This window comes from Streptomyces sp. NPDC006458 (assembly GCF_040612135.1).
Lineage (GTDB): Bacteria > Actinomycetota > Actinomycetes > Streptomycetales > Streptomycetaceae > Streptomyces.
In genome coordinates this window covers 278,820-335,914 of record NZ_JBEXPR010000004.1, presented here as the reverse complement: position 1 = coordinate 335,914, position 57,095 = coordinate 278,820, and the positions used below count along the sequence as shown (strand labels likewise).

The 57,095-nt window shown below is 72.1% G+C and carries 49 protein-coding genes, 2 pseudogenes and 1 riboswitch (2 of these 52 cut by a window edge); of the genes and pseudogenes, 24 read left to right on the top strand and 27 right to left on the bottom strand.

Going from position 1 to position 57,095, the window contains the following annotated elements:
* Both murJ and ABZZ79_RS08075 read right to left on the bottom strand, forming a co-directional pair.
* Positions 1 to 1,281: the 5' portion of a murein biosynthesis integral membrane protein MurJ gene (gene murJ, locus ABZZ79_RS08080; RefSeq protein WP_356687655.1), read on the bottom strand. The gene continues 402 nt to the left of window position 1, outside the view; 1,281 of the gene's 1,683 nt are visible here — the first part of the coding sequence; the start codon lies at positions 1,279 to 1,281; its stop codon lies off the left edge, out of view.
* A gap of 5 nt (positions 1,282 to 1,286) precedes the next feature.
* A complete protein-coding gene (locus ABZZ79_RS08075) occupies positions 1,287 to 2,483 on the bottom strand; it encodes a peptidoglycan bridge formation glycyltransferase FemA/FemB family protein (protein WP_356687653.1) in 1,197 nt (398 codons plus the stop codon).
* 217 nt (positions 2,484 to 2,700) lie between these two features.
* Between ABZZ79_RS08075 and ABZZ79_RS08070 the strand changes: the two genes are divergently transcribed.
* The 6 genes from ABZZ79_RS08070 to ABZZ79_RS08045 all read left to right on the top strand — a co-directional run bounded on the left by ABZZ79_RS08070 (position 2,701) and on the right by ABZZ79_RS08045 (position 11,558).
* Positions 2,701 to 3,903: an Ig-like domain-containing protein gene (locus tag ABZZ79_RS08070; RefSeq protein ID WP_356687651.1), complete on the top strand. Its 1,203-nt coding sequence runs from the start codon at positions 2,701 to 2,703 to the stop codon at positions 3,901 to 3,903.
* Between the two features lie 436 nt (positions 3,904 to 4,339).
* A complete protein-coding gene (locus tag ABZZ79_RS08065) occupies positions 4,340 to 5,320 on the top strand; it encodes a hypothetical protein (protein ID WP_356687649.1) in 981 nt (326 codons plus the stop codon).
* A gap of 283 nt (positions 5,321 to 5,603) precedes the next feature.
* The gene (locus tag ABZZ79_RS08060) at positions 5,604 to 7,643 is read left to right on the top strand and encodes a helix-turn-helix domain-containing protein (protein WP_356687647.1); all 2,040 of its coding nucleotides are present in this window, start codon (positions 5,604 to 5,606) and stop codon (positions 7,641 to 7,643) included.
* 158 nt (positions 7,644 to 7,801) lie between these two features.
* A complete protein-coding gene (locus tag ABZZ79_RS08055; protein ID WP_356687645.1) occupies positions 7,802 to 9,172 on the top strand; it encodes a diaminopimelate decarboxylase in 1,371 nt (456 codons plus the stop codon).
* Between the two features lie 121 nt (positions 9,173 to 9,293).
* Complete coding sequence (locus tag ABZZ79_RS08050) at positions 9,294 to 10,118, top strand: dienelactone hydrolase family protein (protein ID WP_356687643.1); 825 nt, start codon at positions 9,294 to 9,296, stop codon at positions 10,116 to 10,118.
* Positions 10,119 to 10,484: 366 nt separating this feature from the next.
* On the top strand, positions 10,485 to 11,558 hold the full coding sequence (locus tag ABZZ79_RS08045) for a hypothetical protein (protein ID WP_356687641.1): 1,074 nt from the start codon (positions 10,485 to 10,487) through the stop codon (positions 11,556 to 11,558).
* An 822-nt stretch (positions 11,559 to 12,380) separates the two neighbouring features.
* Here the strand turns inward: ABZZ79_RS08045 and ABZZ79_RS08040 are convergent.
* Positions 12,381 to 13,106 (bottom strand): dienelactone hydrolase family protein, encoded by a 726-nt coding sequence (locus ABZZ79_RS08040; protein ID WP_356687639.1) that lies wholly within the window; start codon positions 13,104 to 13,106, stop codon positions 12,381 to 12,383.
* Between the two features lie 298 nt (positions 13,107 to 13,404).
* Here ABZZ79_RS08040 and ABZZ79_RS08035 point away from each other — a divergent pair, with 298 nt between their 5' ends.
* Together ABZZ79_RS08035 and ABZZ79_RS08030 are read left to right on the top strand one after the other, a co-directional pair.
* Positions 13,405 to 14,598, top strand: coding sequence for an IS1380 family transposase (locus ABZZ79_RS08035; protein ID WP_356687716.1), 1,194 nt, complete (start codon positions 13,405 to 13,407; stop codon positions 14,596 to 14,598).
* Between the two features lie 416 nt (positions 14,599 to 15,014).
* Positions 15,015 to 15,521, top strand: a complete 507-nt coding sequence (locus tag ABZZ79_RS08030) for a site-specific integrase (protein WP_356687637.1) — start codon at positions 15,015 to 15,017, stop codon at positions 15,519 to 15,521.
* On the opposite strand, the gene ABZZ79_RS08025 is transcribed toward ABZZ79_RS08030, so the two are convergent.
* A complete protein-coding gene (locus ABZZ79_RS08025) occupies positions 15,403 to 16,125 on the bottom strand; it encodes a hypothetical protein (RefSeq protein ID WP_356687635.1) in 723 nt (240 codons plus the stop codon). The genes ABZZ79_RS08030 and ABZZ79_RS08025 overlap by 119 nt on opposite strands.
* Before the next feature lie 253 nt (positions 16,126 to 16,378).
* Here ABZZ79_RS08025 and ABZZ79_RS08020 point away from each other — a divergent pair, with 253 nt between their 5' ends.
* The 3 genes from ABZZ79_RS08020 to ABZZ79_RS08010 all read left to right on the top strand — a co-directional run bounded on the left by ABZZ79_RS08020 (position 16,379) and on the right by ABZZ79_RS08010 (position 18,313).
* Positions 16,379 to 16,576, top strand: coding sequence for a hypothetical protein (locus ABZZ79_RS08020; RefSeq protein WP_356687633.1), 198 nt, complete (start codon positions 16,379 to 16,381; stop codon positions 16,574 to 16,576).
* Between the two features lie 885 nt (positions 16,577 to 17,461).
* Positions 17,462 to 17,881 carry a DUF3592 domain-containing protein gene (locus tag ABZZ79_RS08015; RefSeq protein WP_356687631.1) on the top strand — a complete coding sequence of 140 codons (420 nt, stop codon included), beginning with the start codon at positions 17,462 to 17,464 and terminating at the stop codon, positions 17,879 to 17,881.
* Between the two features lie 285 nt (positions 17,882 to 18,166).
* A complete protein-coding gene (locus tag ABZZ79_RS08010) occupies positions 18,167 to 18,313 on the top strand; it encodes a helix-turn-helix domain-containing protein (protein WP_356687629.1) in 147 nt (48 codons plus the stop codon).
* 43 nt (positions 18,314 to 18,356) lie between these two features.
* Here ABZZ79_RS08010 and ABZZ79_RS08005 read toward each other — a convergent pair whose 3' ends face one another.
* Together ABZZ79_RS08005 and ABZZ79_RS08000 are read right to left on the bottom strand one after the other, a co-directional pair.
* Positions 18,357 to 18,890, bottom strand: coding sequence for a TetR/AcrR family transcriptional regulator (locus ABZZ79_RS08005; RefSeq protein WP_356687714.1), 534 nt, complete (start codon positions 18,888 to 18,890; stop codon positions 18,357 to 18,359).
* Between the two features lie 22 nt (positions 18,891 to 18,912).
* Positions 18,913 to 19,749, bottom strand: coding sequence for an alpha/beta hydrolase (locus tag ABZZ79_RS08000; RefSeq protein WP_356687627.1), 837 nt, complete (start codon positions 19,747 to 19,749; stop codon positions 18,913 to 18,915).
* 55 nt (positions 19,750 to 19,804) lie between these two features.
* Here ABZZ79_RS08000 and ABZZ79_RS07995 point away from each other — a divergent pair.
* From ABZZ79_RS07995 to ABZZ79_RS07985, 3 genes and pseudogenes are all read left to right on the top strand, one after another.
* Positions 19,805 to 20,044 (top strand): annotated as a pseudogene (locus ABZZ79_RS07995) (LLM class flavin-dependent oxidoreductase); the annotation flags it as partial.
* Between the two features lie 10 nt (positions 20,045 to 20,054).
* On the top strand, positions 20,055 to 20,354 hold the full coding sequence (locus ABZZ79_RS07990) for an RICIN domain-containing protein (RefSeq protein WP_356687625.1): 300 nt from the start codon (positions 20,055 to 20,057) through the stop codon (positions 20,352 to 20,354).
* 105 nt (positions 20,355 to 20,459) lie between these two features.
* Entirely contained in the window at positions 20,460 to 22,520 is a 2,061-nt protein-coding gene (locus ABZZ79_RS07985; RefSeq protein WP_356687623.1) for a SpoIIE family protein phosphatase, read from the top strand.
* Between the two features lie 86 nt (positions 22,521 to 22,606).
* Here ABZZ79_RS07985 and ABZZ79_RS07980 read toward each other — a convergent pair whose 3' ends face one another.
* Positions 22,607 to 23,422 carry a hypothetical protein gene (locus ABZZ79_RS07980; protein WP_356687620.1) on the bottom strand — a complete coding sequence of 272 codons (816 nt, stop codon included), beginning with the start codon at positions 23,420 to 23,422 and terminating at the stop codon, positions 22,607 to 22,609.
* 5 nt (positions 23,423 to 23,427) lie between these two features.
* Positions 23,428 to 23,844 (bottom strand): hypothetical protein, encoded by a 417-nt coding sequence (locus tag ABZZ79_RS07975; RefSeq protein WP_356687618.1) that lies wholly within the window; start codon positions 23,842 to 23,844, stop codon positions 23,428 to 23,430.
* Positions 23,845 to 23,881: 37 nt separating this feature from the next.
* Here ABZZ79_RS07975 and ABZZ79_RS07970 point away from each other — a divergent pair, with 37 nt between their 5' ends.
* Positions 23,882 to 28,315, top strand: a complete 4,434-nt coding sequence (locus ABZZ79_RS07970; RefSeq protein ID WP_356687616.1) for a CHAT domain-containing protein — start codon at positions 23,882 to 23,884, stop codon at positions 28,313 to 28,315.
* A gap of 219 nt (positions 28,316 to 28,534) precedes the next feature.
* On the opposite strand, the gene ABZZ79_RS07965 is transcribed toward ABZZ79_RS07970, so the two are convergent.
* Entirely contained in the window at positions 28,535 to 29,092 is a 558-nt protein-coding gene (locus ABZZ79_RS07965) for a TetR/AcrR family transcriptional regulator (RefSeq protein WP_356687712.1), read from the bottom strand.
* Between the two features lie 5 nt (positions 29,093 to 29,097).
* Complete coding sequence (locus tag ABZZ79_RS07960; protein ID WP_356687614.1) at positions 29,098 to 29,460, bottom strand: DUF1304 domain-containing protein; 363 nt, start codon at positions 29,458 to 29,460, stop codon at positions 29,098 to 29,100.
* Between the two features lie 130 nt (positions 29,461 to 29,590).
* Here ABZZ79_RS07960 and ABZZ79_RS07955 point away from each other — a divergent pair, with 130 nt between their 5' ends.
* Entirely contained in the window at positions 29,591 to 30,388 is a 798-nt protein-coding gene (locus ABZZ79_RS07955) for a DUF899 domain-containing protein (protein WP_356687612.1), read from the top strand.
* 226 nt (positions 30,389 to 30,614) lie between these two features.
* Here ABZZ79_RS07955 and meaB read toward each other — a convergent pair whose 3' ends face one another.
* The 6 genes from meaB to ABZZ79_RS07925 form a co-directional block, all read right to left on the bottom strand.
* Entirely contained in the window at positions 30,615 to 31,592 is a 978-nt protein-coding gene (meaB, locus tag ABZZ79_RS07950) for a methylmalonyl Co-A mutase-associated GTPase MeaB (RefSeq protein WP_356687610.1), read from the bottom strand.
* Between the two features lie 4 nt (positions 31,593 to 31,596).
* Complete coding sequence (gene scpA, locus ABZZ79_RS07945; RefSeq protein WP_356687608.1) at positions 31,597 to 33,771, bottom strand: methylmalonyl-CoA mutase; 2,175 nt, start codon at positions 33,769 to 33,771, stop codon at positions 31,597 to 31,599.
* Positions 33,771 to 35,588 carry a methylmalonyl-CoA mutase subunit beta gene (locus ABZZ79_RS07940; RefSeq protein ID WP_356687607.1) on the bottom strand — a complete coding sequence of 606 codons (1,818 nt, stop codon included), beginning with the start codon at positions 35,586 to 35,588 and terminating at the stop codon, positions 33,771 to 33,773. Before ABZZ79_RS07940 ends, scpA begins: the two co-directional genes overlap by 1 nt.
* Before the next feature lie 215 nt (positions 35,589 to 35,803).
* Positions 35,804 to 38,122, bottom strand: a complete 2,319-nt coding sequence (metE, locus tag ABZZ79_RS07935) for a 5-methyltetrahydropteroyltriglutamate--homocysteine S-methyltransferase (protein WP_356687605.1) — start codon at positions 38,120 to 38,122, stop codon at positions 35,804 to 35,806.
* Positions 38,123 to 38,287: 165 nt separating this feature from the next.
* A riboswitch (cobalamin riboswitch) is annotated at positions 38,288 to 38,510 on the bottom strand.
* A gap of 97 nt (positions 38,511 to 38,607) precedes the next feature.
* Positions 38,608 to 39,360 carry a hypothetical protein gene (locus ABZZ79_RS07930; protein WP_356687604.1) on the bottom strand — a complete coding sequence of 251 codons (753 nt, stop codon included), beginning with the start codon at positions 39,358 to 39,360 and terminating at the stop codon, positions 38,608 to 38,610.
* Between the two features lie 179 nt (positions 39,361 to 39,539).
* A complete protein-coding gene (locus ABZZ79_RS07925) occupies positions 39,540 to 40,412 on the bottom strand; it encodes a helix-turn-helix transcriptional regulator (RefSeq protein WP_356687602.1) in 873 nt (290 codons plus the stop codon).
* Positions 40,413 to 40,591: 179 nt separating this feature from the next.
* On the opposite strand from ABZZ79_RS07925, the gene ABZZ79_RS07920 reads away from it, so the two are divergent.
* On the top strand, positions 40,592 to 41,368 hold the full coding sequence (locus ABZZ79_RS07920) for an SDR family oxidoreductase (RefSeq protein WP_356687600.1): 777 nt from the start codon (positions 40,592 to 40,594) through the stop codon (positions 41,366 to 41,368).
* Between the two features lie 270 nt (positions 41,369 to 41,638).
* Here ABZZ79_RS07920 and ABZZ79_RS07915 read toward each other — a convergent pair whose 3' ends face one another.
* Positions 41,639 to 42,457 carry an FCD domain-containing protein gene (locus ABZZ79_RS07915; RefSeq protein ID WP_356687598.1) on the bottom strand — a complete coding sequence of 273 codons (819 nt, stop codon included), beginning with the start codon at positions 42,455 to 42,457 and terminating at the stop codon, positions 41,639 to 41,641.
* Between the two features lie 464 nt (positions 42,458 to 42,921).
* Between ABZZ79_RS07915 and ABZZ79_RS07910 the strand changes: the two genes are divergently transcribed.
* The 4 genes and pseudogenes from ABZZ79_RS07910 to ABZZ79_RS07895 form a co-directional block, all read left to right on the top strand.
* On the top strand, positions 42,922 to 43,503 hold the full coding sequence (locus ABZZ79_RS07910) for an NUDIX hydrolase (protein ID WP_356687596.1): 582 nt from the start codon (positions 42,922 to 42,924) through the stop codon (positions 43,501 to 43,503).
* 1 nt (position 43,504) lies between these two features.
* Positions 43,505 to 43,867 carry a DUF3471 domain-containing protein gene (locus tag ABZZ79_RS07905; protein ID WP_356687710.1) on the top strand — a complete coding sequence of 121 codons (363 nt, stop codon included), beginning with the start codon at positions 43,505 to 43,507 and terminating at the stop codon, positions 43,865 to 43,867.
* Positions 43,868 to 44,399: 532 nt separating this feature from the next.
* The gene (locus ABZZ79_RS07900) at positions 44,400 to 45,368 is read left to right on the top strand and encodes a TetR/AcrR family transcriptional regulator (protein WP_356687594.1); all 969 of its coding nucleotides are present in this window, start codon (positions 44,400 to 44,402) and stop codon (positions 45,366 to 45,368) included.
* Positions 45,369 to 45,383: 15 nt separating this feature from the next.
* Positions 45,384 to 45,612: pseudogene (locus ABZZ79_RS07895) on the top strand (RICIN domain-containing protein); the annotation flags it as partial.
* A 57-nt stretch (positions 45,613 to 45,669) separates the two neighbouring features.
* Here the strand turns inward: ABZZ79_RS07895 and ABZZ79_RS07890 are convergent.
* From ABZZ79_RS07890 to ABZZ79_RS07880, 3 genes are read right to left on the bottom strand one after another with little or no spacing between them, the layout of a single operon-like run.
* Positions 45,670 to 46,419 (bottom strand): anti-sigma factor, encoded by a 750-nt coding sequence (locus ABZZ79_RS07890; protein ID WP_356687592.1) that lies wholly within the window; start codon positions 46,417 to 46,419, stop codon positions 45,670 to 45,672.
* Positions 46,416 to 47,012 (bottom strand): ECF RNA polymerase sigma factor SigK, encoded by a 597-nt coding sequence (gene sigK, locus ABZZ79_RS07885; protein WP_356687589.1) that lies wholly within the window; start codon positions 47,010 to 47,012, stop codon positions 46,416 to 46,418. The genes ABZZ79_RS07890 and sigK overlap by 4 nt, the downstream gene beginning before the upstream one ends.
* Before the next feature lie 5 nt (positions 47,013 to 47,017).
* Entirely contained in the window at positions 47,018 to 47,548 is a 531-nt protein-coding gene (locus ABZZ79_RS07880) for an ATP-binding protein (RefSeq protein WP_356687587.1), read from the bottom strand.
* Positions 47,549 to 47,776: 228 nt separating this feature from the next.
* On the opposite strand from ABZZ79_RS07880, the gene ABZZ79_RS07875 reads away from it, so the two are divergent.
* Entirely contained in the window at positions 47,777 to 48,151 is a 375-nt protein-coding gene (locus tag ABZZ79_RS07875; protein WP_356687585.1) for a hypothetical protein, read from the top strand.
* A 149-nt stretch (positions 48,152 to 48,300) separates the two neighbouring features.
* On the opposite strand, the gene ABZZ79_RS07870 is transcribed toward ABZZ79_RS07875, so the two are convergent.
* Entirely contained in the window at positions 48,301 to 48,939 is a 639-nt protein-coding gene (locus ABZZ79_RS07870; protein ID WP_356687583.1) for a hypothetical protein, read from the bottom strand.
* Positions 48,940 to 49,315: 376 nt separating this feature from the next.
* Here ABZZ79_RS07870 and ABZZ79_RS07865 point away from each other — a divergent pair, with 376 nt between their 5' ends.
* A complete protein-coding gene (locus ABZZ79_RS07865; RefSeq protein ID WP_356687581.1) occupies positions 49,316 to 49,615 on the top strand; it encodes a hypothetical protein in 300 nt (99 codons plus the stop codon).
* A gap of 13 nt (positions 49,616 to 49,628) precedes the next feature.
* On the opposite strand, the gene ABZZ79_RS07860 is transcribed toward ABZZ79_RS07865, so the two are convergent.
* The 5 genes from ABZZ79_RS07860 to ABZZ79_RS07840 all read right to left on the bottom strand — a co-directional run bounded on the left by ABZZ79_RS07860 (position 49,629) and on the right by ABZZ79_RS07840 (position 55,669).
* A complete protein-coding gene (locus ABZZ79_RS07860; protein ID WP_356687579.1) occupies positions 49,629 to 51,434 on the bottom strand; it encodes a protein kinase in 1,806 nt (601 codons plus the stop codon).
* Between the two features lie 127 nt (positions 51,435 to 51,561).
* Entirely contained in the window at positions 51,562 to 52,683 is a 1,122-nt protein-coding gene (locus ABZZ79_RS07855) for an ABC transporter substrate-binding protein (RefSeq protein ID WP_356687577.1), read from the bottom strand.
* Between the two features lie 233 nt (positions 52,684 to 52,916).
* Positions 52,917 to 53,156: a hypothetical protein gene (locus tag ABZZ79_RS07850; RefSeq protein WP_356687575.1), complete on the bottom strand. Its 240-nt coding sequence runs from the start codon at positions 53,154 to 53,156 to the stop codon at positions 52,917 to 52,919.
* Between the two features lie 195 nt (positions 53,157 to 53,351).
* Positions 53,352 to 53,774: a DUF6003 family protein gene (locus ABZZ79_RS07845; RefSeq protein ID WP_356687573.1), complete on the bottom strand. Its 423-nt coding sequence runs from the start codon at positions 53,772 to 53,774 to the stop codon at positions 53,352 to 53,354.
* Between the two features lie 227 nt (positions 53,775 to 54,001).
* Positions 54,002 to 55,669 (bottom strand): SpoIIE family protein phosphatase, encoded by a 1,668-nt coding sequence (locus ABZZ79_RS07840; RefSeq protein ID WP_356687708.1) that lies wholly within the window; start codon positions 55,667 to 55,669, stop codon positions 54,002 to 54,004.
* Positions 55,670 to 56,211: 542 nt separating this feature from the next.
* Here ABZZ79_RS07840 and ABZZ79_RS07835 point away from each other — a divergent pair.
* Complete coding sequence (locus ABZZ79_RS07835) at positions 56,212 to 56,595, top strand: VOC family protein (protein ID WP_356687571.1); 384 nt, start codon at positions 56,212 to 56,214, stop codon at positions 56,593 to 56,595.
* A gap of 81 nt (positions 56,596 to 56,676) precedes the next feature.
* Here the strand turns inward: ABZZ79_RS07835 and ABZZ79_RS07830 are convergent, their stop codons facing one another.
* Positions 56,677 to 57,095 carry the final stretch of an FAD-dependent oxidoreductase gene (locus ABZZ79_RS07830; RefSeq protein ID WP_356687569.1) on the bottom strand. It continues 955 nt past the right edge of the window, so only the last 419 of its 1,374 coding nucleotides appear in the window; its start codon lies off the right edge, out of view; the stop codon is at positions 56,677 to 56,679.

Sequence of the window (57,095 nt, the reverse complement as noted above, 5' to 3'; positions counted from 1 at the left end):
CAGGAACGGAGTGCGGGTGTCGGAGAGCGCGTAGAAGGTCCGGGACAGGACGTACTGGCCCGACATGGCGACGAGTCCGGGCGCGAAGGCCATCAGGATCCCGGCCATGGCCGCCGTGTCGCCGTCGCTGGTCCTGCCGTACCCGAAGACCAGGGCCATCACCGGCTGCGCGAGGGCGAACAGCAGGCAGGCGGCGGGCACGACCGCGGACGCGCAGGTGCGCAGGGCGTGGGAGACGTCGCGCCGCAGGGCCTCGGTGTCCCCGTCGGCGGCGGCCGCGCTCATCCGGGGCATCAGCGCGGTCACCAGGGAGACCGTGATGATGCCGTGCGGTACGGCCCACAGGGCATAGGCGTTGTTGTACGCGCTGTATCCGGGCCCGCCGTCCAGGCCCGCGGTGGTGGCCAGCCGGGTGGTGACCCAGTAGGCGGCCTGGTTGGCCAGGACCATCAGCACCAGCCAGCAGGCCGACCGCAGCGGGCGGGTCAGTCCGCTGCCGCGCCAGTCGAACCGGGGCCGCCAGCGGAACCGGGCCGCGCGCAGCGCGGGGACCAGGGCGAGAGCCTGCACGGCGATTCCGGCGGTGGTGCCCCACCCGAGCACGGCGGTCTCGCCGGCGGTGAGTGTGCCCCCGCCGCCCACGGACAGGGCCAGATACAGCCCGAACACCGTCATGACGACAAGGTTGTTCAGGACCGGCGCCCACATCATCGCGCCGAACCGGCCGCGCGCGTTGAGGACTTGGCCGAGCAGGGTGAACAGCCCGAGGAAGAAGATCTGCGGCAGGCAGTAACGGGCGAACGCGGTGGTCATGGCCGCCTGTTCGCCGGTGTAGTCGGTGTACCCGTCGACGATGAGGGGCGCCGCCCACACCGCCGCCGCGGTGATCGCCAGCAGGGCGACGACGCACACCGTGACGAGCCGGTCGGTGTACGCGACACCCCCGTCGGCGTGCTCCTTGGCCGCCTTGACCAGCTCGGGCACGAAGACGGCGTTGAGCGCGCCGCCCAGGAGCAGCATGTAGACGATGGTGGGCAGCGAGTTGCCGACCGCGTATCCGTCGGCGGTCGGTCCGATGGTGCCCAGCGCCGCCGCCACGACGGCGGACCGCACGAAACCGGTGGCGCGCGAGACGATGGATCCGGCGGCCATCACGGCACTGCTGCGTGCCGCGGAGGCCGGCTTCACCGCGGCGTGCTTCGCCCGGGGACGGACGACGGTGCCCGCGGGGACCGTAGCGGAGGGAGCGCTCTGCGTGCCGGTGCCCGTGGTCGGCTTCATCGGCTTCACCGGCGGTTCAGGTACGCCCGAAAGGCGCGGTAAAGCGCCTGGTTGGCGGTGCCGCCCAACGGTCTCTCCCATTCGCCCAGCGTCTCGACGACCTGTCCGCCGGTTCCGAGCTTCCACCGCAGCAGTCCGTACGCACGTTCGTCGGGGTCGAGAGTGGAGGGTACCCCGCGCATGTCGTAGACGTCGGCGCCGAGGGCGTGGGCGTCCAGCAGCATGCGCCACTGCAGGGCGTTGGAGGGCCGTACCTCACGGCGGTGGTCGGCCGAGGCGCCGGTCTGGTACCAGACCCGGCCGCCCACCGTGATCATCGTGTGCGCGGCCAGGATCTCGCCGTGGTGACGGGCGAGGTACAGCTTCATCCGGCCCGGCTCCTCGGTGTTGAGCGCCGCGTACTGACGCTCGTAGTAGGCGAGGGAGCGACCGAGCCGGAAGCCGTCGCGCTGCTCGGTGATACGCAACAGCCGGTAGAACTCGGGGAGTTCGGCGGCGCTGCCCACCACCACCTCCACGCCCTCCTTCCGGGCGCGGCGGATGTTGCGGCGCCACTCCTGGTTGAGCCCGGACCACAGGTCCTCGGTGGTGCGTCCGGCGAGCGGCACCTGGAAGACGTGCCGGGGCTGCGCGTCCCCGTCGTCCCCGGTGCCGTCACCGCCGCAGCGGCGCCAGCCCCGCGCCCGCAGCCGCTCGGCCACCGCGGTGCCGAGCGGGTCGACCTCGCTGGCCAGGACATCGGCCGGCCGACGCCCCGGCCCGGTGCGCGACTTGAGCAGCGCGGCGTCCCAGCGGCGGTACGCGGGGGAGGGGCCCATACGGACGGCGAAGGCGCCCGTGCGGCGCAGCTGGTCCAGCAACGGGGTGAGCCAGCCGTCGACGTCGGGATCGCTCCAGTCGGCGACCGGGCCCTCGGGGAGGTAGGCGAAGTACTTGCGGGTGCCCGGGAACTGCCGCAGCAGCACCAGCGCCACGCCCGTCAGCCGTCCCGCCGCCGGATCCGGTCCCCAGCCGAGCAGTTGGGCACGCCACCCCTCCTTGACCTCGGCCCAGGACGGGCACTGGAGAAAGCCGGGCCCCAGCGACGCGCCGGCGGGGGATGCGAGGAAGGCACGGTAGGCCTCGGCGGTGACGGGTCCCAGGACGAGGTCCGCGTTCCCCGCTCGGGGGACGCGGCCGGGTGGTACGAGCAGCGCTGACACGGTCTGAGCCCTCTCCTTCTCCCCGGCTCCGTCGCGGGGACGCAGAGGATGCTCACAGCGGCCCATGACCGCTCCGCGCGGCGAATGTGATGGGAGCATGACCGTTCCTCACCAATGGCCGTCACACTGCTCCGTAGCCGATGACCTGGTGTTTTCCGGGCCTACAGTCACGAACGTCCCTCGATTCAACGCGTTGTCGTTCGTCACGGAGGTCCCGTTGCACCGCAGATCTGTGTTCGCCCACGCCCCGGTACGCGCTGCCGTCGCGGCAGCCCTGCTGGCGCCGCTCGCCGCCTGCTCCTCGGGCGGCACTTCCACCGACTCGGACGCCAAGGGCGCCGGGAACGCCGAGAATCGCCCCGTCACGGTCACCGTCACCCCGCGGGGACGCGACGCCGCGCCGGGCGAGCCCGTGACGGTCAGAGCCGCGGGCGGCCGTCTCACGTCGGTGACCGTCACCGACGCCGAGGGCCACCGGCTCGCCGGGAAGGTCGCGGCCGACGGCGGATCGTGGGTCTCGGACCGCAAGGCCGCCCCGGGCACGGCCTACACGGTCGCGGCCGCGACCCGCACCGAGGGCGGCACCGCGGGCAGCGCGAAGGCCGCCTTCACCACGGCCCCGGCGGACAAGGTCAACAAGGTCGACTGGCGACCGGGCACCGGCACCACCGTCGGCGTGGCCCAGCCGGTCTCCCTGGTCTTCGACAACCCCGTCAAGAACCGGGCCGAGGTCGAGAAGCAGCTCAAGGTCACCACCTCCGACGGCACCGAGGGCTCCTGGGGCTGGATACGCGACTGGTCGGGCCGCGACCGGGTCGACTGGCGTCCGCGCACGTACTGGAAGTCCGGGACGAAGGTCACGCTGAACGCCGAACTGAACGGCACCGACTCGGGCTCCGACGGCGGCTGGTTCGTGCGCGACTACACCACCACCTTCACTGTCGGCGCGCGGCAGGTCGTCAAGGTCGACCTGGACAGCCACCGGCTCACGCTCGTCCGCGACGGGCGGACCGTGCGGAGCATCCCGGTCTCCGGCGGTACGCCCGGCGGCGACAAGCGCTCCTGGCGAGGAACGGCGGTGCTGATGGCGAAGGAGGGCACGGTCAACATGAACTCCGAGACGGTGGGCCTCGGCGACGCCTACGACAAGATGGTCGACTACTCGATGCGGCTGACCTGGTCGGGCATGTACGCGCACGCGGCCCCGTGGAACGCCCGCTGGTTCGGCAACGCCAACCGCAGTTCGGGCTGCATAGGCATGAGCGACGCCGACGCGGCCTGGTTCTACGAGCAGGTGCGGCCGGGCGACCCGTTCGAGATCACCGGCGCCGACACCAAGGGCGTGGTGGAGCCGGGCAACGGCTTCGGCGAGTGGAACCTGTCGTGGACCGACTGGCAGGGCAGGAGCGCGCTGCGGTGAGCGCCGGCCGCGTCGGCGAGCGGAGAGTCCCGGCCGTCGGCGCCGCGGATTCCGCCGCTCGCGCGGGAAGCGGAACTCCGTGCGGCGACGGCCCCTCGTGGCGGGGCGCAGCAAGGCACTGGGAAACGCGGCCGGGGAATAGCCGGGCCCGACCCTGTCTCCTCCAGCCACACCGGGGGAGACGCCGCCGCCTCCCGGAGCGCCGGGGGCGTCGGACACGGCGGGCGCGAGAGGTGGGCCCGCGGGGAGTGCCCGCGCACCACTCCCGGAGCGCCGGGGGCGTCGGACACGGCGGGCGCGAGAAGTGGGCCCGCGGGGAGTGCCCGCGCACCGCCCTCGACGGCGAGGAAGGACGGACAGCGCTCCGCGCGAGCCCCCTCCGGCCGTGCGGAGGACAATGGGATCAAGCCCTCCGGCGGGAAAGGCGGGAATCCGCATGGACTACGACACCGTCGTCCGTGACCTGTACGGGCTGCGGCCGGAGGACTTCACCACCGCCCGCGACGCCCACGCGGGGGACGCCCGGCGCGCCGGTGACCGGCCGCTGGCACAGAGGATCGGCCAACTGCGTCGCCCCAGCCTCTCGGCCTGGGCGAGCAATCTCCTCGTCCGCCAGGAGCCCGAGCAGGTGGAACGGCTGCTGAGGCTGGGGGAGGGGCTGCGCGAGGCCCATCGCACGCTCGACGGCGGGCGGCTGCGTGAGCTCAGCCGCCGCCAGTACACCCTGATCGGGGCGCTGGCCGGCCAGGCGCGCAGGCTGGCGGCCCAGGCAGGTCACCCGATCAGCGAGGACGCCCAGCGGGAGATCGAGAACACGCTGCGCGCGGTGCTCGCCGACCCCGAGGCCGCCGACCAGTGGGCCGCCGGCAGCCTGGTCAAGCCGCTCCTGCCCACCGGTCACCTGCCGACCCCGGCGCCCGGCGCCGCGCGCACCCCGGCCGCGTCCCCCGCACGCCCCGCGCAAGCGGCCTCGCGCAAGGACCCGACGGCCGGACGGGGCTCGAAAGCCGAAGCCGGCCCGAAGTCCGGTCCGAGCCACGCGGCTGATCAGGACCGGAAGGCCGACGCGGAGCGCCGCCGCGACCTGGCTCGCGCGCGCCGAGAGGCCGAGGCCGCCGCAGACGCCCTGCGAGGGCTCGAAGAGGAGGCGTCACGGGCCACCGACGAGGCACGCGAAGCCGGCCGACGCGCCGAGCTGCTCAGGCACCGCGGCCGTGAGCTGGAGGACGAGCTGCGGCGTGTCGAGGGGGAGCAACGGCAGGCAAGGACGGCCGAGCGGCGGGCGCGGGAGCAGGCGAAGGCCCTGGCGCCCCGGGTCCGCAAGGCCCGGGAGCGCGCAGACGCGGCGACCGGCGAGATCGCCCGCCTGGCCACGCCGAACCGCGGTCCCGCGTCCCGGCGCAGGGCAGGGCCGTAGATCAGCGCGTCTGGGAGTCCGATAGCGGCCCCGGGGCCGCCGCCCCCAGCCCGAGAGCCGCGGAGCCGCACGACCGTGTCCCGTCCGCCTGCGGCAGGGCCCGTTTCCCGCCGACGCCGCTGGTCGAGGTCGGTGAGTTCGCGGCCCTCGTTGTCCTTTTCGCTGGCGGGCGCGGTGTGGTGTGGGTGCCCGAGTGCGGCGTTTCCGTAAGACGTGTCCGTGCGTGTGCGGTCGGGTCCGTGAGTTCGCGGCCCTCGTTGTCCTTTTCGCTGCCGGACGCGGCGTGGCGCTGGTGCCCGAGTGCGTCCAGAGCCTGCGGGACGACGGGGTGGTCTGCTGGCCGCTCACCGAGCCGGAGAGCATCGACCTGATCACGGGTCGGCGGGCGCACGGCGGCACACCGGCCGCGCAGGAGGCGGCCTCGGCCGTCGGCGAGTGCGTACGGGGGCTGAAGCGGGACCGGCGGCCGACGGGGTGGCGCCCCACACCCCTCGTATCCTGGCCCGGTGCACCCACTCACCGTCGCTCTCGCCCACCGGCCGTGACCGCCGGACGACCCGAGCGCGCCCTCGGCGCCGGGGTGCCGTCGGGCACGACCCTGCGCGAGGTCCTGGCCCAGGACGAGGACGGCGTCCTACGGCTCCTCCTCGCCCCGGCCGGGCAGGACGACGTCGTCGTCAAGGGCGTGATCATCGGGGTGGAGGACGCGGCGGGGCCGTACGACGGGCACCTGGTGCTCGCCGTGGGGGCGCGGCCGGACGACGTGAGCGCCCCGGACGTCGTACGGGAGGCGGCGCGGCGGGGTGCCGTCGCGGTCGTGCTGCGCGACGGCGGCGAGGACGGCGTCCCCGGCCCCGTGCTCGACGCCGCGCGGCGGGCCGGCATCGCCCTGCTGTCGCGCGCCGAGTGGGCCGAGTGGGGCGACACACTGGAACTGGTGCGGTTCGCGCTCGCCCTCGGCGCGGTCGGCAGCCAGGACAGCCTGGCCCAGGGCGCCGCAGGCGGCGGCCTCGGCATGCTCGCTGCGGTGGTCGCCCGCTACTGCCGGGCGTCGATCACCGTGGAGGACACCCAGTTCCGCGTGCTCGCCCACTCCGCCACCAGCGCCGACGCCGACGGGCTGCGCCTGTCGACGATCCTGGGCGGCCGGGTCCCCGAGTGGCGGGTCGCCGAACTGCGCCGCAGCGGACTGCTGCGCACGCTGTGGACGTCCCGAGACGTCATCCACCGCCCCGCCGACGAGAACGACCCCGAGCGGCTGATCGTCGCCATCCGCAGCGGCGGCGAGGTGCTCGGCTCCATCTGGGCCGCGGCGGACGGCGACCGGTTGTCCCCGGACGCGGCACAGGCGCTGCGGCGGGCGGCGGAGGTCGCGGTTCCCTACCTGCTCCAGCACCGGCTGCGCGGGAGCACCAGCCGACGGCGTCAGGCCCACGCCCTGCGCGGTCTGCTGCTCGGCGAGGGCGACCACGACTCCCACATGTGGTCGCTGGAACTGTCCCCGGACATGCCCTGTGCCGTCGTAGTGGCCGAACGGGACCGTGCCTCGGGGCCCACCGCGGAACGCAGTCTGCAGGCCCTCGCGCTCCAGGCGGCCGCGTACCGCCCCACCGCGCGCGTCTGGCGCGAGAGCGACCGGCTGACCGTGCTGCTGCCGGTCCCGGACGCCGACGAACGTGACGCGCCGAACCTCGCGCGCGAACTCGCCTCCCTCGCCGCCGCCATGCCCGACGCCCCGGCCGTCTGGGTCGGTGCCGGGGCTCCGGCCACCGCGCCCTCCGGCGCCGCCGACTCCTACGACGAGGCCCTGCTGATCGTCCGGGCCCTGCGCGAACGAGAGGCCCGCGCCGCCGGTCCCGGCCACTCCGGTCCCATCCACCTCCGTCCCGGCCACTCCGGCCCCGGCCACTCCGGCCCCGGCCACTTTGGGGCCGCGCCGGCAGCAGCCGACCGGCACGAACCCCTCCGCCACGCAGGACCGGGAGACCTGACCTCCACCGTGGCCGTCCTGCGCGTGCTCGACGCGATCCGACCGCTCTGGGAGCGCCACGGCGGCCCCGTGCACGACATGATCGCCGCCGACCTCGCCGCCGGAGGCGATCTGGTGCGCTCGCTCACCGCGTACCTCGACGCGGCGGGCGACATGTCCCGCGCCGCCCGGCGTCTCGTCCTGCACCCCAACACCCTGCGCTACCGGCTGCGCCGGGTCCGCGAGCGCTTCGGCATCGACCTCGACGACCCCGACACACGGCTCGTCGTCACCCTCGCCGTGCGCCTGGCGGAGACCGGTCCACCCCATCGCGAGGGGCGGGAGCGGTTCTGAGTGGGCGGTGACTCGTCCGACGGGTTTCTGACGTCTTGTCACGGTATTCGGAGCGGCGGACAAACAATGCCCGATCCTTTGTCCGGACCCACGAAGACGGGCGCGGGCCCCGGAGAAGACCCTCGTGTCACTCGCTCGACCCTGACGAAGGGCCACCCGTGACTCCGCACTCCGCCGCCGCGCGCCTCAGCCCGCAGTCCGCCGCCCACACCGCCGACCGTGTCGGCCCCGTCCTGCGCCACGCCCTGGACCAGGGCCTGCTCGGCCCGGCCCAGCCCATCGCCGGTTTCCTCGACATCGACGGGATCGAGGCGTCGGTGGCCTCCCTGCACGCCGCCTTCGACACCGTCCCCGAAGTGCTGCACACCTTCGCCGCCAAGGCTGCCTCCCTCGTCCCGGTGCTGCGACTCCTCGCCGGCCTGGGCATGGGCTGCGAAGTGGCCAGCCCCGGCGAGTTGCGGCTGGCCCGCGAGGCCGGGATCTCGCCGTCCCGCATCGTCCTGGACTCACCCGCCAAGACCCACGAGGAGATCGCCGAGGCGCTCACCCTGGGTGTCGCCCTCAACGCCGACAGCCTCGACGAACTCACCCGCATCGACGCGCTGCGGCCCGCCGACTGCCGGTCCGTCATCGGACTGCGCGTCAACCCGCAGGTCGGCGGCGGCACCATCGGCGCGATGAGCACCGCTACCGCGACCTCCAAGTTCGGTGTGGCCCTGCGTGACCCGGGCGGCAGCGAACGCGTCGTCGACGCCTTCGTCCGGCGCCCCTGGCTGACCCGGCTGCACGCCCACGTCGGCTCCCAGGGCTGCCCGCTCGACCTCATCGCGGAGGGCATCGCGCGGACGTACCGCCTGGCGGAGGAGATCAACGCCGCGGTCGGGCGTCGGCAGATCACCAGCCTCGACATCGGCGGCGGACTGCCCGTCAACTTCGGCGACGACGAGGTGCGTCCCACCTTCGACGACTACACCCGCGCCCTGCGCGCCGCCGAGCCCGGCCTGTTCGCGGGACGCTACGCGCTGGTGACCGAGTTCGGCCGGTCGCTGCTGGCCAAGAACGGGTTCATCGCGGCCCGCGTCGAGTACGCCAAGCAGGCCGGGGGACGCCGGATCGCCGTCACCCACGCGGGAGCGCAGACCGCGACCCGTACCGTCCTGATGCCCGGCGCCTGGCCGCTGCGGGTCGGCGCCTTCGACGCGCGAGGGTGGCCCCGGACCGGCCCCGCCGAGGCCCAGGACGTCGCCGGACCCTGCTGCTTCGCGGGCGACATGGTGGCCGAGGGCCGCGAACTGCCCCTGCTGGCCGAGGGCGACTGGGTCGTCCTCCACGACACGGGCGCGTACTACTTCTCCACGCACTGGGCCTACAACAGCCTGCCCCGCCCCGCCGTGCACGGCTACAGCCTGCGCGGCGACGCCGTACGCCTGGCTCCCGTACGCGACGCCCAGACGCTCGACGAGATCGCCGCCGAGAGCGGTGCCCGGCACGTGGACCGGCTCCTCGCGCTCGCCCGCCCCACCCACTGAGCCAGGTGCCGCCGTCCCCCTCCGACGATGTGGCCCAAGGGGCGGTGCACACCTGGCTACTTGCCAGTAGGATTCGGCCCGCTGTCAGGGAGCAGGGCCGTACGGGACTCCAGGAGGATGCGTGGCCGACGACGCGCTGGCGGATTTCACCAGGGAACGATTCACGCACGAGGACCGCTCGCACATGGTGCTGCGCTCCGGGGACGGCCCGGCCGTGATCGTCATGGCCGAGATCCCGGGCATCACCCCGAAGGTGGCCCGGTTCGCCCGCGAGGTCCGCGACGTGGGGTGCACGGTGGTCCTGCCGGACCTGTTCGGCGTCGCCGGACGGGACCCCGATCCCGCGGCGCACGGCTGGGCGGGCACGGCGGCTACGGGACTGCGCGCCGTCGGCAAGGTATGCGTCAGCCGGGAGTTCACCTTGCTCGCAGCGGGCCGCACCTCTCCCGTCGTCACCTGGCTGCGCGCCCTCGCGGTGCAGGAGCACAAGCGCTGCGGCGGGCCGGGCGTCGGCGCCGTCGGCATGTGCTTCACCGGCGGCTACGCCCTCGCCATGGCCACCGACGAACGCCTGCTCGCGCCGGTGCTCTGCCAGCCGTCCCTGCCGCTCGCCGTGACGGCCCGCAACCGCCGCTCCCTCGACATCTCGGACGCCGACCTGCGCACGGTACGGCAGCGCTGCGAGGCGGGTGACCTGACCGTGCTCGGTCTGCGCTTCCGGGGCGACCGGCTGGCCCCCGGCGAGCGGTTCGCCATGCTGCGGGAGATGCTGGGCGAGGCGTTCGTCGGGATCGAACTCGACGACAGCACCGCGAACCCCGACGGGCTGATGCCCCCGCACTCCGTGCTGACCGAGCATCTCGTCGACGAGCCCGGCCAGCCCACCCGCAAAGCCCTCGACCACGTGCTGGACCACCTCCGGACCCGACTGCTCGCATCCCGGTAGGCGAGGGGCACGCCCCCGCGAGGCTTGTCACCTCGCGAGGGCGTGGGCAAGCGGTGCAGGCCGGTGGAGTAGGGCGCGGTGAAGTCCCGCCGCACATCGGCCGGGGCGCCGCCGGCCAGGAGGCGGTCGGCCAGCTCTCCTTGTGCCCCCGGTGTGGCGGCTCCGGGTAGAACCTGGCCGAACGCGATCACACTGCACTATCGGGGAGTAACTCAGCGGTAGATCCGCAGAGTTGAACTCCGGACAGAGGAGTGCGCAACGGGGCGGGGAAACCGACCGGGCGAGCGAGCGCGTCGTCATGTGGGGACGGCCGACAGGCACCATGCCTGTGCGAGGCCGAGTCGAACCACATGAACGGGGACTGACGTGAGCGAGGTGCTGTACGGCGAGCGGTCATGGAATCCGCTGGCGCGGACCGTGGAGCTGACCGAGGACGGGCTGCGCAAGGGCGGGCGGACCACACCGCTGACCGAGCTGAACCTGGCGGCCCTGGCCGACGCCTACCAGCGTGGCCAGTGGCTCGGCGGAGGCGGGGCCGAACGGCCGCTGGAGCGGCTGCCGGACGGACCGGGAGCCGTCCCGGTGACCCGCGCCACGGGAACCTCCAGGCCGGTTAGGGTGCGCCAGGCCGCCGAATTCGCACGGGAGCTGGGGGAGTTGGCAGTGCGCCGGTGCGGCGGTCCTGAGCAGGTGGCCGCCCTGGCGGCCCGCGCCCGGACCGAGGGCGTGCCGCTGTGGATCGCTCGACGGTTCGCGCCTGGCCCCGCAGGGCCGGTGGCCGTCGCGGTGGACCGGCATCTGGTGCGGGTCGACGTATGGGGACCGCAGGCGCCCGTCGTACGGATCCGGGCGCCCTACGGCTTCCACGCGGCGGGCTCCGACCCGGCTCAGGGGCTGCGGGTCACCGTCGGCGAGGTCACGGCGGAGCTCACCCTGAGGAGGAAGCTGCGCAGGTCCAGGAGCAGCGTGGAGATACGACTGTCGGGACAGCGCTGGGTGCTGCGCAGGGAGAACGCGAAGAGCTCGTGGCTGCTGCGCGACGAACGTAGGGTCGCCCTGCTGGCCCGTCCGCCGCGCAGGCAGAGGGCCGAACCGGGCACGGTCCTGCTGCCGCTGGCCCCGGTCCGGTACGAGAGTTCCGATCCGATGGACGCCGTCATGGCGCAGGTGTTCGCGGTCGCCTTCGGGATCGGGGACACCACGGGCGCGGCACGCTTCCGTGTGGAGCGGCGCCGGTCGCAGCCGGGCGAGCCGATCGCGGTCGACGACTGGTGGGACCGGACCTGGTTCAGCAATCTCGGCAGCGGCAGCGATGACAACGAGTCCGGCGGTGGCGACGGCTGGGGCTCGGACGGCGGTGACGGCGGTGACTCCGGTGGAGGTGACGGCGGTGGAGGTGACGGCGGAGGCGATGACGACGGAGGCGGAGGTGGCGACTGAACGGCCCGTTCCCCGTGGGGAGCGGTCGATGACCATCGTGCCCCGCGGGATCCGGTCCCCAGTGACCTGCCCGGCAGGGAGACGGACATGACCGACGTCGGGGCCCGCAGCACCTGGCCGACCAATGCATGGTGAAGTGGGCGGATACGGAGCCGGACGCCACCGAACACCGCGCGGCCACCGCGCGGTTGTGGGCCGCGGACGGCAGGCGTGTCCTTCAGCCAGGTTCACGTTCCGGGCCTGCCCCGGACGCCGTACGGCTGGACGGCGTGGTGAAGTTCCGCTGGGAGACGGTGTCCACCGACACGGGCGATGTCGTCGGCGGGAGCCTGGAGCTGCTCGTGCTCGAGGACGACGGCCGGATCGGGAGCGACTACCGGTGCCCGGGGCCTGATCCATGGCCCTCGCGATCGCATCCCGCCCGGTCCGGTCCGGCCCGTCGTGGCGCGGTGGGCCGGACCGGCGGGCCGGGCCACGGACCTGCCCACCGCGCGGGTGCGCTCACTCGGTCGACCCGACGTCGACATCGGCGTAGGCGCGGGCCAGGTGATCGTCGAAGAACGGCGTTGCCCCGGCGACGGCCCGAAGCCGGCGCCGAGCCGTCGTGGCACGGTCGGATCGCGCAGGGAGAACACCAACCCGGATGCCCCCGAAGCCGGATGAGCCCTGTCATCGGGCGGAGCCGGTTCCCGCCGCCGAGTGGGAACGCCCTCGCAGAGCACCTCGTCACAAATTCTCTGAGCTGCGGTGATGTCCCACAAACCGGAGCCGGTGGCGGTCCACCGCCTGGCTCGCGGCCCGGAATCGCGGTTGCCGACCAGATCACTCCGTTACGGGCAGGCACTCGGCGAGCAGGTCGATGACGTCGTGCCAGGCGCGCTGCGCGTGCTGTGGGTGGTAGCCGACGCCGGGGACCACGGGGTGGTCGACCGGCGGGTGGTGGAAGGCGTGCAAGGCGCCGCCGTAGACCACGAGGCGCCAGTCGACGCCCGCGGCCTGCATCTCGGCGGTGAACGCGTCCCGTTGCGCGGGCGGCATGATCGGGTCTTCCGACCCGACCCCGGCCCACACCGGGCAGCGAATGCGCGCCGCCTCGCCCGGTCGGCCCGTGGTAGTTGCGTTGACAGTCCCGATCGCGCGCAGGTTGACGCCATCGCGCCCGAGTTCCAGCCCGACGGCGCCCCCGGTGCCGTAGCCGACGGCGGCGATCCGGTCGGGGTCGGTCCGCGGTTCGGCGCGCAACACGTCGAGCGCCGCATGGCCGATGCCCCGCATCCGGTCGGGGTCGGCGAGCAGCGGCATGCAACGGGCCAGCATCTCCTCGGGGTCACCCAAATAGCGCCCGCCGTGAAGGTCGAAGGCCAGCGCTACGTATCCCAGCTCGGCGAGCGCATCGGCCCGGCGGCGCTCGACGTCGCTGAGCCCCATGCCCTCTGGTCCGAGCAGCACCGCGGGCCGGCGGTCGACACCGGCCGGGAGCGCGAGGTGCCCAATCATCGTCAGACCGTCGGCCGGGTACTCGACCGTGCGCGTTGTAACCGTCGTCATGAGACTGGACCGTAGTGATCGTCGAGCCCGGTCGGGCCGGTGTTCACCGCTGGCAGAACAACGCGGGTGTCCCTCTGAAATGCGGCGATAGCTCACAAGATCCGTCACAAACCCCGTTCCCGCGAGGGCATCGACGCCCAGCAACGTGCCTAACTTCCCTTAACAATTAACAGGAGCCTGAACTGCACCAAGACTTGACAGCACTAGCCTCCGCGTTTCACTTTCAGTGGCGTCCGGATCTTGAGCGGAAGCACGAAAGTGCCTTCTGAGCTGGGATGATGAGACTTGTCTAGGGCTTCTGTCACCACAGCAGGAAGGCACTTTCTGCGTGCACACTACCGGGTCGCGTCCCAAGCTCGTCGTATCAGCCGACGGTCGCGGGGTGGTCAGTCATGCCGGGTCCCGTCTTCTGGCCGATCTCGCCGATGCCACTGGCCTGACCACGGCCTTCACCGACGCGCTGCGCCAACTGCGACCACGCGGCACCGGTCACGCCCCTGGCCGGATCGCAGCGGACTTGGCAGTGATGCTGGCCGACGGCGGGGAGACGATCGCTGACCTGACCCTGCTGAGGGACCAGGCCGAGGTGTTCGGTCCGGTCGCATCCAGTCCCACCGCATGGCGACTGCTGGCGGGCATCGATCCGGCCGCACTCGACGCTCTGCGCGCCGCCCGTGCCACCGCCCGCGAGATCGCCTGGCTGCAAGCCGACGAGAGCCGGGAGGCAATACCGGCCTCTCGCGCAGGCGGACGCGAACTGCCAGGCCTGGTCCTGGACATCGACGCCACCTTGGTGACCTGCCACTCCGGGAAGGAGAACGCGGCGCCGACCTACAAACACGGCTTCGGCTACCACCCGCTGCTGTGCTTCCCCGACAACACCGGCGAGGCCCTGGCCGGCCTGCTGCGGCCCGGCAACGCCGCGGCCAACACCGCCGAGAACCACATCACCGTGCTCGACGCCGCGCTCGCCCAGCTCCCTGACGTCCACCGCCACGGCACCGACATCCTCATCCGCGCGGACAGCGCCGGATCCGCCAAAGTGTTCCCGGCCCACATCCGCAGCCTCCGCTCGCGCGGGATCCACACATCCTTCTCCGTCGGATGGTCCATCACCGAACCGGTCCGCCGAGCGATACGCCAGCTGCCCGACCGGGTCTGGCACCATGCCTTCGAACAGGACGGCACCCTACGACCAGGCGCCCAAGTCGCCGAGCTCACCGGCCTGGTCGACCTGCCGGGCCTACCCGAGGACACTCGGATCATCGTCCGCCGCGAGCGCCCGCATCCCGGCGCCCAGCTGTCCCTGTTCGATCTCGACGAAGGCATGCGCCACCAGGTCTTCCTCACCGACACCCCCTACAGCGAAGGTTCCTTGCAGCACTTGGAAGTCCGCCACCGCGCCCACGCCCGCGTCGAGGACCGCATCCGCTGCGGCAAGACACCCAGCGCATTCGCCCGCCTAGCGGCACTGCCACGGCCAGCCACCTGAACCTCGGCCCCGTCCCTGCACACCCACGACCGAGGAACCCTGGAGAACCCGACCCGCGCGTCGGGCCTCGACCATGCCCGCCCGGCAGCCAACAACCAGAACCCCCACTACACGGCCATCACACCAGCTCAGCCACCCGAAGCGAAACGGGGAGGCTAGATAAAGACAGTGCCGCGAACCTGCTACGACTTCCACCTGGACAGCAACTCCAGCTCACTGCTGATCAATCCATTCCCCCTGGACCGCTCCAGGAGGAGGGGCCGGGCGAACGCTCATCACAACCCGATGAGCGAGTTCAGGAACGAACGTGAGGGCCGCTACCGGCCTACCGTCCCAGAACGCGTGCCGCGCAGGATCCCGGACGACAAGTACACCGAGGTATTTGCCTACGACGCTGCCGGCCGCCGGCGCCACCCATGGCATCCGGACTCACCGATGCGTCGGGCCGACCGCTCACCTTCGCACCCCACGACTTCCGAAGAATCTTCATCACGGACGCCATCATGAACGGCCTGCCTCCTCATATCGCGCAAGTCATCGCTGGTCACGGCAACATCAACACCACGATGGGCTATGCGGCTATCTATCCGACGGACGCTATCGAGGCTCACCAGGCATTCATTGCTCGCCGTCGAGCGGTTCGGCCTGCCGAGGAGTACCGAGCTGTCACGGCGGAGGAGTGGGAGGAGTTCCTCGGCCACTTCGAGCGCCGCAAGCTCGCTCTCGGCGACTGCGGACGCGCCTACGGCACCGACTGCGTCCATGAGCACGCATGCTTCTCTGAACTAAAGGAAGAGGCTGACCTCAATCTTCTTTGTGCTTCGGTGGCTCTTCAGCATCTGTCATTACCAAATCTCTCTGCATCGCCCCCAATGGCGAATCACCTACTGAACCGCCGAGGGCCAGTGTCAGCGCCGTACTGAGTTCCAAGGCCTTTTCGAGATGGGCCCTCTCCTGGGCTAGTCGTTCAAACGCGACATCCCTCTCTCGCAGCTTCGCCTCCCGCTCGTCTTTCTTCTGTTTTTGCGGGTTCCACGTCTTAATGAAGTCACGGCTTTCCGTAGGAACCGGTTCGCCGCGCTGCCAGGCTCCGATGCAGTCGACCGAGTGCGTGATGAGAGAACGAGCAGTCCACTTGGCCATGTAAGGCGTGTCACTGTCCAAGTCCCTCCAGGCTTCCAAAACTTCCAATGTCTGGAGTAGCCGCGTGCGCAATTGATCGTCGCGAATGGCTTGTGCCGCTACCGTCGCAGGTCCTAGATGATCATCAAGGGAATCGTGCCAGGCACGCACTGCAGCCCATTGCTCTGCAGACGCCTCAGAACCTTCGGCGGGAACCTCAGGCATATTGCGCAAGTGTCCCTTGATCCGCAGAAACTCTTCCGCGAGTGCGGCGACTGCAGCATCCTGTTTCGCCTGCAGGCGCCCCCGCTCAGCGTGACTCGCCTGCCAGCGCTGTCCGAAGTAGCCAGCGACACCGGAGACGAGAGCACCCAGCAGCACAGGAATGATCGATGCCCATTCCATACCTCCAGTGTGCACTACCACTACCTACTTGGCCTGGCAGCCAACATCGGACTTGGTGAAGTTGAGGCTTATACAACATCAGGAAATTGGGGCATTCCAAGGTGGACCGCAGTGGCCTGACGCTGGAGTATTGCATCGAGTTGGGTGAGTTTCTGTTCGGCTCCGGCGAGGCTGACCCGGAGTCCTTCGACCTCGCCGAGCCAGCCTTCGCGGCGCCGTCGGCCGACGCAGCACCTCATCCGCCTTTCAGGGCGTGGCGAGCATCGGCGGCAGCCGCGGGATGCTCTCCTGCCAGCCGACGGCGAGCACGGGTGCCACGTCGTACACGGTGTGGGGCCCGACGTCGGCCTCCTCGCCCGACCTCGACCAGATCGGCGGCTCGGGAGTGCTCGGCGCGGCCTGGGCCAGCGGCAGCGTGATGCGGATCGGCGGCACGTACGAGGTGGCCTGAAACCACTACGCCGATTCCGGTCCCAGGCGGGTGTGTGAGGTACTGTGCCGAGCAGTTATCGCTCGCACGTTCGAATACGGAGCGACACGGGAGGGTGGGGGTCGTGACGGCGGAAGACGGGACGTTGTGGGGCGAGGCCGAGGCCATGGCGGCGGGCCAGGAACTTCAGCACGCCCTGGCCGTGCGCTTCAAGGGCCGGCCCCTGCCGCCCGACCTGGTGATCACCACCAGGTCGGAGATCGAGAAGCGGGAGTTCACCGCGTACGCACACGGCTGGCAGGACCGCGGCGAACACGACGAACGTCGCAGGGCGGAAGCCGGGGCGGGGTTCACGCACACAGGCGCGGCCCCAGCCCCACCAGCCCGCCGCGGCGAACGCCCTCCCTTTCCCCCACCCGTCCGGCACGCCCTCGGCCCGCCCGCACCCGGAGGACGAACGGCCTTGACGGGCCGGCCTCAGGGACCGGGGGTGCCGGGTCGGCTACGAGGCCGCCCCATCTCGCGCCGATGCAGCGCCAGCGGGAGAGGGCCTATTAGCACACCGCAGAAGAAAGTTGCTGTAAGTGCACCTTTCGAGCCTCCGCGTCCGATGTCTCGACAGGAAACGTCCCCAGCACAGTCGCCCTGCGTGCGATGTTTGATCCGTCCCGCTTTCGAACGGATAACGCCAGGAGCCGGGAGCATCACTCGGGCTGGGCTCCGGCCGCCCTCCAACACTCAGCTACCGCAAGCAGGGCAAATCGCCTTTCCGGGCACGTAATCTGCTTTTCTCGGGAGAAATACCCTCAGGCTCATTAGCCGGAGAGAACCGCACCGGCATAAGCAGCCGCGGCTCCTGGATCGGCGTAACAGGGAGCCGCTAACGTTCGCCATTAGGCTCGAGCCATGGACTTCATCCACACGTTGGGCGCCTGGGTCACTTTCGCAGTCGCTGTCGGCGTTGCCGCAGCCTGTGCACGTAAAGCCTGGCAAACGGCATGCCTCGCCATGTGCGGCAAGAAGGCATCTGGCACCGTCGTCAGGATCCGAAGAGACACCGACGGTGATGGGGATCTGATCACGATTCCCGTGGTGACGTTCGCCCTGCCGGACGGCACCTGGGTGGAAGCCGAGGCTTCCATGGCACAGTGGAGAGCGGGGCGGCTTTGGGAGGGCGCGCCAATAAAGCTGCTCTACAACCCCTCCAAACCCACCCAAATCTTCATCAAGGGTCATGACTCGACGCTCGCAGTCTTCGTACTGGGCGGCGCCGCGGTGCTTCTTCTGAACGTTGCCCTGCGCATGCTCTCAATACTTCTCACTTGAAAAGAACAGCCAAGGGGAAAAATGGCTCGCAACCTTTCCCGGATCGACAAGGAACCTTTCCCGGGCGGAAAATGACATCTCCTCTTTGAAGGTGGACACTCAATCCATCCAGGCCAAAATAGGGGGATTCAGTAAAAATTCAAAACTATTGACACAAGATGCAGCGACATCGCCGCTGACATCGAGAAAATGAACCAGAAGGTCAAAGAGGTCCGATGACTGCTGCTGGGCGCGAACCGGGCGCGGATCCTGACCGCCCTCGCCGCCACCCGCACCACCGGCGACGTGGCGGCACGGCTCACCCTGCCGCCCTCGTCGGTCAGCGGCCACCTGACCGTCCTCAGGAATGCCGGCCTCGTCACGAGCGAGCGCGCGGGGCTGCACGTGATCCACAGACTGACGCCGCGGGGGCGGCATCTGCTGGACGGATGAGGCGGCACGCGCAGTGCAGTGGCGTCGACCGGCGCGGCCGCACTCAGAGAGCGCGCAGGCCCCGGTCGGTGAAGGCGATCAGCCACTCGAAGCTCTCGTCGATGTCGACGCTCCACTGAAAGGCGTTGGCCGCCTCCAGCGTGGCGAACCCGTGGCAGAGGCTGCGGAGCATACGCAGGGCGTGGTTCACGTCGGCCGCTTCGATCTCATAGCCGCGCAGGGCAGCCATGAACGCGTGCAGGAGTTTCTCGCTCGCTACGGCCAGCGGATCGTCCGGGCCGGACGGCTCCACGCCGATCGTCGCGGCGTACCGGCCCGGGTGCGCGACGACGAAGGCCCGGAAGGCGCGCGTCGCGGCCGCCAGGGCGTCCCGGCCCGCGTACCCCTGGACGGCACGACCGACGGCGTCGGCGACCTCGTCCAACGCCAGCGCCGCGATGCGCCGACTGAGGTCTTCCTGCCCGGCCACGTGCTTGTACAGGGACGGGGTCCGCACACCCAGCCGCCCGGCCAGCAGCCCCATGGTCAGGTTGCCGAGCCCCACCTCGTCGGCGAGAGCGGCACCGGCCGCGACCACGGCCGCGGGGTCCAGGCCGGCCCTAGGCACGGGCGGCGTCCGGGCGGAGGAAGGCGAGCAGGAGCGAGACGACCTCGTCGGGGAACTGGTCGTGCGGGTAGTGCCCGGCGCCCTCGATCATGTCGAGGCGGCCGAGGCCGGACGGCAGGGCGTCGACGATCGCCGTTCCCTCCGCGTGCGGGTCGGCCCAGTCGGGGTCCTGCGTGCCCATCACCACCAGCACCGGGCAGCGGACGTCGCCGAGCCGCGCGCCGGCGTCGGTCGGGGCGCTGCGGCCCATTGCCTGCAGGGCCTTCATCCGGGCCGGCTCGCGCAGCCGGGAGTCGATGAGGTCGAGCCGCTCGGCCCAGTGGGCCGGCTTCGCGCCGGGGTAGGCCAGGTCCAGGTACGAGCGCCAGAGCGGCACGCTGCCGAACACGCCCGCGCCGAGCAGCCGCAGCATGCCCTGCCGGAACCGCTTCACACGCAGGTCGCCGAGGCGGATCGACTGCTTGCGGGTGAACGGGGTCAGCTCGACGACCGCGGTGACCAGCGAGGGCTCCTGCGCGGCGGCGATGGTGGCCGCGCCGCCGGAGACCGAGTGTCCGACGAGGACGGCAGGCCCGCCGAGGTGACGGATCACGGCGAGCAGGTCGCCCGCGATGGCGGTGCGGCTCCAGGACGGCCAGTCGGTGCTGGACTCGCCGCAGCCGCGAAGATCCACCGCGGCGACCCGGTGGCCCGCCGCCACCAGTGCCGGGATCATGTGGCGGTACGCCTCACGGCTGTCGCCCATGCCGTGCGCGAGAACGACCAGCGGGCCGGACCCGGTCACCTCGTAGGCGATCGTGCCGTTGTCGACGTCAAGGTACTCGGTCATCGCATCCCCCAAATGGCTAACTCTGTTAGCTAAAAGCTAATGGCATTAGCCGCCGATGTCAACGCCGAATCACCGCGCATGCTCGTCGCGCCGTACTGTCCCGCGCTGGTGCTCGCCGACCAGGCGGCCACCCTGGAACGTTGTGTCCGGAGGGCGGCTGATCCTCGGGGTGGGGACCGGGTGGAACCCGGACGAGTTCGCCGCCGTCGGCGTACCCGCCCGTGAACCCGGAGCGCGCACCGACGACCACCTCGCCGCCGCCAGGGCCCTGTGGAGCCTGCCCGCGGACTTCGAGGAACCGTGCGGTGTCCGACCAGGGCAACGGCCACGTCAAGCTGATCAACCGCAACAGCGGCAAATGCCTGGACGTCGCGGACGGCTCGACCGCCGACGGAGCCGCGGTCGTCCAGTGGACCTGCGGCAGCCAGCTCAACCAGCAGTGGAAACTGACCGACCTCGGCGGCGGCTACCGGCAGGTGGTCTCCCGCAGCAGCGGGAAGTGCCTGGACATCTACGGCGGCTCCACCGACGACGGGGCTCCGCTCGTCCAGTGGACGTGCGGCGGCCAGTCCAACCAGCAATGGACCCTGCGCGCCGCGACCTGATCCGGTTCCCGCCCGGCCGCCGGTCCGCTCCGGCCGGGCGGGGCCGCGGACACATGCGGATACTGGAGATGACGGCCGTTGCCACGGTGAGCGGAAGTTCGCGCGATGGACAAGAGGGCACTCGATCTGACCAACGGGGCCGCGGGGAACGCGGGCGGCTGGCTCGGAGCGCTGCTGGTGGCCGCCGTGGCCACGGACCAGTCCGGGGTGATCGTGCGCTGGGACCGGGCGGCGCAGGAACTGCTCGGATACCCCTCCCGGGACGTGGTGGGCCGGCACATCTCCGACCTGCTGCACCCCGGGGCGGATCGCAGCCTCGGCCGCTCGCTGTGGGAGCGCGCGGTCACCGGCCGGGGTGTGACGGGCGCCGTGACCGCCTGGCATCAGGACGGACACCCCGTCGAGCTGGAGATCTGGGCGACCCCCGTGCCCGAAAGGACACGGGGCGGCACCACGGTGCTCGTCTTCGTGGCCGATGCCCCCTCGGCCCGCGCGATCCGCGGCTCGTCCGCCGTCTGGGACGGACTGTTCGCCCGCTCACCGGTCGGGATCGCCGTCTTCGACACCGAGCTGCGGTTTCTGCGGGTCAATCCCGCCCTCGAAGCCATGAACGGTCTCGCCGAGGCCGCTCATGTGGGCCGGCGCCTGGTGGAGGTCCTGCCCGATGTGAACGCCGCCGACATGGAAGTCGCGATGCGGCAGGTCCTGGACACCGGTGAACCGATCCTGGACTTCCGCCGTGTCGGCCGCACTCCCGCCGACCCCGACCACGATCACGTGTGGTCCTGCTCGTACGTGCGCCTGGAGGACCCCGACGGCCGGCCCATCGGGGTGACCGCGACACTGATCGACATCACCACACAGCAGGAGGCCGAGATCGAGGCAGAGGCCGGCCGGCGCCGGCTGGCACTCATCAACGAAGCCACCTCCAGGATCGGCACCAGCCTGGACCTGGAACGCACCGCGCAGGAACTCGCCGACGCCGCCGTCCCCGACCTCGCCGACGCCGTCACCGTCGACGTCCTGGACTGCCTCGCCGCCAGCGGTGACCTCGGCCCGGGGCTCGTCGGCGGCACCGTTCTGCGCCGGGTGGGCCGGGCACCGCTGACCGGCTCGGCCATCACCACCACCCTCGCACCGCTCGGCCGCACCCTCGGCTTCCCCGCCGCCGCCCCCTACACCCAGGCCCTGGCACAGCGCCGCCCCTACCTCGTGGCACACATGGACGAGGAGGCCATCGCGCCCGCGGCTCGCCACTCCGCCGCCCCCGCGCAGCTCCTGGAGCTCGGCGTGCACTCGTTCATGATGGTGCCGCTGCTGGCCCGTGGTGTCGTGCTGGGGCTGGCCACCTTCTACCGCAGTCGCCCGCTCGGCCCGTTCACCGAGGGCGACAGCGCGCTGGCCTGCGAACTCGCCGCACGTGCCGCCGTGTGCGTGGACAATGCCCGCCTCTACCACCGGGAGCACGACACCGCCCTCGTCCTCCAGCGCAGCATGCTGCCCCAGCACATCACCCCGCCCCCCGGCCTCCAGGTCGCCCACCGCTACCTGCCCGCCAGTGACGTCAACGAGGTGGGCGGCGACTGGTACGACGTCATCCGCCTCACCGACGGCAAAGCCGCGCTCGCCATCGGCGACGTCATGGGCCACGGCACCTCCGCCGCCGCCGTCATGGGGCGCCTGTCCGCCGCCGTCCGTGCCCTGGCCCGGCTCGACCTCGAACCGGAGGAACTCCTGCGACAGCTGGAAGCCGCCCTGCTCGACCTGGCCGAGCCCATGCTCGCCACCTTCTGCTACGCCGTGCTCGACCCCGCCGACGGCCACTGCCGTATCACCCGCGCCGGCCACCCGCCCCCGGTGCTCGTCCCGCCGGGGGGCACCGCTCGCCTCCTGGACCTTCCCGCCGGTGTGCCCCTCGGCGTCGGCGGCACCCCTTTCACCACCACCGACCTCACCCTGCGGCCAGGGAGCCTTCTGCTGCTGTACACCGACGGACTGGTCGAGGCCCGAGGCAGCGACATCGACGACCGCCTCAACGAACTCACCCACCTCCTGTCCCGGCCCAGCCCGTCACTCGACCGGCTGTGCGACACTCTCGTCACGCACCTGGTGCCCGCTTCCGCGGACGACGACATCGCTCTCCTCGCCGCCAAGACTGAGCCCTGAGCGGCCCCGCGCAGACACCGCGGCCCTGAACGCCACGCGGGCCGTGGGCCGTGCCGGGCAGCGGACGTGCCCGGCACCGTGCCGTTTCAGGGCTGGGGCGCCCGGTCCGTCTCGCGCAGCGTGAACGCCGCCTCCGTCGTCCGGCACAACGCCTGCACCGCATGACGCAGCGAGCGCCAGGAGGCCAGACCGAGGAGGACACCGAAGGGGGCCGTGGGCCACCACCAGGCGCCCAGGACCGTGAACGCCGCGCTCCAGACGAGGGCCTCGCACGCCGCGTCGTAGGCGTCGCGGGCCTCGGCGAGCGCGGCGCGGGGCTGGTCGGCCGCACCGAGCAGGAGGGTGGTCCAGCCCCTGACGACGTCGCCGCCGGTGTCCCGTCCGACGTTCTCCTCGGTGAGGCGCAGGCGGTCGCCGGACCAGGTCGGTGACCGCGGCCGCCCGCCGGTCCTGGCCCGGGCGGCAAGCGCGTCGAGCCGGTCGGCGCGCAGCGCGTGGCCGTCGGCGCGGGCCCGTACGGACCGCCGGGCCAGCACGTCCGGCTCGACCCAGCGCCGTACCCGCCACGCGGTCACCCGCCGGCCGACCGGCATCAGCCACCACGGCCAGGCCCCGGACGCCAGCGAGCCGATCGCGGCCGCCGCGTAGGGCACCGTGAACGCGGCCCCCACCACCGGCACCGCGACGAGCACGAGCGAGGCCACGGCGTCCGCGGACAGACCGCCGCCCGTCCGCAGCGCGTCGGCGATCCGCTCGCGAGCGAGAGCCGTGTCGTTCCAGTGGGCATGGCCCAGTTCCCCGCCGCCGACGACCGCGACGACGACGAACAGCGCTGCGGGCAGCAGCCGCCGCAGGAACCAGCCGTCGGGTATCCGCTTCTGCAGCTCGATGAGCAGGCCCACCGCGGTCAGCCGTCCACCAGGCGCATGGGCCCCGCCGCCAGCTCACAGGCCGGCGCGGCGGTCGCCGGCCCGTCGCGCAGTTCGACCCGGGCGCAGCGGCTCGTGGGGCAGACCCAGCCCACCGACCGGGGGGTGGGCGCGCCGGGCCAGTCGCCGACACCCATCGTGGCGGGCAGTCCGAGCCCGTTCGGGACACCGGCCGACTCGACCGCGTCGTTCAGCGCGCGTACGGCGCCCCGCCACTCGGCACCGGCCGGATCGGCGTCCCGTACGACCGGGAAGGCCGACTCCCAGACCGCGCGGGAGACGAGCGGGCGCAGCTCCTCGACGTTGCGGCACAGGTATTCCACGGCGTCCTCGTACACACCGCGCGCCTTCGCCCCGTCGCCCACCTCGGCCTCCCTCGAAGTCCTGATAGCCACTGCTTCCTGACCGCCGGTCAGACTAATGTAGGCGGCGATGTCCGAGCTTCGGGAACGAGTGGTCGAACGTCTGGCCACGGCGCACAGCACCGGCGATCCCGCACCCCTGCGCGACCCGACGGCGGTGGTCGACGCACTGGCGCTGCTGCGGGAGGCGGCCCCCTCGCCCGAGGGTCCGATCGACCTCGAAGCGGTCGCCGCGGTGTTCTGGACGTTCTGGTTCCGTCACCAGGGCCCCGAGGACCCGGAGGCCGCACAGAACATGGGCGTCGGGGTGGCCGCCTTCGGCTTCCTGTGCCCGCGCCTCCCACAGGAGGCCGGACTCCCCGAGTCCCTGAAGGAGAACTTCGACCCCTCCGACCCGTCCCACGAGGCGCGGTTCGCGCATCTGGTGTGCTCGGTGCACGCCGAGGTCGCGGTGAACGGAGCACCCGGGGAGCGGGCGGCGGCGCTCGACCGCGCGCTCGCCTGGTCGGACACCGCCCTTGAGTCCGTACGTCCCGACGACCCCGTGGGCTTCGTCGAACTGGCCATCTACGCACACGACTTGTGGATGAGCCGATTCCAGACGGAGGCCGACCCGGACGGGCTGGTCGCCGCCGCCCGCTACGGACGGGAGGTGTGCACGCGGGTGGCCGCCGAGCCGGGCCTGTTCGACACCGACGGGGCGCGGGCCGCCGGCGCGGCCTGTCTGCGCACGGTGGTGGACTCCGCCCGGCTGCTCGGCACCCCCCGGCTCGCACATGTCGAGCGGCTGGTCGCGGCCGTACCGGACGGCTTCCTCACCCCCGAGACCGCGGAAGCGCTGCGGTTCCTGCGCAGGCTGGACGCCCAGCCCGTCACCTGGCCCGGTGAACGCGACATGCGCGTCGGCGCGGTGATCGCCGACGCGGGCGTCGCCGAGCAGGACGCCGGCCGGGTCGCCTGCGGCGTACGACGGCTGCGCGCGGCCCTCGCCGAGACCCCGGCCGCTCACCCCGAGCACACCGCGGTCACCGTCGCCCTCGGCCGGGCGCTCGCCGCGCTCGCGCGGGTGTGCGACGACGCCGACGCGGCCCTGGAGGCCACCGAACTGCTCGCCTCGGCAGGGACCTTGAGCGACGAACAGAGTGAAATGCTCGCCGTCTACCGAGAGTTCGAGCAGCTCAGCGAGAGCGACGACCCGGACGCCCTGGGACGGGCCGCACCGCTGATCGGACGTCTCGCCGCCCGGGACAGGGAGCGCGCCGCCCGCGAGGGCCGGCAGATCGACCTCGACCTCGAAGTCCTCTCCCTGAGCTCCGGATTCGAGCCCGACGACAGCGCCGACGAACGCATCGGCCGCTACCGCACCGCCCTCGCCGTCCTCCCCGCCGACCGGCCGAACCGGCATGCCTACGTCGCCGTCCTGGCCGCCCTCACCGGGCTGAGGGCCGAGGCCCTGCGCGACACGGCGCCCGCCCGCGCCGGACTGCTGGACGTCGAGTGCCGTGAACTGACCGAAGAGACGCTCACCACCGCCCCGCCCGGCTTCCCGGCGACGGACCTGCTGCGCCGCGGACTGTTCGCGGCCGCGCTGCCCGTCGCCGCCCTCGCCATCACGGCGGACGTCACGCGGGACGAGGACATGCCCGACGAACTGCGGCGCACACTCGCCCAGTTGTCCCGGATGGCCGACGTCCGCCTCGACAGTCCCGAACACCTCGACTCCGACATCGCGATCATCCGGGAACTCCTCGACGGCACGGACGAGGACGATCCCCAGCTGCGCCAGGACCTGGCGGGCGCCCTCGGCAGCGCCATGCTGGCCCGCGTCACGGAACGGCGCGATCCCGCCACCCTCGAAGAGGCCGTTCGACTGCTGCGCTACGCCCGCGCCGACTCCGGTGAGGCGCCCGGCAGGTTCGACCGGACGCTCGCCGACGCCCTCACCGTCCTGTCGGCGGGCAACTTCGACGCGGAAGGCGCACGCGAGGCGGCGGCCCTGCTCGCCTCGACGCCCGACCCCGGCCCGCTCACCCCCGAGGAAGCGGCCCCGTACGACGGTACGGCGCTGACCCCGACCGACCGGGAGATCCTGGCAGCACGCACCGAGTTCCACAACGCCCTGCAGAACTACATCCTGGGCCATGAGCCCGCCCAGTTGGAGCGGGCCAGGCGGATCGCCCACCGGATGCGGGAGATCACCCGCACCGGGCCCACCGACGGGCAGGAGCCTCCCTGGTACGACATGCTGGGCGACGCCTACGTCGACCTGGTCGAGACCGTGGGCCCGGGCGGCCCGCGACCCGACCTCGACGACACGGTCGTCGAACAGTGCCGCAGGACGTTCGAGGCATGCCCCGCCGGACACCCGATGCGGCTCATGGTGGCGATGACGCTCGCCCGCGTCCTGATGCAGCGTGCCGCCACCCTGCGCACCACCGAACCGGAGCGGTCGCAGGCGCTGCTCACCGAGGCGCAGGGCCTGAGCGGTGCCCTGAAGGAGGCGACGCCGGACTGGTCGCCGATCGACGCGGCCGGCGTGATCACCACGGCCGCCGACCTCATCGGCCGGGACCGCCTCCCGGAAGTGTCCACCACGGCCGCCCCCGGCCCCGCACACCACCCGGACGTCTCCGGCACCGACGACGCCACCGAACCTGCACCGGCGGACAGTGGCCCGTTCGGGCCGCTCGCGGCTGTCCTCGACCCCCTCCGGTCCCGCCTCGCCGGCCGCGCGGTCCCCGACGGCTGGAGCGACCCCGCCATCCCCGTCTGGATGCGCGCTCACGGTGAGATCGGCGCGGCAGCCGGAGCGCTCGGCCGGCGGCAGCCGCGGATCGACCTGGCCCTTACACATCTCGAAGCGGCCGTCGAGGCGATGGCCGGCATCACCGACCGGGGCAGCGACCAGACGTCCGCCGAGCACGGTCTGTCGACCTTCGAGGGCGACATCCGGTCGATCGTCGAGCTGATCCTTTCCGCCCTCGAACTGCGTGAGTCCGCCGAGCGGGTCACCGAGCGGGTGCGGATCCTGGAACAGGGTGTGCGCGCGCTGGAGGCGGGACAGATGCCCGATCTCGACGGCCTCCCCGCCCTCGGCCGCACGGTCCGGGGCCCCGACGTCGACCGCACCGCCGAACTGCTGGAACGCGGCCGGGGTCTGCTGCTGGCCCGCCGCATCGAGGCCCGCGCCGACATCGGTGACCTGCACAACGCACACCCCGAACTGGCGGCGGAGTTCGAGCGGTTGACCGAACGCATCGACGCACGTCCCGAATCGCCCGCCACGGGGTCCGCGGTGGGGGCCGCCGAGTGGGCCAGGCTCGCAGGCCTGCGCGCCTCCAACGAACTGGACGACCTCGTACGGCGCATCCGCACGCGGCCGGGCTTCGAAGGCTTCCTGCGGCCACTGACCGCCGGGGAGTCCAAGGCACTCGCTGCCGAAGGTCCCGTCGTCCTCCTCAACCACGGCAAACGCTACTGCCACGCCCTCGTCATCACCCCGGAGTCGGTCACCGCCCTGCGCCTCGACCCCGGGGCCGACGAGATCACCGGCGCGGCCCGCCGGCTGCGCGAGGCCGTCGACGCCATCAACGCCCAGGGCACGGCCCGCCCCTCCCCGCTCCAGCTCGTCGCCGCGGGGAAGGAGGTCCGCGCGACGCTGGCGTGGACCTGGCACAGGATCGTCCGCCCGGTCCTGGAGTGCGTCGGCGCGGCGGAACCCGTCCGGCAGCCCGGCGAGTGGCCGCGCGTCTGGTGGGTGCCGACGGGCTCGTTCAGCGCCCTGCCGCTGCACGCGGCCGAGTGCACGACAACCGACTGCGCCGAGGACGGCTGCGGTGCCGCCCTCGACGCCGTGGTGTCGTCGTACGCGCCCGGCGTGCAGACTCTGGCGTACGCGCGAGCACGCGGCCGACAGCGCGACACCGCCGACCACGGCGGCGCCCTGCTGGTCGCGGCGCCCGAGGACGACCTCCCCGGTGTCGCGGCGGCAGCCACCTACGCGGCCGAACTCCTCGGCGCGCAGCAGCCGTTGATCGGCCCCGCCGCCACCCGCGCGTCGGTGCTCGCCGCGCTGCACGACGCCTCGTGGGCCCACTTCGGCTGCCATGCGGCGACGGACCCGGCAGAGCCATCCGGCGCCCTGCTGCATCTGCCCAGCGGTGAGCCGGTCTCGGTCCTGGAGATCTGCCGGGTCCGCCCCCGTGCGGCGCGGCTCGCCTTCCTCGCGGCCTGCGGCACCGCCCGCACTGCCGAACGCCTCGTGGACGAGGCCATCCACATCACGAGCTCGTTCCTGCTGGCGGGCTTCCCGGCGGCGGTCGGCACCCTTTGGAAGATCGACAGCACCCACGCGGACCACATGACGCGGGACTTCTATCGCCGTACCACCGCTCCCGACAGCCCCGGTGCCGCGCACTCCCTGCACGACACCGTCCGCCAGTTGCGGCGCCGTATCCCCGACAGGCCGCACATCTGGGCGGCGTACGTCCACGCGGGGGCGTAGAGCGGGCGGGGACCGCACGGCGGGCCGCCGTCGGGTGACGCGGTGGATTCCGCCGGGCGAGGGGCACTCCAGGAGTACTTCCGCGAGCGGTACATCGCCCAGCCAGATCGCCGCCGTCGCCACCATCGCCTCCGTCGGCGGTGACAGCCACTGCTCTCTCTGAGCCGGGCGCCTGACCCGGCCCCCGGGGCCGGTCGTCCACGGTGGTGGGCGGGCTGGTCAGGGCAGGGGAGTTCGGTGCAGATTGACGAGCAGCCGCCAGACGCGTAGCGCGATCGCGTCGGGGGCGGCCTGGATCAGGCCGTGCAGCCAGTCGGCGACCACGCCGGCGAAGGTCGCGGCCACGGCCGAGGCGACCAGGCCGGGCTCCGGCGCGCCGGCCAGGGTGCGCTCGGTGAGGCTGCGCGCCCGCAGGTCCTGGTGGAGAACGCGGCCGAGCGGGCCGCCGCCCCCCGGGCTCAGCAGTTCCCGGTAGAGCCCGGCGTGCGGGGCGAGGCGGTCGAAGAAGCCCTCCAGGGCGGGCGGCGGGACCGCGGGATCGGGGGTCCCGCGCCATGCGTGCAGCGCATCGACGGCCTCGCGGACGACATCGGCGCAGGCGTCGACGGCGAGCGCCTCCAGGTCGGCGTAGTGGACGTAGAACGTGGCGCGGCCGACGCCCGCCCGGCGTACCAGGGCGGCGACGCTGACCTCCGCGAGCGGCCGGTCGGCGCACTCCTCCAGCAGTGCCTGGCGCAGTCTGGCCCGGGTTCGTGCCGCGCGGGGGTCCGCCTGCACGCCGGTCACCCGGCCAGCAGAACGGCGGCCAGCGCCAGGGCACCGGGCAGGGCCTGGGCGACGAAGATACGCCGGTTGGCGGTGAACCCGCCGTACAGCCCGGCGACCAGCACGCAGGACAGGAAGAAGACCTGGACGCGGTGGCCGGTCGGATCCTCCGCGACCAGACCCCATACCAGGCCGGCGGCCAGGAACCCGTTGTAGAGACCCTGATTCGCGGCGAGCGGCGCGGTGGCACGGGCCATGTCCGCGTCGAAGCCGGACAGTTCGCGGCCCGGCTTCCGCTCCCACAGGAACATCTCCAGAACCAGGATGTACGCGTGCAGCGCCGCTACCAGCCCGACCAGGACATGGGCGGTTGTCGTCATGGGGATCACCCTTCGAAGTTCATGGACAGGTGTCCATCATACCTGGACAGTCGTCCATAAAGTCCGCCGCGATGATTTCCGGCCGGGGAGCGAGTCTGTCCTTGTGACCCGCGACACCACGGAGGACACCATGCCGACCACACCGAGTGACCCGACTCCGGCGCTGCCCGGCCGCCCGCCCGTCGTCGACCTGGCCACCTGGCAGGCCGCCCGTGACGAGCTGCTGGTCCGGGAGAAGGCCCACACCCGCGAGGGCGACGCGCTCGCCGCGGCCCGCCGCCGGTTGCCGATGGTGGAGTTCGACGGGACGGTCGAGATCGTCGGCCCCGACGGCCCGGTGCCGTTCCTGGACCTGTTCCAGGGCCGCGACGAACTCGTGGTCTACAAGCACATGTGGTACGACGGCGCCCCGCACCAGGGCCAGTGCGAGGGCTGCACCACCACGGCCTGGCACCTTCAGGACGCCGCCTACCTCAACGCCCGCGGCGTGTCCTTCGCCGTCCTGACCACGGGCCGCTGGGACGAGGTGGCCTCCTACGTCGAGTTCATGGGCTACACCCAGCCCTGGTACTCGGTGCGCGACGTGGACGGGCCGGCCGGCGGCGACATGGGCTACCTGGCCTGCTACCTGCGCGACGGCGACCGCGTGTTCCTCACCTACTCCACGACGGGCCGCGGCAACGAGCGGGTCAACGGGTCCCTCGGTCTGCTCGACATGACGCCGTACGGCCGCGGCGAGGCGTGGGAGGACAACCCCGAGGGCTGGCCGGAGGGGCTCGGCCCGTGCTGGTCCTGGCGTTCGGACACGGAAGGGAACGCCACCTGGGGACCGACCAGCCGCCCCGTGCCGCAGTGGACCCGCCCCGGCGCGACCCCCGTGGAAACGCTCGGGCGGCAGGATCACCGCTCTCAGGGCCTCGACCGATAGGCGCGGCGTCAGCGGGGGGAGCACCAGGTCGATGTGCTGCGCCGCCAACTCCCGGATCACATAAGGTTCGCAGGGAGGGAAGGGGATTCGTGGGCCGAATGCGGGTTCTGCTGCTGGATGCGGCTCCTGGGCTCCGACAGCGGCATCGCCCTCTGACCTCACCCGAGGGCAGGGCGGTGGCCGGGCTCCTCCCGGACGCCGGCCCCGCACTCGGCCCCCGAAGGCCTCAGCCCCCGAACGCCCCGAGGATGCGCTCCGCCGCCAGCGTGGGCGTCAACCGCCCCTCTCTGACCTGCCGTTCGACCTCCGGCGTGAGCTCCCGGACGGCGGGGCTGGAGTGCAACCGGGTGAGGAGCTCGTCGCGGACCATCGTCCAGGCCCAGTCGACCTGCTGCTCGCGGCGCCGGGCGTCGAGACGGCCGGTCGCGTCGAGGAGCGAGCGATGCTTCTCCAGGCGTTCCCACACCTCGTCCAGGCCGGTGGACTCGCGGGCGCTGCAACTGAGCACCGGCGGCGTCCAGACGACCTCGCGGCCGTGCATCAGCCGTAGCGCGCCCGCGAGTTCGCGGGCGGCCGCGCGGGCGTCGGTCGCGTGCGGGCCGTCCGCCTTGTTCACCGCCACGACGTCCGCGAGCTCCAGGACGCCCTTCTTGATGCCCTGCAGTTGGTCGCCCGTCCGCGCCAGGGTGAGCAGGAGGAAGGAGTCGACCATGTTGGCCACGGCCGTCTCCGACTGGCCGACGCCGACCGTCTCCACCAGGACGACGTCGTAGCCCGCCGCCTCCATCACCACCATCGACTCGCGGGTCGCCTTGGCGACACCGCCGAGCGTGCCTGCGCTGGGGGAGGGCCGCACGAACGCCGCCGGGTCGACCGCCAGCCGTTCCATACGGGTCTTGTCGCCGAGGATCGAGCCCCCGGTACGGGTGGAGGACGGGTCGACGGCGAGCACCGCCACCCGGTGCCCCAGCCCGGTGAGCATCGTGCCGAAGGCGTCGATGAACGTGGACTTGCCCACGCCCGGCACCCCGCTGATGCCGATCCGCCGGGCCCGGCCGCTGTGCGGCAGCAGCCGGGTCAACAACTCCTGGGCGAGGGCGCGGTGGGCCGGGCGGGTGGACTCCACCAGGGTGATGGAGCGCGCCACGAGGGCGCGCCTGCCGTCCCGTACGCCCTTCTCGTACGCGTCGATGTCGATGGCCATGGGACTACTGGCCGTGTCCCAGGTCGGCCGCGAGGCGGCGCACCAGATCGGCAGCCGCGTCCGGGATCACCGTGCCGGGCGGGAAGACGGCCGTGGCGCCCATCTCCAGCAGGGTGGGGACGTCCTGGGGCGGGATGACCCCGCCGACCACGATCATGATGTCCTCCCGGCCCTCCGCGGCGAGCTCGTCCCGCAGGGCGGGGACGAGCGTGAGGTGGCCTGCCGCCAGCGACGAGACGCCCACGATGTGCACGTCCGCCTCGACGGCCTGCCGGGCCACCTCGCCCGGGGTCTGGAACAGCGGGCCGACGTCGACGTCGAAGCCCAGGTCGGCGAAGGCGGTCGCGATCACCTTCTGGCCGCGGTCGTGACCGTCCTGGCCCATCTTGGCGACCAGGATGCGCGGACGACGGCCCTCGGCCTCGTCGAACTCGTCCACGAGCGCCCGGGTGGACGTCACCGACTGGGACTCACCTGCTTCGTTGCGGTACACACCGGAGATCGTACGGATCTGCCCCGCGTGGCGTCCGTACACCTTCTCCAGGGCGTCCGAGATCTCACCGACGGTGGCCTTCGCGCGGGCGGCCCGCACGGCGAGTTCGAGGAGGTTGCCCTCACCGCCCGCGGCCCGCGTGAGGTCTTCGAGAGCGTCCTGGCAGACCCGCTCGTCCCGCTCCTCGCGCAGCCGCCGCAGCTTGTCGATCTGCTGGGCGCGCACCGAGGAGTTGTCGACCTTCAGCACCTCGATCTGCTCGTCGCCGTCCACACGGTACTTGTTGACGCCGATGACAGGCTGCCGGCCCGAGTCGATCCGCGCCTGCGTACGGGCCGCGGCCTCCTCGACGCGCAGCTTGGGGATGCCCGCGTCGATGGCCTGCGCCATGCCGCCGGCCGCCTCGACCTCCTGGATGTGCTGCCAGGCCCGGCGTGCCAGATCGTACGTCAGCCGTTCCACGTACGCGCTGCCGCCCCACGGGTCGATGACCCGGGTGGTGCCCGACTCCTGCTGGATCAGCAGCTGCGTGTTGCGGGCGATGCGCGCCGAGAAGTCGGTCGGCAGCGCGAGCGCCTCGTCGAGGGCGTTGGTGTGCAGCGACTGGGTGTGGCCCTGGGTGGCCGCCATCGCCTCCACACATGTACGCGTGACGTTGTTGAAGACGTCCTGCGCGGTCAGCGACCAGCCGGAGGTCTGCGAATGGGTGCGCAGCGACAGCGACTTGGAGTTCTTCGGGTCGAACTGCCTGACCAGCTTGGCCCACAGCAGCCGCGCCGCGCGCAGCTTGGCGATTTCCATGAAGAAGTTCATGCCGATCGCCCAGAAGAACGACAGGCGGGGCGCGAACGCGTCGACGTCCAGGCCCGCTTCCCGCCCGGCGCGGATGTACTCGACGCCGTCGGCGAGCGTGTACGCCAGCTCCAGGTCGGCCGTCGCGCCGGCCTCCTGGATGTGGTAGCCGGAGATGGAGATCGAGTTGTAGCGGGGCATGTTCCGCGAGGTGAAGGCGAAGATGTCGGAGATGATCCGCATCGACGGCTTCGGCGGGTAGATGTAGGTGTTGCGGACCATGAACTCCTTGAGGATGTCGTTCTGGATGGTCCCGGCGAGCTTGTCGGCGGACACGCCCTGCTCCTCGGCCGCCACGATGTAGAGCGCGAGGACGGGCAGCACGGCGCCGTTCATCGTCATCGACACCGACATCTTGTCCAGCGGGATGCCGTCGAACAGCTGGCGCATGTCGTAGATCGAGTCGATCGCCACGCCCGCCATGCCGACATCGCCCGTGACGCGCGGGTGGTCGCTGTCGTAGCCGCGGTGCGTGGGCAGGTCGAAGGCGACCGACAGGCCCTTCTGACCGGCCGCGAGGTTGCGGCGGTAGAAGGCGTTGGACTCCTCCGCGGTGGAGAAGCCCGCGTACTGGCGGATCGTCCATGGCTGGTTCACGTACATCGTCGGGTACGGGCCGCGCAGGAACGGCGCGATACCCGGGTACGTGCCGAGGAAGTCCACGTCCTCCAGGTCACGGCCGGTGTACAGCGGCTTGACCGCGATGCCCTCCGGCGTCTCCCAGAGCAGGTCCTCCCCGCCGGACGTCCGCTCGACGGCGGCCTGCCACTCCTCGGCGCTGCCCGCCGGGGACGGGGATCCCAGATCGATCCCTGTGAAGTCGGGGATTCCCATTACGACACTCCCATGCGGTCGAGGGTGGCGGAGAGCACGGCGACCGCGTCGCACCCCGCGAAGACGTAGGAGTCGACGCCCGCGTACGAGCCGGGCCGGCCGGCCAGGGCCACGTGCTCGGCGCCGGCGGCGGCCAGAGCGGCGGCCTCGGCCTCGGCCCGCTCCTCGTACAGCGCGTCGCTGGAGCACAGGCAGGCCTCGGTGGCGGCGCTGTCGGCGAAGGAGCCCTCCGTGACGGGCTCGATGCCACCCGCCTGGAAGAGGTTGGCGGCGAAGGTGAGCCGTGCCGTGTGCGCGGCGGCGGGCCCGAGCGCGGCCAGGTAGACACGCGGCCGGGCACCGGTCGCCGCGAGGTGGGCGTCGGAACGGGCGCGCAGCGCCTCGAACGCCTCGTCGCGGCGGACCCGCGGCAGCCCGCCACCGGGCTGGACCGCAGCGGGCTCGCGGACGACCGGCTTCTCACCGAGGTGCGGGAACTCACTGACACCGGTGACGGGTTCGCGCCGCTTGGCGAGGGCCGTCGACCGCTCGGCCCACGTCGCCGCGAGCCGCTGCTCGGTCCAGCCGGAGCGCAGCGCCGCCGACTGACCGCCCTCCCGCTCGGTCTCCTGGAAGAACTCCCAACCCGCACGGGCGAGTTCGTCCGTCAGCGACTCCACGTACCAGGAGCCGCCGGCCGGGTCGATGACCCGCGCCATGTGCGACTCCTCGATGAGGATCGTGGAGGTGTTGCGGGCGATCCGCCGCGCGAAGGCGTCGGGCAGGCCCAGCGCGTGGTCGAAGGGGTGCACGGTCACGCTCTCGGCGCCACCCACACCGGCCGCGAGGGTCGCGACCGTGGCGCGCAGCATGTTCACCCAAGGGTCGCGGGCGGTCGTCATCACCGACGAGGTGACCGCGTGCTGGACCTGCGCTCCGGCGGCGGGGGCCCCGCACGCCTGCGCGATGCGGGACCACAGTCGGCGAGCGGCTCGCAGCTTGGCGATGGTCAGGAACTGGTCCGCGGTGGCCGCGTACCGGAACTCCAGCTGCCCCAGGGCCTGTTCGACGCTCAGACCGCCGTCGGTGAGCGCCCGCAGATAGGCCACGCCGGTGGCGAGGGAAGCACCCAGCTCCTGCGCGGCCGAGCCACCTGCCTCGTGGTACGGCAGGGCGTCCACGGTCATGACCCGCAGCCCCGGGTACGTCTCGGCGCAGCGCCGGGCGAGACCGACGGCGACGGGGAAACCGTCCTCGTCGTAGGTGGTTCCGGTGCGCGCCCGCGTACCGAGCGGGTCGGCGCCGAGGTTGCCGCGCACCGCCTCGGGGGCGACGCCCCGGTCGCCGTACAGCGCGAGGAGTTCCTCCGCCGCGGCCGCGGTCTCGTGGCCGGCGTCCAGGACGACCGGGGCCAGGTCCAGGTACACGCCCTTGAGGAGACGGGCCAGCTCACCCGTCGGGATGCCGCCCGGCCCCATGGCCAGCCACAGCGAGGTGACGCCGTTCTCCAGGTCCGTGAGGACCGCCTCGGGGTCCGGCGCCGAGTGCCGCTGTCGCACGTCCCAGCCGCCCGAGGTGTTGCCCTCGGCACGCCCGGAGCGTACGAACGGGGCGAAGCCGGGCAGGCCGGGATCGGGCACACCGTCGGTGGCCGTGTAGAGCGGACGGGCAAGCAGCCCGTCCTCCAGAGCCGTGGACAGCTTCTGCTCGGCTTCGGTCTCGGGTACGTCCTTGCCCGACCTGCTCAGTACGCCCGCCACGAGGCGCTGCCACTGCGCATGGGTCGCTGCAGGGAACTCGGCGGCCAGAGAGAGGCCGTCGTCAGGCAGCACAGTCATGATCGGATGCTAGCCAGATGCTCATCGGAGCAGCAGCTGGATCCTCTGTGACATATCCCTCTCCGTGCGGTATAACGCCTCCGCTCCTGTTCCGGCCGGCCGTCGTGCCGCCGGGATTCTCTCCGGAGGCACGCGAGTGAGACGTCCCTCGGACGCCGCCGCCCCGCGTGCCGGGGACGGTGCCGCGCACGGCCCGCCCCCGGCAGGGCCTCGGATCAGGGCGCCGACAGGTCGCCGCGGACCGTGCGGGCCGCCGCCACGAGGTTCTCCAGGCAGGCGCGGGTCTCCGGCCAGCCGCGGGTCTTCAGGCCGCAGTCCGGGTTGACCCAGAGCCGTTCGGCGGGAATCGCCTTCAGCCCGGTCCGCAGCAGGCCCGCCGCCTCCTCGGCGGAGGGCACCCGCGGGGAGTGGATGTCCCAGACCCCGGGGCCCGCCTCACGCGGGTAGCCGTGCGCGGCGAGCTCGCGGGCGACCTGCATATGGGAACGGGCGGCCTCCAGACTGATGACGTCGGCGTCCAGGTCGTCGATGGCGCGGACGATGTCACCGAACTCGGCGTAGCACATGTGGGTGTGGATCTGGGTGTCCGGCCGCACCCCGCCGGTCGTGAGACGGAACGCCTCCGTCGCCCACGCCAGGTACTCCGGACGGCCGGCGGCGCGCAGCGGCAGGGTCTCGCGCAGCGCGGGCTCGTCCACCTGGATCACGGCCGTGCCCGCGGCCTCCAGGTCGGCGACCTCGTCCCGGAGGGCGAGCGCGACCTGCCGGGCGGTGTCGGCGAGGGGCTGGTCGTCGCGGACGAAGGACCAGGCGAGCATGGTGACCGGCCCGGTGAGCATGCCCTTCACGGGCCTGCCGGTGAGCGACTGGGCGTGGGCGGTCCACCGGACGGACATCGGCTTCGGCCGGGAGATGTCCCCGGCGAGGACCGGCGGGCGGACGTACCGCGTGCCGTAGGACTGGACCCAGCCGTGCCGTGTGGCGAGGTAACCGGTCAGCTGCTCGGCGAAGTACTGCACCATGTCGTTGCGTTCCGGCTCGCCGTGCACCAGGACGTCGATGCCCGTCTTCTCCTGGAAGGCGATCACCTCCTGGATCTCGCTCCTGATCCGCTCCTCATAGCCGTCCGCGCCGATCCGGCCCGCGCGCAGATCGGCGCGGGCCGCGCGCAGCTCGGCGGTCTGCGGGAAGGAACCGATGGTGGTGGTCGGCAGCAGGGGCAGGCCGAGGCGGGTGCGCTGCGCGGCGGCCCGTTCGGCGTACGGCTGGGAACGGCGGCTGTCGGCCGGGGTGACCGCGGCGGCACGAGCCCGCACCTGCGGGTCCCGGGTGACGGGGGAGTGCCTGCGTGAGGCCAACACGGCGCGGTTCTGGGCGAGTTCGCCCGCCACGGCGGCCGCGCCGCTCGACAGCCCCTTGGCCAGGGTCGCGATCTCCGTGGTCTTCTGCCGGGCGAAGGAGAGCCAGCGCAGGATCTGCGGGTCGATGTCCTTCTCCACGGATGCGTCCAGCGGTACGTGCAGCAGCGAGCAGGACGCGCAGACGTCGACCCGGTCGGCGAGGCCGAGCAGCGTGCCGAGGGTGGCGAGCGACGCCTCCAGGTCGTCGACCCAGATGTTGCGGCCGTCGACCACACCGGCGACCAGGCGCTTGCCGGGCAGGCCGCCGACGGCGGCGAGCGCGTCGAGGTTGGCGGCCGCGGGGCCGGTGAAGTCCAGGCCGAGACCGTCGACCGGGGCCTTGGCCAGTACGGGCAGCGCGTCGCCGAGGCGGTCGAAGTACGAGGCGACCAGCAGCTTCGGCCGGTCGGTGAGCGCGCCGAGATACCGGTAGGCGCGTGCGGCCGCGGACAGTTCGGCCGCGGACCGGTCCTGGACGAGCGCCGGCTCGTCGAGCTGGACCCACTGCGCCCCGGCCGCGCGCAGATCACCGAGGACCTCCGCGTACACGGGCAGCAGCCGGTCGAGCAGCGTAAGCGGCTCGAAGTCCTCCCCCGCGCCGCCGGCGGCCTTGGCGAGCAGCAAGTACGTGACGGGGCCGACCAGGACGGGACGGGCGGTGAGCCCGAGGGCCTGCGCCTGCGTGAACTGGGCGACCTGCTGCGACGAGTCGGCCGAGAACACCGTGCCCGGTCCCAACTCGGGCACCAGATAGTGGTAGTTGGTGTCGAACCACTTGGTCATCTCCAGCGGGGCCACGTCCTGGGTGCCGCGCGCCATCGCGAAGTAGCCGTCGAGCGGGTCGGCGGTGAAGGCGCCTCGGTGCCGTTCGGGGATCGCCCCGACCATCACGGTGGTGTCGAGGACATGGTCGTAGTACGAGAAGTCACCGGTCGGTACCTCGTCGATACCGGCCTCGTCGAGCAGGCGCCAGTTGGCGGCGCGCAGGTCGGCGGCGATGGCGTGGAGGGCGTCGGCGGTGACGCGGCCCTTCCAGTAGCCCTCGACCGCCTTCTTCAGTTCCCGGTCCTGACCCTGGCGGGGGTAGCCGTACACGGTGGCCCGTGCTGCCGCGGCTGCGGGCTTGGTGGTCACGGAGATCTCCTTCGCGAGATGATTCCCTGAGATCCCGGAGACGGGACGAGAACGCGAAGGGTGACGCGGACCCGGCGGTACGCACTGCGCGACAAGGCACAGCCGTCCGCCTGGTACGTACGCCGACCCGCCCTCGAGGTCACCAGGATGTCCGCGCACGGAGTCGTCCGTGTGCGGGCAACGGGCAGGTCTTCGGACTCGCGGGCACGTCTCCTCGTACGAGACACCTACTGGCCGTCGCTTCCCAGACCCAGTGCGTCGGGTCCAGTGCTGATGACGGCGGTCGTTCCCACTCACCGCTGCGGGGCAGTCCCGGATTTCCACCGGGTTCCCTCTTACGACGCGTCCCGCCTGGCTGACGGGGCGAACCAGTTGCGTACGCCACACTACGGCGCCCGCCCGCCGCGAGCGACCCGGTGCTCGGGATCCGGATCGTGACAGCGCGGTCCGGGTGGAGGCAGTGTGCGGTCCGGCGGCCGTCGGAGTCAGTGCTGAACGGCCATCGCCAGGGCGGTGAGCACACGCTTGGTCTTGTTCTCGGAGTGCTCCGAGGGCGTCACCCCGCGAGCGCGCACGGCGTCCTCCAGCTTCCGCTGCTTGCGCTCGGCCCGCGCGACGAGCTCCTCGGCGTCGTCGTCTTCCTTGGGCTTCACCCGGATCGAACACTCCAGGAACTCCAGCCCGGCGACCGACCACGCCTCCAGGTTCCCCTCCAGATCGTCGAGCGGTACGTCGTCGAACCTGGTCGCGAGGACCGGCCCGAGCGCGACCAGCGCGTCGACCTGGACGTCGGGAGCGCAGGCGTGCAGGAACTGGTCCCGCACGGGGTCGATAGGCAGGGTGGGACCGGCCCCGGGCCCCACCGCGCTCGACAGTGCTCCCGGCGGGTGATCGTGCACGAGGGAAGCGGCCAGCACCCGGCTGCCGGCCGACCAGTCCCGCTCGATCTTGTACGTGAGCGGACTCGCTTGGAAAGGCGCGGAGAACCGGCCGACGAGCTGCTCACGGGTGCAGGGACGCAGCTTGACCGTCAGATCGTCCCGTGCGCCACCGATTCTCAACCGCACGATCGTGCCGCCCTCCAGGAGCGGCAGCCGCCCCTCGGTGACGCCGTCGCGGTGCTCGGCGAACCAGATCCGACGGGTCGTCATCGCGCCGTGCGTCCCACCGAGGGCCGCCAGCGCCGCAGGGACATCGCCCTCGACATTGACCTTGATCTCGACCGGTGACAGGTCCATCGCACGGCTCCCTCACACGTCGAAGGCGATGTCGTGGACGTCGCCCGAGTGCAGTTGCGGTCAGGGCAGTGGAGGACGAGGAGCTGTCGAAGCAGCTTCTCCCAGCGTAGCCGCCCCCTCACCGGGCCGCAGCCCGGATCCGAGGGGGCGGGCAGGAGTGCCGCCGATGGGTGTGGCTGTCAGCCGGGGCGCGAGGCGTCGGGCGTCGTGACCTCGGGCGCGGTCCAACTGGCCAGGACCTGGAGGCCCTGGACGGTCTCCGAGCCCGGCTCGACGTTGTAGACGCACAGGGTCTGTTCCGTGTCGCCCGGGACCTGGAAGGACTCGTAGGAGAAGTGCAGGTCGCCGACGAGGGGGTGGTGGTAGCGCTTGGCGCCGTGGGTGCGGCGCAGCACTCGGTGGTCGTTCCACCAGGTGGTGAACTCAGGGGACTGGAGGGTGAGTTCGCCGACGAGGTCGGCGAGCTGCCGGTCGTGGGGGTAGCGGCCCGCTTCGAGGCGGAGGATGGCCACCGTCTCCGCGGCGATCTGCGCCCAGTCGCCCACGCGTTCGCGGGCCTCGGGGTCGAGGAGGTAGTAGCGGGCGAGGTTGCGGCGGCTGGCGGGCAGGGCGTCGAAGTCGGTGAGGACGGCCCTGGCGAGCCGGTTGGAGGCCAGGACGTCGGTGCGCCGGCCGAGGATGAAGGCGGGTACCTGGTGGAGGGTCTCCAGCATCAGATGCAGGCCGGACCGCACGCGCTGGGCCCTGGCGGGCGCACGTCGCACGGCGGGAGCGCCGGACCGCAGCAGATCGGTGAGGTGTTCGTGTTCGGTGTCGTCCAGCCGCAGGGCACGGGCGATGGCTTCGACGACCTCCGTGGAGGGGTTGCGGGCCCGGCCCTGCTCCAGCCGTGTGTAGTACTCGGTGCTGACGCCGGCCAGCCGGGCCACCTCGTCCCTGCGCAGGCCCGGTACGCGGCGGACACGCCCGTCGGAGGGCAGGCCGGCCTCTTCTGGATTGATTCCCGCGCGTCGCGAGCGCAGGAAGCCCGAGATTTCCTTGGTGCGGTCCATGGCTCCAGTGTGAGTGCGGGAGCGGTGCCGTGTCCGCGCAAAGGTGGTCCTGCCGGTACCTGTTTGGGCAGGGCCAGTTATGGCGTCCCGAGGGGCTCGTACGGGTGGTGTTCTGGATGTGCGGCCGGCGGAGGCCGACCGCGGATCTCCCCTCACTTGACCCTTGGAAGGTACGCATCATGTCCACGAACGCTTTCCCCTTCCCCCTCGCCGGTCGCGTCGCGGTCGTCACCGGCGCCTCCAGCGGCATCGGTGAGGCGTCCGCCGAGCACCTGGCGTCCCTGGGTGCCCGCGTGGTCGTCCTGGCGCGCCGTGCCGACCGGCTGGCGGACCTGGTCGCCCGCATCGAGAAGAACGGCGGCAGCGCGGTGGCCATCGCCGTCGACGTGACCGACGCCGACGCGGTGCAGGCCGCGGCCGACAGGGTGGAGGCCGAGTTCGGCGGTGCCGACCTGCTCCTGAACAACGCGGGCGTCATGCTTCCCGCTCCGATCGAGGAGCTGGCGGCGGGCCAGTGGAAGCAGCAGATCGACCTGAACATCACCGGTCTGATGAACGCGATCGGCGCGTTCACCCCGCAGCTGGTGAAGTCCGCCGCCGAGCGCGGTGTGGCCGACCTGATCAACACCTCCTCGATCGCGGCGCAGAACATCTTCCCGACGTTCGCCGTCTACTCCGGCACGAAGGCGTACGTCACCCACCTCTCCCGGACCCTGCGGGCCGAGCTGGGCGCGAAGAAGGTGCGTGTCTCGGCGATCGAGCCGGGCATCGTCGGCACCGAGCTGCAGAGCCACGTCACGGACCAGGGTGCCCTGGACTGGCTGGCCGGCTCCAAGGAGACCATGGAGTGGCTCACGGCGCAGGACGTCGCGGAGACCGTCGGTTTCATCGCCACGCTGCCGTCGCGGGTAAACCTCCAGCAGGTCACCATCATGCCCACCGGCCAGGCCAGCTGACCGGCGGATTCAGCGGCGTGGGCCCGCCTCCTCCCCCGGGGCGGGCCCACGCATCGGGGGCTGTGGCCCCTCAGCCGACGTGGTGGTCGACGTGGGAGAAGGAGTGCTCCTCGTCCGGGTGCGCGAGCTTGGACAGGGGGCCCATGCCGGCCTCCTGGTCGCTGATGGTCACGGAGCCCAGCACATCGTCGGGGGAGCCGAACAGACCGCCCTCGTCCTGTCGAACAGGAAGATGCCCTGGGAGCCAGGTCCCACCGCTGTCGTGCCTGGTCAGGGGTGGACGGCGGGCTCCTCGGTGGAGCTGCCCGACGTGTTGTGCTCCTGGATCAGTCGCAGCGCCTCCTCGCGGTCACGCCTGTCGAGGGCGTCGACCAGGGCGCGATGGAGTTCGTGCCGGTCGGCGATGTACTCGCCCAGCGGCTGGTCGCCGGTCGGCGGTACGGACAGGGTGTGCGACTCGATCAGGTCCAGCAGGTTGGTGTAGAGCGAGCTGAGCAGCACGTTGGGGCTGATGGCGGCGATCGCCGCGTGCAGGCTCCAGTTGGCGTGCACGAAGGCGACCGGGTCGGCGGCCGTAGCGGCGTCCTCCATCGCGGTGACGTGCCGGCGCAGCCCGGCGATATCGGCCGGTGAGGCGTGCCAGAGCGCGTCCTCGATCAGCAGGGGATCGAGCGCGTCACGGATGCGTACGGCGTCGGCCACGTCGTTCGTCCGCGCGTCGAGTGCGAGGACGGAATGGCCGAGCCGGACCATGGGGGACTGCTCGGCGCTGAACAGACCGCCGCCGGGCCCCGGTTTGACGGTGACCAGGCCGCGCGCCTGGAGCAGACGCAGTGCCTCGTTGAAGGTGCCGACAGACACCTCGCACAAGGTGCGCAGCTCCTCCTTGGTGCCCAGCCGGGAGCCGGGTGGAACGCTCTCGACGAGCTCGGTGACGCGCTGCGCCGCCCGCTCCGCGCGCCCCGACGTCGTCTGCCGGGGCGTCTTGTCGGGCCGGGGGCCGGGCCTGGGGCCGGGCCGGCCGGCGCCGGCCCTGGTGGCGGCGCCCACGTCCGTCGCGTCGGCGGGGCGGTCGGGTGTGGGGGTCACGTCAACTCCTCAAGGTCGTCATATTCAGCATGTTCAAATCGCCGAGACCTCTTGGTGGTGCAGTTCACGCTAGCGCAGCATCAAGGTAATCGTCATGCTGAATTGCTGATGGGCGGGCACGGGAACCTCTGTCGACGGCGGTCGGCCCGCTTGCTCCAGCGGTCCGGGCGGACCCCGCCGTCGCGGCTCAGGGCGACCCGCTCCCATCCCCTTCAGGAGACGCATCGTGCACATCGCCAACCTCTCCGGCCGCCTGGCCCTCATTGCCGAGGGCGAGGCCGTGGACGTCGAAAGGGCCGGTGACGGCGGCTTCTCCGCCGACCCGCGGAGCGTCCACGAGCCGTGGGAGGTGTTCCTCGGTGAACGGATTCGGCCAGTAGCCGACCGAAAGGCATGTACTGAAACAGCGCGCCGCGTCGTTGGACTCCGTACACAGCCGCCAACCTGCCGAACTGAGGCCGACGATGACGACATCCGTCCCCGACGACGCGGCCCCGGCTGGTGAGTTCTGGTTGCCGCCGGAGGAGTACGCCGCGACCCTGCCGAAGGCGACGGTGTTCGGCGCGTTCTTCTTCACCGACGAGCGTGACAGGCCCGTACAACTCCACGCCGTCTACACGGCGGAGCATCCCTGGCAGTGGCCCGGCGGCACGGCGGAAGAGGGCGAGCGGCCGTGGGGGACCGCCGTCCGCGAGACCCAGGAGGAGACCGGTCTCGTGGTGAACGGGCCGCCGAGGCTGCTCGCCGCCGTGTTCGGCCTGCCCGGAGCCGCGTGGCCGCACGCGACCATGGGCTATGTCTTCGACGGCGGCCGTCTCACCGACGAGCAGATCGCCTGCATCACCCTCTCGCCCGCGGAGCACGACGAGGTGCGCGTGCTGCCCCTGGAGGAGTGGCGCGACCTGATGCCGAGGCGGGACTTCGACCGCCTCACCGGCGTCATGGAGGCGCGCCGCACGGGCGTGGCGGCCTACCTCGACTCCTGGGACTGGGACCGCGACCCGGAGGACGGCCGGGCCGCGCACACCGGCCCGGCCACGCGCTGACCTGCCGAAACCCGTTCGGACTACGGAGGAGGGCCGGTCGAAGACCGACTACGCCCACCCGCCCTCCGGCACCGCGCCCGCGAAGGCCGCCGGCACCTACACGGGCACGTTCGAGAGCGACTACTACGGACGGGCCCAGGTCGTCGCCGGCAAGGACGGCACCCTGACACTCGAACTGGGGCCGAAGCCGCAGTCGTACCGGCTGACGCACTACGACGGCGACACGTTCAGCTTCCGGACCGTCGGTGAGAACGCCGTCGGCCTCACCGGGGTCACCTTCACCCCGGACGGGCAGTCCTTCACCGTCGAGTACCTGAACACCGAGGGACTCGGCACCTTCACCCGGACCGGCTCGACGTCCTGACGACCAGCCGGTCGGGCAGAGCCGCGACCGGTCCGTGCGCGCCCCCGGAACGTGCCCGGCGTACGCCGGGCAGACACCCGCGCTCCCCACGCACTGCGCAACGTCCACGAGCAACGTAACGGCCCGTTACTCGGTGACGTCACGGAACGTTTCCTGAGTACCGGCACAGCGGGGTGCCGCGGGCGAGTGGAGGAACGGTGCTGTCGGAGGCGTTGTGGGGACTGGCCGCGGCCGGGGGAGCGGCGGTGGTGGGGGCCGTGGTGACAGACGTCTGGAGAGCGGCGCGCCTGCGGTGCGCGAGGCTGCTCGGCCGAAGGGGACCGGCCCAGGATTCGGACGGGGGCGGGGCGAGACGACTCGGCCCCGCGGCCTCGGACGGCACGAGGGTCAGTACGGCGGGGCGGGAGGCCGCGCACAGACCGCCCCCGGCCCGGCGGACCTGGATCCAGCACAACAGCGCCCACGACGGCGGGACCCAGCACATCACCCTGAGCGGCGACGTCACTGTCGGCCGGGAAGGCCGAGGCCGACGGTGACAGACGAGGTGGACCACGGGAGCGCCGACACGGCGGCAGCGGTGCCGGGGCAGAGCAACGTGGCGGGGCGGGGCGGCACGCAGTACATCACCGGCGGTGGTGACGTGAAGACCGTCAACGTGTTCGTCGTGCTCCCCGAGCACGGGCGCGGGGACTACGACTCGGCATGTGTTCTCTCGCGCCGCGAACGGCTGCGCCGGCAGATGTCGAGGGATGTCCGCACGGCCGCGCGGGACGTCATCACGCGGCAGGGCGTGGAGGCGTTGACGCTCGCCGAGATCGCCCGGCGCGTCGGGGTGACACCCGCGGCGCTCTACCGCCACTTCGACGATCTCGGCGACATCGTGCGGCACACGGCCCGAGACATCGTCACCGAGCTCACGCAACAGTTGCGGGAGGCGATCGCGGGGGAGCGCGAGACGGACTTCGCGGCCCGGCTGATCGCCCCGTCCCGGGTGTTCCGCCGCTGGGCCCTGGCACATCGCCAGGAGTTCCGGCTGCTCTTCGGCACGCCCACCGTCGCAGCCGGGGTGACCCACACCGATGTGACCGCCGAGTGGGTGCGGGAACTGGCTGCCATCTGGGGCGCCGAGCACATGCGGCTCTGGGCGGCCCGCCCCTATCCGATCCTGGCCGACGCCGACCTGGACCCGAGGGTGCGCCGCCAGATCGCCGACTACCGCGCCGCCACGGGCGTCGAGCTTCCCCTCGGCGCGCTGGTCGTCATGCTGTCGTGCTGGCGCTCCCTGTTCGGGCAGGTGGCCCTGGAGGTGTTCGAGCACCTGACGCCGTTGATCGCGGATCAGGAGCCGATGTTCGAGATGCTGGTGCTCGACCTCGTGTCCCGTATGGGGCTGGGCGCCGACTACCGGGCCCCGGAAGGCCTCGGCTGTCGGCTCGTGGCCCAGCCGTCGGCGTCGCTCGTCACCGGGCGACGGGGAACCGCTCGGGCGCGAGCGCGCTGAGGAGGGAGGACACGACGTGTCTGGGACGTCGCCGGCGGTCCGGGTGCCAGCACCGACGGCACCCAGGTCCACCTGTGGAGCTACGTGGGCGGCACCAACCAGCACCGGCGGCCAGTACCGCTTCGTCGCCCGCCACAGCGGCAAGTCCCTCGCCGTGAACAACGACTCGACCGCCGACGGAGCCCGTCTCTCCCAGCAGCCCCGCACCAGTTCGAACGCTCAGCTGTTCACCCTGACCGGCTGACCGGCACCACCGGCGGTGGGGCCTGGTGCACACCACCAGGCCCCGTCGGCGCGCATGTCACGCGCTCACCGGGATGAGCCCCAGCGGTTCCGAGGTGGGCTGGGCCGATCCGCCGGCCGGTTCGACGGTGATGCCGACCGCCACCGCTGCGCCGAGGGGCCCGGTCAGGACGCGGGCCGAGCGGCCCCCGGCACCGGGCAGGAGACCGGCCGGGCGCAGGTCCCCCGACGGGGCGGCGTACCACAGCTCGTACACCTTGCCGTCGCCGAGTGCCGGGAGTCCCGCGGCCGCGAAGGCGGCCTGGTCGGCGGTGCGAGAGACGACGACGGCGGCGGAGGCGCCTCCCGTCAGTTCCCCGGTGTGCACCCTGGAGTCCGGCGCGGTCAGCACGTCGGTCAGAGCCTTCCTCGCGCTCTGCAGTGCGGCAGTCTGGGCGCGGGCGTCCTCTGCGCGGTCGTACTGCCACACGGCGATACCGCCGAGCGTGGCGGCGGCGGCGATGGACGCGGCCAGTGCCCAGGACAGCACGCGCCTCCGACGCTGGACCGACGGCCGGCCGGGACGCGCGGACTCCTGTGGGGTTCGGCCGATCTCATGCAGCAGGTTGTCGAGCAGACGGTCCGGCACAGGGGCCGGCTCGGTGCCGATGAGCGCGAGACCGGCCGCCGTCTCGGCGAGCTCGGCCACCTCGCGCCGGCAGTCCGGGCACGTCTCCAGGTGCCGTTCGAAGGCGGCTTCCTCGTCCTGCGGGAGGGCGTGCAGGACGTACGCGCCGGCGGCCAGGTGCGGATCGTCCTCGGGTGTCATGAGCGGGCCTCCAGACACTCGCGCAGCAGGCGCAGTCCGGTGCGCATCCGGGACTTCACGGTTCCGGCCGGCGCGGACAGCGTGGCCGCCACCTCGACGTAGGTCAGCCCCTGGTAGTAGGCCAGCACGAGGGGGACGCGGTACATGCGGGAGAGCCGGTCCAGGCACTCCCGGGCACGCCGGCGTTCGTCGTCGTCCTCGACGGTCTCGGCGACCTCGTCGTGCTCCCGGCCCGCGACGACCGCGCCCGCCCGGCGCTCACGCTGAGCCGACGCCTCCACGTGACGGACCCGGTCCACGGCCCGGCGATGGGCCAGGGTCAGCACCCACCCCTTGGCGCTCCCCCTGTCACGTCGGTAGCGGCCCGCCGTGCGCCAGACCTCGACCATCACGTCCTGCGTGACCTCCTCCGCCTGCGCCGGGTCGTGCAGAATCCGGCAGGTCAGTCCCATGACCGGGCGCGCCATGGCTCGATACACGCCCGCGAACGCACCCTTGTCGCCGTCCGCGACCCTGGCCAGCAGTGCCTCGACACTCTGATCGTCCTGGCCGGCGGGCGGCTCGGGTTCTTCCTCGTAGGCCGTACCGGGCATGTCACTCACGTTCCGTCGACGTGCTCTCCCCGAGCGATCCTGCACCCCGGGAGACGAGTGCGCAGCCGGGCGGCGTCGTCCGGCCCACCGAGATCACCCCGAGAGACCTCCTGGCGCGTCTCCTGCCCGAGGTCGAGCACCGCGTGCACCGTCTTGCCCCCCGAGGCCGGCGCGACGGTGATGCGGGCCCCCGTCGCGCACACCAGGGCCAGGCCCCGTCCACCGGGTGCGTTCACGTCCGTGCCGGCCCGCAGGCGCGGGACCTGCGGGCTGGTGTCGGCGACGGCGATGTCGACCTCGCCGCCGTACACGGTCAACGCGAGGGTGCAGCGGCCACTCGTATGACGCATGGCGTTGGTGACCAGCTCGGAAACGATGAGCAACGCGTCGGACGCGGGGCCGTGGGCCACGCCGCGGACCGCGAGCCACCGGCCTGTGATCCGGCGTGCCACGGCCGGAGCGTGACGGCTGCGGGCCAGCGCGACGCGGTGACTGGCACTGCTGGCGCGAGGGGGAGAAACGGCGGTGGTGGTCATGACCGGTCCTGGACGATGGGGGGTGACACGGCTTTGTCAGGGATTCGAGACCAGCGCGGCCGCAGATGCATGGTGGGCCGGCCTTTCTGGCTTTTCTGGCCTCGTGGTGGCTCCGCCGGAAGCCGTGGTGGCCCCGCCGGAAGAAACTTCGCCCGCGACTCATACGCGCGCCCCCGTGCCTCGAATCCCTTGCGTCATGGTTCTCGAGCTCTGAAGAGGTGAGCTTCAATGGCTGTTTCCCTGCGGGTCCGCCGTCTGGTGGCGGGCGCCGCCGCCACAGGACTGCTGGCCGGCGGCACCGCCCTCGGCCTGTCCGGAACGGCCGCGGCGGCTCCGTCGACGACGACCGCGGCCACGTCGCTGACCGGTGACCGCCACGACCGCTGCGAGTGGCAGAAGGGCCACTGGGCCAAGAAGTGGGTGAAGGCCCACTGGGAGAAGAAGGTCTACTACACCAAGACCTGGCACAAGGGCCACTACGACCACCACGGCAAGTGGCACAGCGGTTACTGGGACCACGACCGTCACTTCAAGTGGGTCTACGTCCCCGCCCACTGGCACCACTACTGGGTCAAGGGGCACTGGGTCTGCCACCACCGGTGACTCCACACGGCCTGCAGGACCTGGTCCTGCAGGCCGCGCCGTATGAGCGGCCCGAGGTGCGGCCCGGCCTCCGCCGACCCGGCACCGGGCGGCCCGCCGACGTGGCGCACGGTGGCCGGCGGTTCACGCGACCACGTCGGAGCGCGAGGTCAGTAGCGCTGTGCCTTGGCGAGATAGGGGGTCAGCTTCGCGTCCAGGGGCCGACGGCTGATCGCGAAGGCCTGTTCCCGCTGCCCCGGCTCCAGGTTCTCCGCGCCGACGAACCGTGACTCGACCACGTTGCCGCTCGAATCCTTGAAGTCGACCCGCACGGCGTAGGAGGCCTCACCCTGCGTCTTGTTGGTGATGGTCACCACGACGGCGAGCAGTCCGCCGGTCTCCGCCGTCGGCAGCCCGGTCATCCCGACCTCCGACAGCGCGTTGCCCCGGCCCTCGACGTTCTTCAGCTCCTTCTCCGCGGCCGCGCTCCTACGGGCCGTCTCGGCGCTCACCGACGCCTCGAACGCGGAGGCCCGCGCCGACGCGGACGAGGCGGCGGCGGACGCGGAAGCGCGTGCCGAGTCGACGGCGGACGAGGCCTTGGAGGCCAGAGCCGACGGTGGTGTACCGGAGAAGGAGGCGGTGTCGGGCGCGCGGGTGAGGCCAGGTGTGGGCGAGGTCGCGGAGTCGTCGCCGTTGTCCGAGTCGCAACCGACGAGGCCCAGAGTGAGAACCAGGCCGCCCAGCGCGCTCGTCACCGCGCGCCGCCGCCGGGTCTCTCCCTGGCCGCCGTTTCTAGCTACAGACATGGTGCCGTCCCAGGTCGATGATCTGGCACCCCATCGTCATGGCCCACTTGCCCGCGCGCGAATCGGGGAAACCGAGGAGCACACCCGGTCGCCGCCGGGCCCGTCGCGTCGACAGGGACAGGGCAGTGGCGGGTGTCCCGGTGCTTCGAACGGCACTTGGGCTGTGGCGACCCGTCACCGGCAGCACCTCGCACCGTATGCGAGAGAGCGTGCTCCGAAGGGGTGATGCGGCCCCAGCGCGAGCCGGGCAAGGGAGCGCGTCGGGCGGCCGACTGCCCGGAGGGCGCGCCCATCCCGTACTCGGCCGCACAGCACTGTCAGTGGCGGCGGCTACTGTCCCGCACATGGAGTTCTGGACGACGCCGGCGGCTCCGACGTGTGGTTCGTCGCCGAGAACGGCCGGGTGATCCGCCGGTACGCCGCCGAGAGCGACCCCGAGTGGGAGGGCGACCCGCTGCCCTGGGAGACCCTCGCGGTCGACGACCCCGAGTTCGACCCCGAGTACGACGAGGCGCCGGCCAACGCGGGCACCACGGGCGCCCGCTCCGCCTGCGCCTACCTCTCGGTCGACCCCGGCGAGGTCGGCCCGGACACCGTGACCCGCGGCCACGGCTGGCTGGCCGTCACCGCACCGGGCGTCGGCCACGGCGCGTTCCCCGGGACGCTCCGCGTCTGAGGCTCCCTGCCGGTCAGTCCTCGGCCGGCATCACGCGGGTCACCTTGCCCTTCAAGTCGGCTTCCAGATAGCCGGCGACGTATTCGTCCGTGCGGTAGACGGCCAGGCCAAGCGGAGTGTCGAACGTTTCGTCGGCAGCGCGGACCATGACGTAACGCAGGGTTGGCTTCGGCACGTTCAGGTCCTTCTCCGCTCGCTTCAGCAGAGCGGGAACGACGTCCCAGTCGAAGTCGTCCAGGCTGAAGGGGAGGTGGCCGGGGAAGATCGTGCCGCTGATGATGCTCTTCTCGACACCCCGGCCCGGGCGGTAGGTGTAGGTGTCGCACTTGGTGTCGCTGTCCCTGACCATGACCTGCACCGACACATAGTCCGGATAGACGGTGAAGTCGCCCGCGCGGTCCGTGCCGGTCGCGGCCTTGATCTCCTTCACCGCCGTCCGGATGCCGTCCGGGGTGAGCAGGTCGGTCTTGGCGTCGGCCTGGGACGCCGACGCCGAACGGGACGCGGTGGGTGTTGCGGGAGTCGCGTCCTGGTCCTTCGTCGTGGACGTGGACGTGGACGAGGACGAGGACGTGGGCGTGGACGAGCCGGGTGCCTGGGCGTCCGTCCCGCCGTCGTCCTTGCCGCCGCCGTCCGGAAGCAGGGTCCACGCCAGCACTCCCACGAGCACGGTCCCCACGACGGACGAGGCGATCGCGACCCGGCTCCTGGCACGGCCGCCCTGACGCCGCGGTGTCGGGCGGGTGGGGCCCGCCGGGTAAGGGGTCGGCGTTCCGACCGGACCGGGAAGGCCGGGGTACGCGGACGACGGCCCGGTCGGACCGGGAACGGCCTGGTGCGGAGCCGACGGTCCGAAGCCCATCGGCGGTCCGAAGCCGGCCGGTGCGGACGGCGCGGTCGTCGGGCCCGGCGCAGGCGACGCCGGCCAGTAAGAGGCGGTACCCGGCGCGTCTCCAGAGGGACTCGAAGCCGCGCCCCGGCCCTCGGCCGCTTCCGCGAGCATGCGGTCGGCGGTCTGCGCGTCCGGTCGAAGGGCCGGATCCTTGGCCAGCATCGCGGTCAGGAAGCCGGTCAGCGGTCCGGACCGGACGGGCGGCGGAAGCTCCTCGCTCAGGAGCGCCGCCAGCGTCGCGAGGGTGGTTCCCCGGCGCAGCGGGTGATGGCCCTCGACAGCGACGTAGAGCATCATCGCCAGCGACCACAGGTCGGAGCTCGGGCCGCCCTCCTGGCCGGAGATGCGCTCGGGCGCCATGTAGTCGGGCGTGCCGATGATGGATCCGGTCGCGGTGAGGAAGGTCGACTCCCTGATGGCCGCGATGCCGAAGTCGGTGAGGACGGGACGCTGGTCGGGCCTCATCAGGACGTTGGCGGGCTTCACGTCCCGGTGCTGGATGCCGACATCGTGCGCGGCGCGCAGCGCGGCCAGCAGCTCGCGGCCGATCCGCGCTGCCTCGACGGGCGTCAACGGTCCCTTCTCCAGGCGGTCCTGGAGCGAGCCGCCGGTGACCAGCTCCATGACGAGCCACGGGTAGGCGTGCTCCCCGCTGTCCACCACGTGGTAGATGGTCACCACATTGGGGTGCTCGACACGGGCGAGGGCCCGTGCCTCGCGCAGCACCCGCGCGCGGAGCATCGCCGCGCCCTGCGGGTCGTACTCGGCAAGACCCGGATCGGGCGGCCGTACCTCCTTGACCGCGACGGCCCGGTCCAGGACCAGATCGCGCGCCCGCCACACCATGCCCATACCGCCGCCGCCGAGCCGCGCCTCCAGCTGGAAGCGCCCGTCGATGACCCGTCTGCCGGATTCCCCGTCGTTCATGACCGGGAGCCTACGAGATACCGGTGACAATTCCCCACGCAGGTGCCTCCGACAGCCCCGGGCGGGCGCGGTCCACGCCGGTGCGCGTGGACCGTACCGGGGAGTTCGGCGAGGCGCCGGTCCGCTCTCAGCCGGTGTGCAGGACCCGGAGGCGATCGGGTTCCGCCGGGTCCCGGTCGACGACCTGGACCGGCGGCCAGGCCCATTGCCACACGTCGATGCCTGGCACACGGGAGAACCGGATCTTTCCGCGGGTGCCCTCGACCGTGACGCTCGGCCAGGCGTCGGCGACGCGCGCCCGGTCCGTGCCGTGGGAACGCAGTACACCGGCGAGGACGGTGATCGTGTCGTAGCCCTCGAAGGCGACGAAGGAGGGCTCCTCGGCCAGTTGCTCGCGCAGGGCTGTCCCGACTCGCGCGCCGAGGGGGCCGAGGTGCTCGGGCAGGTAGCGCAGGAACGGGATCGCGGCGCCGTCCCGACCCAGCAGCGTCGCCCACTCGGCGAACTCCGGCTGTCCGGCGGGGGCACCGATCAGGAGCTCGGCGAGGCGCTGATCGCCGCGGACGGCCTCGACGATCGGCACCGCCGGTTCCGGGTGCCCGACCAGCAGCAGGAGGGCCGTCGCGCGACTGTCGGCGAGTTCGTCGCACACGGCCGCGGGGGAGAGCGCGCCCATGTCGAGTTCGACGACGGAACCGCCCTGTGCGGCGAGGTGCTCTCGGAGGACGCGGACCCCGGAAGCCCAGTAGACACTCGGCTGGGTTGCCACGGCGATACGGCGGTGGCCGGCGCCGAGGAGGAAGTCGGCGTAGATCCGCCAGCCGTGCGACTGCGCCGGGCACAGGCGCGCGACCCATTCCGTCGGCTGCTCGGTGAGCGCGTCGAGAACCGCTGACGAGCAGAGGTACGGCAGCCCGAGGGTGTCGGCCCTCGCGGCGGCGGCGCGCGCGACAACGCTGTGATACTCGCCCGCCAAGGCGGCCACACCCAGGCCGGCCAACTCGTCCACGGCCGCCGCGGCCTTCCGCGGGTCGGCCGCGGTGTCCCGCACCACCAGCTCCAGCGGCCTACCGGCGATCCCGCCCTCGTCGTTGACCTCCCGAACGCCCAGCTCGAGTCCGGCGAGCAGATGCCGGCCCGCCCCGACCCAGCCGGGCCGACTCAGCGGAACGAGAACGCCTATCTGGACAACAGGTGATGACGCTCCGTCAGTTCGCTCCGGTCCAGGCGGCGATGGTGGCGTGTTCATGCGTCGGCGTCTCCCCGTGTGACGATGCGGTCGCGGTGTGCCCTGATCGCGGAGTGAACGTCAGTGGCGCCGAGACTAGCCGAGCGCGGAGCGGCCGATCTCGGTGCCCCGTCCCGCGCGCGCTGAGTGGACGCATGTCGCACTGCCGCGCCCGGCCATGCTCCCGCGGGCCCACGCGCGCGTCGGCCCGCCGGCGAACGCGGCCGGCGGGCCGACGCGGGTAAGTGCCACAACTACACGAGCAACTTGGCGATCGCCGCCGTCTTGCGCTGCAGCTGCTCGGGACTCACCGAGGCCAGCTCGGTGGCGATCTTGGCGGTGTGCGCCTTCAGCTGCTTCGCCACGGTGGTGTCGGTGTCGCCGTCACCCGCTGTGCCCACCTCGGCGAGGCGGGCAGCCTGGACGCAGGTCTGCGCCTTCGGCTCCAGGATTGTCAGCAGGGCGTAGAACTTGGCGAGTTCCTCGGTGGTCATGTCGGACTCCCGGGTTTGGAGTGGGGCAAATCGTCGCTCAACGTACCAAACCGGTGACGCCGTGTTGCGTCGGCGGGCGGGGGCGAGAGGGAATCCGACACCGTTCGGTCCAGCCACGCCCGCTCGGTCCGACTGAACGCGGCCCTTCTGCACCACGCGTCCCTTCAGGGGCTTTGGAGAGCCGGCGTCGCGGGGTCAGTGGGCCGCTGCCTCGACGACCGCGAGGTCCTCGCCCGTCAGTTCCGCGATGCGATGTGCCGGTACGCCCGCGGCCAGGGCGCGGGTGAGCAGCGCGTCACGGCCATCGGTGGAGGAGCGGTAGGCCAGCAGTTCGTCCTCCAGCCTGGCGACGTCCTGCGGCACGGCCTGGTGCCGGACCCGGCTCAGCTCTTCCTCACCGAGGGGGACGGGCAGTCGCTCGGCGTCCTCGGGGACGGCCGAGGTCGCTTCCGGAGGGACCAGGCGCAGCCGGGGCGAGGTCGCGGTGATGCCGAACGCGTGCAGCCAGGCCCGTACCGCGGGCGTGTCCATGCAGGCGAGGTCCCCGACGGCGGCGGGAGGCACGCCGAGCGTCGAGCCCGTGCCGTTCACCAGGACGAGGTAGGCGTCATCGGTCATCCTCGACTCCTCACACGCGATGTTCTTGCCATGAGCCCTTCGTATACCCGCGGTTGCCCACTTCACCGCGGCAGTTCCCCAGCGGTGGCTGCGCGCTCCGGTGGGGCGGGAGTCCCCCTCGTCCCGGGCCCGGTTCCGCGTCAGGACGGCAGGCAGATCCAGCGCCGCCGTCCGCTGACGCCCGCCTCAGCACGGCAGATCGAGCCCGCCGTCCGCTCACGCCCGCCTCAGGACGGCAGGTCCAGCTCCGCCCACACGACCTTCCCGGACGGGGTGCGGCAGGCCCCCCAGCGTCGGCACAGCATGTTGATCAGTTGCAGTCCGCGCCCGCCCTCGTCGCTGAGGTCGGCATGCTGGATCTGCGGCAGATCCGGACCGGTGTCGGACACCTCCACCGACAGCCGCTCGTGCCGCACCAGCCGCAGCTCACCCGGGGCGTGCCCGTAGCGCAGGGCGTTGCCCACCAGCTCGCTCACCACCAGTTCGGCGCTGTCGAGCAGGTCCTGCAGTCCCCACTTCGCCAGCAGGCCGCGTACCGTGCGGCGGGCCTGGGACGCTGCCGATCCGTCGGGGGGCAGCGCGTGTACGTACACATCGCTGTCCGGGGTGAGCGACACCGTGTCGGCGATGAGCACGATGGCGTCGTCCGCGGGGTCCCCGCCCCTGTCGGCCCGGACCGCGTCACAGACGGCCGCCGCCTGCGGGAGGGCGGTGCGGGCGGTCCGCAGCAGGCCGGCCAACTGTTCGTCGACGTCCTCCGTACGGGATCGGATCAGCCCGTCCGTGTACAGCATCAGCCGCCCGCCGGGTGGCACCGAGCAGTCGATCGGGTCGTACGGGATCACGCCGGTGCCCAGTGGTGCCCCGACCGGCAGGTCGAGGAAGGACGCGGTGCCGTCCGGGGAGGTCAGCAGGGGTGGCAGATGACCGGCGCTGGCGACTCGGAACGTGTTGTCCCACGGGTCGTAGACGGCGCACAGACAGCTCGCCACCTGGTCCTCTTCCAGGTCCCGCACGGCGAGGTCGAGGCGGGCGAGCACCCGTTCGGGCGCGATGTCGAGTGCCATCAGCGTCCGGGCCACCGTGCGCAGGCGGCCCATGGTCGCGGCCGCGCCCAGTCCGCGGCCCATCACATCGCCCACCATCACCGCGCTGCGGCCGCTGGGCAGTGCCATCACATCGAACCAGTCGCCTCCCACCCCGCCCGGGTCAGGGGTGGGGGTGTAGCAGGAGGACACCCTGAGCCCGGGGGTCTGGGGCGCGGTCCGGGGGAGCAGGGTCCGCTGGAGGGTGACGACCTGGATGCGTTCCCGTCCGTACAGACGCGCGTTGTCGATGTAGACGGCGGCCTTCGAGGCGAGCTCCGTGGCCAGCGCCAGATCGGCCCGCGTGAACGAGGGACGCCTGCCCGCCCGGACGAAGTCGGCCATCCCGAGCAGCATGCCTCGGGCGATCAGCGGGACCGCCATGTACGAGTGCACGCCTGCCCGGCGCATCATCGCCGCGGCCTTCGGGCTCGGCCCCACCGAGTCGTAGTCGGCCCGGGTCATCCTGCTGCGCAGCACCGGGCTGCGGGACAGCAGGCACTGGGCGCCGAGCCGCTGCGGGGTGTGCACGGTCAGCTGGCCCACGGGATCGGGGGCGAGGTCCAGCCCGTCGATCTGGGACACCGCCATTGCGCGCAGCAAGGGCGCCTCATGCCCCCTGCTGCGATCGCCCTCCTCGAAACGCAGAACCGACTCCAGCAGGTCCACCGCACAGCCGTCCGCGAGTTCCGGCACCGCGAAGTCGGCCAGTTCCTCGGCGGTGCGGCGCAGGTCCAGCGTGGTGCCGATGCGCAGACCCGCCGCGTTCAACCAGCCCAGCCGGCGCCGCGCCGCCAGTACGTCGGTCACCGGCGACAGAACTCCGCGCAGCGCCCGATGCCCCTCAAGGAACCGCTGGACCGGGCCCGGCGCGCCGCCGCCCCGCTGTAGTCCGCCCACGCCACCTCCGTCACGTCTGCTTGCGTCGATTCTGCCCAGGCCACGGCTACGGCGCTATCTCCCCGTCGCAGCCTCTCGTATTCCCGCACGGCCGGGCAACCGCTGACGGGACACCGGGCCGGTGGCCGGCGGCCGGTGGCGAGCCGGTCCTGCGTGCCGCGCGCCGATCGGGCCGGACCAGCGTTCAACCGGCCGGGCAATGACCGGCGACGGCGCGTCGGCGGCCCCCTCGGTGACCTCTCCGTCGGTCGCTGTGACGTCCCTGTCGGTCGTTCCCTGTTCGGTGGCGGTCCGTACGGACAGCGGTGAGAGCGCCTCGTGGGACGGCGAGCCCGGCTCGATCGGGCAGCCGATTTCGCGGGCGAGGTGCCGGCGGCCGCGGAGATCGAGAAGCTGCTCGCCACCGGGGTGCTGTACGCCGACGAGTCCTGAGCGGCCGTACATTGGCGGCCATGGCTTGTCGCATCAGTGAGTTGGTCGTCGACTGTGTGGACCCCGAGCGGCTCGCCGTGTTCTGGAGGGGGGTCCTCGGGTATGTGGAAATCGACCGGGAGGACGACGGCAGTATCCACATCGGGCCGCCCGGCATCGGCTTCGGCGGCCCGCAGCCCACCCTGGTCCTCAGCCCCAGCGGCGATCAGCGGCCCCGCAAGCTCCGGCTGCACATCGACGTCAACGCCACCGACCGCGACCAGGACGCCGAGCTGGAGCGGTTGCTGGCCCTCGGCGCCAGGCCCGCCGACGTCGGCCAGACCGGTGCCGAGAGCTGGCACGTCCTGGCCGACCCGGAGGGCAACGAGTTCTGTCTCCTGCGTGCACGGCTCCAGTCGTACTGATCCGCGGGGCTGTTCACTCGGGTGACGGGTGGCCTGCCCCTCTGACGCGGTGCCGGGCCGTTCCGGACCCGGGGTACGCGCTCAGCGGGAGACGAGCGTGTCCCACTGGTCGCGGGTCGGCCCGTCGTGCCGGGGCGTGAAGTCCGGCCGGGCGGCCAGCCAGGCGGTGACGTGGCGGTCCACTTCCTCGGTGCCGTAGGCGTCGTCGGCCGGGCGCAGGAGGTGGCGCACCTGGGCCCGGGCTCGCATGACGACGGGATCGTCGAAGGCGCAGGCGGCCACGGCCGCGGCCCGCCGGTCCGTGGACGGTGCGCCGTCGGCGAGGCGTTGGGCGTTGAGCCGATCGGACTTCATCTGGGCGTCGAACCAGGGGCGAAGCGCCTGGGCCGTCCAGGAGTGGTACCCGACCGGGTCGGCCGCGACCTCGTCCGCGTGGGTGGCGAGGTACTGGGCGGCGAGCAGACCGAGGGCCGCGCCATGACCGAACGTCGGGTTGGTGT

Excerpts from the sequence above, each read along its gene's own strand:
- ABZZ79_RS08065 (WP_356687649.1), top strand. The coding sequence starts at position 4,340 with ATGGACTACGACACCGTCGTCCGTGACCTGTACGGGCTGCGGCCGGAG.
- ABZZ79_RS08040 (WP_356687639.1), bottom strand. The coding sequence starts at position 13,106 with ATGACGACGGTTACAACGCGCACGGTCGAGTACCCGGCCGACGGTCTG.
- ABZZ79_RS08030 (WP_356687637.1), top strand. The coding sequence starts at position 15,015 with ATGGCATCCGGACTCACCGATGCGTCGGGCCGACCGCTCACCTTCGCA.
- ABZZ79_RS08025 (WP_356687635.1), bottom strand. The coding sequence starts at position 16,125 with ATGGAATGGGCATCGATCATTCCTGTGCTGCTGGGTGCTCTCGTCTCC.
- ABZZ79_RS08015 (WP_356687631.1), top strand. The coding sequence starts at position 17,462 with ATGGACTTCATCCACACGTTGGGCGCCTGGGTCACTTTCGCAGTCGCT.
- ABZZ79_RS08000 (WP_356687627.1), bottom strand. The coding sequence starts at position 19,749 with ATGACCGAGTACCTTGACGTCGACAACGGCACGATCGCCTACGAGGTG.
- ABZZ79_RS07985 (WP_356687623.1), top strand. The coding sequence starts at position 20,460 with ATGGACAAGAGGGCACTCGATCTGACCAACGGGGCCGCGGGGAACGCG.
- ABZZ79_RS07970 (WP_356687616.1), top strand. The coding sequence starts at position 23,882 with ATGTCCGAGCTTCGGGAACGAGTGGTCGAACGTCTGGCCACGGCGCAC.
- ABZZ79_RS07960 (WP_356687614.1), bottom strand. The coding sequence starts at position 29,460 with ATGACGACAACCGCCCATGTCCTGGTCGGGCTGGTAGCGGCGCTGCAC.
- ABZZ79_RS07955 (WP_356687612.1), top strand. The coding sequence starts at position 29,591 with ATGCCGACCACACCGAGTGACCCGACTCCGGCGCTGCCCGGCCGCCCG.
- meaB (WP_356687610.1), bottom strand. The coding sequence starts at position 31,592 with ATGGCCATCGACATCGACGCGTACGAGAAGGGCGTACGGGACGGCAGG.
- scpA (WP_356687608.1), bottom strand. The coding sequence starts at position 33,771 with ATGGGAATCCCCGACTTCACAGGGATCGATCTGGGATCCCCGTCCCCG.
- ABZZ79_RS07940 (WP_356687607.1), bottom strand. The coding sequence starts at position 35,588 with ATGACTGTGCTGCCTGACGACGGCCTCTCTCTGGCCGCCGAGTTCCCT.
- ABZZ79_RS07930 (WP_356687604.1), bottom strand. The coding sequence starts at position 39,360 with ATGGACCTGTCACCGGTCGAGATCAAGGTCAATGTCGAGGGCGATGTC.
- ABZZ79_RS07925 (WP_356687602.1), bottom strand. The coding sequence starts at position 40,412 with ATGGACCGCACCAAGGAAATCTCGGGCTTCCTGCGCTCGCGACGCGCG.
- ABZZ79_RS07920 (WP_356687600.1), top strand. The coding sequence starts at position 40,592 with ATGTCCACGAACGCTTTCCCCTTCCCCCTCGCCGGTCGCGTCGCGGTC.
- ABZZ79_RS07910 (WP_356687596.1), top strand. The coding sequence starts at position 42,922 with ATGACGACATCCGTCCCCGACGACGCGGCCCCGGCTGGTGAGTTCTGG.
- ABZZ79_RS07890 (WP_356687592.1), bottom strand. The coding sequence starts at position 46,419 with ATGACACCCGAGGACGATCCGCACCTGGCCGCCGGCGCGTACGTCCTG.
- sigK (WP_356687589.1), bottom strand. The coding sequence starts at position 47,012 with ATGCCCGGTACGGCCTACGAGGAAGAACCCGAGCCGCCCGCCGGCCAG.
- ABZZ79_RS07880 (WP_356687587.1), bottom strand. The coding sequence starts at position 47,548 with ATGACCACCACCGCCGTTTCTCCCCCTCGCGCCAGCAGTGCCAGTCAC.
- ABZZ79_RS07875 (WP_356687585.1), top strand. The coding sequence starts at position 47,777 with ATGGCTGTTTCCCTGCGGGTCCGCCGTCTGGTGGCGGGCGCCGCCGCC.
- ABZZ79_RS07870 (WP_356687583.1), bottom strand. The coding sequence starts at position 48,939 with ATGTCTGTAGCTAGAAACGGCGGCCAGGGAGAGACCCGGCGGCGGCGC.
- ABZZ79_RS07860 (WP_356687579.1), bottom strand. The coding sequence starts at position 51,434 with ATGAACGACGGGGAATCCGGCAGACGGGTCATCGACGGGCGCTTCCAG.
- ABZZ79_RS07855 (WP_356687577.1), bottom strand. The coding sequence starts at position 52,683 with ATGAACACGCCACCATCGCCGCCTGGACCGGAGCGAACTGACGGAGCG.
- ABZZ79_RS07850 (WP_356687575.1), bottom strand. The coding sequence starts at position 53,156 with ATGACCACCGAGGAACTCGCCAAGTTCTACGCCCTGCTGACAATCCTG.
- ABZZ79_RS07845 (WP_356687573.1), bottom strand. The coding sequence starts at position 53,774 with ATGACCGATGACGCCTACCTCGTCCTGGTGAACGGCACGGGCTCGACG.
- ABZZ79_RS07835 (WP_356687571.1), top strand. The coding sequence starts at position 56,212 with ATGGCTTGTCGCATCAGTGAGTTGGTCGTCGACTGTGTGGACCCCGAG.